We start from the raw sequence: 57671 nt of genomic DNA, 5'->3' as shown, positions 1-57671 counted from the left end.
CGTTTAGGTTGAGCAACCCGATAAACAAAATATCCTACCAATAAAGCAAAACCACTTGAGGCATGCCCACCAGGAAAACAATGCCCTGCCGTTGCACTTAAATCCCACCAAACGCCATGCGCTGTGGCAATGCTCATATCCCACGGGCAAGCATGTGCCGACTGCGATTTAAGTATTGCAATCACACTGGTTGAAATCACCGCCATCCAAAAGAAATAGCCAAACTCCCAACGACGAGCACGTAATTTTTGAAATCTGAAAGACAGCAACCAAGCCAGCAAATAGCTCAGATATACTGCAATCAGGATATATTTGACATACCGATGATTTAATACAGCCAATGCCCAGTCTTGTCGAAGTGGAAATTCTGCATGAGCATCCACAAAGGGTTGAATGAGGTATAAATCTAGCCTGCCTGCAACGCTAAAGAAATTGAGCAATATCAGCAAACTCAGAAGGAGTAAAATTGCTTGAAGAAGTAAAAATTTTGAATGCTGATGCCGCATGAGGAATACTCAACTCACTATCTATTTTAAAGTCTGTTTTATGCTTGTTTTTTAAGGAATTAAGCAGAAATCAGGCATGCACCCCAAGTCAATGCGATAATTGCCAAAGCAACAAATTGCGCTGCACTGCCCATATCTTTGGCATTTTTAGACAAGGGATGTTGCTCAATTGAAACACGATCGACCACAGCTTCAATGGCTGAATTAATCAGTTCGACAATGATGGCAAGTAAACACACCACTATCATGATCACTTGTTCGACACGACTAACAGGCATGAAAAAACTGAGTGGAATCAGCAGTGAATTAATCAGAATGATTTGCCGAAATGCCGCTTCATTTTGAAAGGCGGCTTTAAACCCTGCCAAAGAATAGCTTGTGGCATTCAAAATCCTTTGTAAACCAGAAGTGCCTTTGTAAGGAGAGCGTGGAAGCATAGTGAATCTGATTTGAAATAAATCCGATGTTAAGTCACTTAGCTTAAAATTGGCTTAAATATAACCTTTTGAGACTATTAAATTAAATCTGTGTAATATGTAACATTATGAATGCCTATTGAATAATAAGACTCCATCTAAAGTAAGCTGTAAATACCATCAATTTCTTATTGTTGAATCTAAGGTTGTATCAATTGCTCGGCTTCAACTTGCTTAATATCAAAATCAGGACTTTCTTTGGCTTGAATAATTTGCACAGGAATAAAGCGCACTTGAACCACACTTGGTTTTCCACGTGGGTCTTGTGCTAATTTTTGATTCAATGCAGAAATCTGTTGAGGTTTTGGCGCTATATCTCCACGCAAGACTACGCGAATTAAAGTCATCTCTTTACGCCGATCAAACTGCACCGTATCAATCAAATTATTATGTTGATTAAATTGACTTTCAATCAAGCTTTCTACCTGATGTTCATACATCTGTTTATTTAACATCATCATAAAGTTAAAGCTTAAATAGATACCCAGCGCAAAAAGTACTAAAAGACTCACGATATTTCTTTTAATAAATTCAATTACTGTGCTATTTACTTCTTCATCTGAACCGCGTCTAAAACCTGCTGCCCATAACACCAGTGAAGAACTAATTTGAATAGCAACAATATTGGTCAGTGCCAACAGCAGAGCATTTGCTGCATGTTTCCATTCCAGATGCGCAATTAATATGCCACTTGCAACCAGCGGCGGTACCAAAGCAGTCGCAACTGCAACACCAACAACAGCCACAGACAGACGTGGTGAAACGGCTGCAAATGCCCCTGCTGCACCACCCGCAAGTGCAATCATTAAATCCATAATGGTAGGCTGAGTTCTAGACAGAATTTCATGGGTGATAGGTAAGTTAATATTGATAAGACCTAAAATGATGCCAATACTGACAATCATCGACACACCTAAAACTAAGGTTTTAAATGCTGTTTTAAAAAACAACCATCGATTATCAATAAATGCTAAAGCCATACCTGAAATAGGGCCTAGCATCATCGCAACCAGCATTGCACCAATCACCACTGCGGCTGAATTTGACAATAAACCATAGCCCGCAATAATCGCTGCCAAAGCATTCATTATAAAAAAGGTTTTGCTTGGTAAGGCATCCGCTTGAATGTTCAACCGTACTTGTTTATGATCAATTTTTTTAGAATTTTCGCGCTCCGCCTGTTTGTATTTCAGCTTTTCTTTCAAAAGTTCATATTTTTCTTGTTCAGGACTGTCTTCAACCACTATCGTTGGATCTTGATCTTTTTCCAAAGCATACCTCCGTGTCAGCTAAAGAAGAATCTTTCCAAATCCTCATACGGCCGTAGACTTTGTGCAATTACGCCCATCATGTTTAGCTTCATACAATATATTATCTGCAAGTTTCAGTACATCAGAAACATCTTCTGCATCTCGAGGCCAAAAAGCGATGCCAACAGAGATGGTGATTTGACCCATCTGATTAATCGTAGTTTCCTGCATGGTTTTTCTAAGCCGCTCTGCAGCTTTATACACCACATTTGCATCTGCAGTCGTCATTAAAACTAGAAATTCTTCACCGCCACTACGACAGCAAACATCCTGTTCCCTAAAATTAGTTAGCATTATTTGCGCGAGCGTTTTAAGTACCACATCACCTTGATCATGCCCATACTGATCATTAATTTGCTTAAAAAAATCTATATCAATGGCTAATACTGCAAATTCGGTACGAGTCTCTAGCAGTTCATTTAAAAATAATTGCATACCACGACGGTTATATAAACCTGTTAATGGGTCCGTATTGACACGATGTTTTAACTCCGCAATCCGATCACTAAAGGTTTCCGAACTCATTAATAATGAGGTTCTAAACTTTAAAACCTCGAAATACCACGGATCAACTTCTTTAATTTTATTTTCAATGTCCGCATGATTGAGCATACTTGCCATACGTGCCAAGCGGTTCAAAGGTGAAGAAATAAAGCTTGAGATATACCAAATCAATAAAAAAATAAAAAAGTAAAAAATGAAGATTCCAATCGATACTTTAAAAATCAGCGTATTAGCTTGTGCAAGTAAATCATCTGTGGGCTGCTGAGAAACTACAATCCAATTTACACTTGGAATATGTGCAAAACCCGCCAAATTATCTATACCTAAACTATTCTTTAAACGAATTGATCCCTTTGTATTCTTATTAATATAATCCAAACCTGTATTATTGATAATTTTTTCACCAATTCGCTTTTTATCTGGATGAAAAATAATACGATTATGTTGATCAATCACATACATATAACTTTTTTTATAATCATACTGAGTATTGAGCATGGTATTAATCAAGTTCTGCTCCTGTAAATAAATCGTACCACTGATTAAGCCTAAATATTGATGTGTTTTATTATAAATAGGTTGTGACATCATGACGATTAAATTATTACTTATAGACCAATAGGGAGATGAAATATAAGTTTTCTTTTTTTCAATAGATCCATCAATACCAATGGTACTATAAGCCTGATTAAAATTAAGTTTTAATGTATTAGGTGCATAAGCTAAAATATGTTTATTCTGCTCTACCAATAAAACACTATTAAAATTATTCGATTGATTTTTTAAGCGTTTTACTTCTTCTTTTCTAACTTGTGTATTATAAAATTTTTTTTCTAATAAACGTGCACTATAATCCAACTCTTGCAGCATATCTGAAAAATGTTGATTGGCACTGGTGGCAATTTTTTCTGCATATTTTTCATTGATCGAAAGTGAATTTTGAATTAATTGTTGTTTAATTACATAATTTAAAATAAAAATACTTACGACAAATAAGCCTGATACACTTAAAATTGTGGAAATTAAAATAAGTTTACGCAGATCCAATCCAAGTCGTGGTAAAAAATGTTTCAACAGTTCCTACCCCAAAAATTCAAAAACTGTGACAATTGCCAACTTTAACACATAATTTTACAACTCAATCACATAATTTTAAAGCAATATAGTTGAATTTTTGATGTTCAATTCAACAAATTGGATAATTCGCTTGTTGCTGACCACAAACTAAATCAGAAATATATCCTCTAAATACAATTTCTACCACACACTTCCTAAGAATGCACCGACTAATAACAAATAAAGACAACTTGAATTTTTTCGTTCTTATTTTTTGCTGAAAACCTTGTCTATTCGATAAATTTTTAGGGTCAATTACTCATAAAATTACAAAAAATAAATATTTATTCCATGCTTTAAATTTATCCTATCCACCTAATAAATAAATTGTTTTCTCTTATGTTTAAGACACTTTTCACTATAAGCAGTTGCTCACTTTTAACAGCATGTATTGTAGTTGACGGAACAGCATCGGGGCAGATTCCCAATATCGTCATTCAACCTCAAATTCCAGCAAGTACACCTGTAGAACGTCCTGCACAACAAACCATTTATATGCCAACACCTATGCCTTATCCTGCACAAACATGGCAACAAAAAGTCAAAATTAAAACCTATGATGGTCGCTGCGTAGATTTTAGTCGCAGTAATCAACGTTCCATTCAGACTTCACATTGTCATGATGGTACCAATCAGCATTTTATTTTCCATCCTGATCAAAGCATTACCGTGCAAGGTAAATGTCTAGATGTAGCAGGAAAACAGAAACATGATGGTGCTGAAGTAATTGCTTATACCTGTAATGGACAAAGTAACCAAAAATGGTATCTCGATGGTCAGCGTATTCGTAGTGCAGATACAGGCAAATGTTTAGATATTTATAATGGAAAAATGAAAATGTATAGCTGCAATCAAAATCCTGGGCAGAAATTTAGTTTTATTGCCTTATAAAAAAGAATCACTAATTCCCTCAGCCTAGCCTGCTCTTTTGAAGATGAGGGAATTAGCGAATGATAATTTAAAAAATTATAAAAATTTTACTTTAAATACGATTAATTAAGGATGCTGACTAAACAAATCAAAAATCACTTTTCTTAACCACTGATGACTGGTTTGGTGATGACAAGACGTATGCCAATATTGTCGTACAGGATAGGTTGGAAAATTCAAAGGCGCACTCACTACTTGTAAATTCCCGCGTGCCAATAACACCTCACTTAAATAATAAGGCACTGTCGCAATCATATCGGTTTCTTGCACAATTAAACCGACCCCTAAATAACTTGGGATACTCATTAGAATATTACGTCTTAAACCACGATTGCTTAATTCATTTTCAATATGGTAGTGACCTATACTGGTATCTACATCGACATGCGATTCACGAATATAAGCTTCAACATCTAAACTTTTTTCACAAATACGTGGATGATCTTTACGACTAATCACCACATAATATTGTAAAAATAATTGCTGCTGATAAAAACCCTGCTCTAACTCAGGTAAAAAACCAATCGCAAAATCAATTTCACCATTTGCCATTTGATAACTGGTTTCACGGGTAATAGGACGAATTTTAATCCGCACTGAAGGTGCATATTTTTTTAAAAACTTGGTCAGTTTTGGCAATAAAACCAAATGCGAAACATCGGTCATTGCCAAGGTAAATAATTGATCGGAATGTGTCGGATCAAAATCGACTTTAAAATTATTGACCGTTTCAATTTTATTAATAATTTCACTAATCGGTGAAAAAATCTGTTTCGCCAACTCTGTAGGCAACATTTCATTGCCAACCCTTAAAAATAATGGGTCATTAAAATGCTGACGAATTTTATTTAAACAGTTACTAACCGCAGGCTGACTCATGCCCAATGCATCTGCTGCTGCAGACACATTTTTTAATTTATATACATAGTAAAAAATCTGTAGCAGTTTGCTATCTAACTTAAACATATCCATCTTTCCTTAGAATCAGTTTCACTGCTCAGTTTTCATCCTTATTTAACGCCAAGCTTTTAATTTAGAGCTATGCCCAATGCCCACATTAAAACAATTGGTCGGATCCAATTTTTGATAATGCTGCTTTAAGGCAGGCTTCGCCACATATAAATGCCCAACATTATGCTCTGCAGGATACTCTGCCCCACGTGCATCAAGCAATGACCACATTTGATGTTCCATCGCCAACGGGTCTACGCCTTTTTTAATAATATAGTCCTGATGAAAGACATGACATAAAAAATGACCATAATACAACTTATGTATAATCGCCTGCTCCAACTCTTCGGGCAAGGTTTCAACCCATTGCTGATCATTACGTCTTAACGCAATATCTAAAGCAACAATGTCTTCCACTTCATTTCGATGTGTATCACGATAACGAATTGCAGCACCTGCCACTGCAAAGCGATGCAGAAAAGCCTTGCGGCCTTCATCTTCATTACATAGAAAAAAACCGCCGGAATTGCGCGTGATAAAATAATCCATTAAAAACTGCTGTACTGCCGCAACATCTTGCTGCTCAATGCGCAAAATTAAATGATGTTCATACAAATCACGAAATTGGTTCATGCGTTCTGGTAAATGATTTGGCAGTAGTTTCGTGAACATTTGCAAAACTTTATCCGACAATCCACGCATGCCCCAACGGGTTAGAAAACCATCAACTTTATCTTTCATGGCAAAAGCTGCAGGTACTTTACTGGTGCCAAACTTCTCGATAAACAAGAAGCTGTCTTTGCCATATTCTGCACCAATGTCATAGGCATCTCGATGAATATACTCGCCAGCAATCGGTACACGCGGCAAATCACGTAATAAAAAACGGCGAATCGCGGTTAAATCATCCTGCTGATTGCTGCCGATATAAAACACCTGACTTGGAATTTTCTCAAATGTATCCAAACGCACTGCAAACACACAGACTTTACCTGCCGAACCCGAAGCTTCAAACAAACGGCTCGGGTCGGCATTAAACCGTGCAGGCGTATCGGCATCGACTTGGGCAACATCATGCACGTAACGCTGATCTGAAGCACAACAATGTTCCGAATATTCAATATCTTCAGGGCGATATTGTTGTTGCTCAAGTTTGGTTAAAATTTCTTCTGGCGAGTTCCCTAAATTCACCCCCAAATGATTGATGAGTTGCAACTCGCCCAGTGCATCGACTTGTGCATATAAGGCCAACTCAGTATAGGCAGGACCACGTCTGACCAATGCACCACCTGAATTATTACATACCCCGCCCAACACTGAAGCGCCAATACAAGATGAACCAATGACTGAGTGTGGCTCACGCTGATGCGGCGCCAATTGCTGTTCCAAAGCATCCAATGTTGCACCAGGCAAGCAAATCACTTGCTTGGCATCGTTGATGAGCTGAATACCTTTTAAACGTTGGGTGTTGATCAAAATTACAGGACGATCATAGTCATCACCAAAAGGGGTAGAACCACCCGTGAGTCCAGTATTGGCGGCTTGCATAATAATAATGCAATCTGCTGCCACAGCCACTTGTAACACTTGCCACTGCTGCAATAAAGAACCTGGCGTGACCACCGCAAAAACCTGTCCTTCGCCAAAACGTCGCCCTTGACGATATAAACGAGTATCTGATTCATGGGTCAATACATGCGCTTTTCCCACAATATCGACCAAGTTTTTGAGGGTTGCTGCAGCATCAAATTGTGTTGCAGAAGAAATTGTCTGTGGCATAGTGTACAAGTCCTGAAACAAGGTGAAAAATACAATTAAGCGATTCAGCCAAATGCATCGGTTGATGGATTGATCGCTCCTGTTGGCAATTTAGCCTTTCAGTTCACGCTCAAGTTGTACCAAGCAATCTGAGTTAATCGCTTGAATGTTTTTAGCACCCGTTAAGGTCATTGCGACTCGCATTTCTTTATCAATCAATTCGAGTAAATTACTCACACCCGCCCCACCTGCTGCACCTAGTGCATAAATAAAGGCACGTCCGAGCATACAAGTATCCGCACCCATCGCCAACATGCGCACCACATCTAGGCCATTACGAATACCTGAATCCACTAGAATTTTTAGATCTCCTTTTACTGCATCGGCTATTGGCGGTAAAGCACGTGCAGTCGAGAGCACACCATCTAACTGACGACCACCGTGATTGGACACCACAATTCCATCAGCCCCAAAACGAACAGCATCCTTAGCATCTTCTGGGTCTAAAATGCCTTTAATGACCATTGGGCCATCCCAGAATTCACGAATCCACTCCAAGTCTTTCCATGAAATAGATGGGTCAAAGTTATTGCCTAACCAGCCAATATAATCTTCAAGTCCTGTTGGTTTGCCTAAGTATTTAGAGATATTGCCCAAGTCATGCGGACGACCTAGTAAGCCAACATCCCATGCCCAGTTTGGATGCATCACTGCCTGCATATAGCGGCGCATAGCAGCATTTGGACCACTCATGCCCGAATGTGCATCACGATAACGTGCGCCAGGCACAGGCATATCTACCGTAAAGACTAAGGTTGAACAGCCTGCTGCTTTGGCACGTTCCAAGGCATTGCGCATAAAACCACGGTCACGTAATACATATAATTGAAACCACATTGGCCGTGAAATGGCAGGCACCACTTCTTCAATTGGGCATACCGACACGGTAGATAAAGTAAACGGAATGCCTTTTTTGTCAGCTGCAACTGCAGCCTGCACTTCACCACGGCGCGCATACATGCCCGTTAAACCCACAGGTGCCAAAGCCACAGGCATTGACAAGGTTTCATTAAATAAGGTGGTTTCTAAACTCAAAGCCGACATGTCATTCAAAACACGTTGGCGCAAGGCAATCTGTGAAAGGTCTTCCACATTTCTTTTCAGCGTTTGTTCCGCGTACGCACCTCCATCAATATAGTGAAATAAAAATGGCGGTAAACGGCGTTTCGCTGCTTCGCGGTAATCATTCGCAGAAGAAATAATCATGGCGCTATCCTGTTTAATCGACTCGCACGCTGACGACGCGCATCTTCCTCGTCTATCATGCGTACTTGTTGAACTACAAATTCAATATGTCCACACACTGCCGAACGGGCAGCTTCTGGATCCTGGCGTTCAATTGCATCCATCACTTGAAAGTGTTGATCGTGCAACTGATCGAAACGGTGGGCTTCGGTATAGACTTTGCGTCTGCCCAAAACTACGTTGTATTGCAACAAATCAAATAAGCCACGCATCATTTGAATGAGCACCAAATTGTGCGATGCTTCGGCAATTGCCAAATGAAACTTGGCATCGGCAATTGCTGCCTGATCGTCATCACCTAAAATTTGAAAATGGGCGATTTGCTCATAACAGGCACGGATGTTTTTCAAATCCTCAGCAGTTGCCCGCTGTGCGGCATACCATGCCGTACCACCTTCAAGCACCATTCGAGCTTCCTGCACATCAAAACGATAAGCAGGGTCTTCATCAATCAGGTTACTTAAAGGCTGCACAATTTGATATTGCGACCAATTGGTAGGCAGTTGTTGCAAAAAAGTACCCGCTCCAACTTTGCTGACCAGCATGCCCTGACTGGTCAATTGCTGAATAGCCTCACGCAAAGAGGAACGGGAAACCCCGAGTTGTTCACATAACTTTCTTTCGGCAGGCAATCGGTCTCCGACTTGCATCTGATTTTTTTCAACCAGTGTGCGCAGGTCTTGTACAACTTTGTCGGAAACTTTCATGCGGCTATCCTCTTGTGCATGTGGTTATGGAATCATCCATGGGAACACATAAGCTTGTAGAGTGATAATAATACCGATCATAACGGTGAACGTGATACTGTGTTTCACGGTAAAGCGGAATAAATCCGATTCTTTACCGACTAAACCAACAGCCGCACAGGCAATTGCAATAGATTGCGGTGAAATCATTTTGCCTGTTACTCCACCACTGGTATTGGCAGCAACCAACAAGACTTCTGGTACACCAATTTGCTGTGCAGTTGTGGCTTGCAAGGCAGCAAATAAGGCATTGGCTGATGTATCTGAACCTGTCAAGAACACTCCAATCCAACCTAAAAATGGCGAGAAGAATGTGAAAGCATTGCCTGTGTGTGACAAAGCCAATGCCAAAGTCGCAGACATGCCTGAATAATTGGCAATAAAAGCAAAAGCCAACACCATCCCAATCGAATAAATTGGTGTTTTTAACTCATTGATGGTTTCTGCAAAAGTTTTAACAGCTTCGCGCGGTTTCATTTTTAAGTAAATGATGGTGATGACAGCCGCAATCATAATTGCAGTCCCTGTTGCACTCAGCCAATCGAACTTAAAGATTGCATCGTAGTCTTTAACTTCAGCAACCACAGGCGGCATTTTTTGCACCAGTTGGTGTAAAAATGGCACTTTGATGGAAATTACCCAGTCGTGCATTGCGCCATCTTTGGCAAATAAATCTTTAAACGGCTTGATGCTCCAAATAGTGACCATCACCGTTAACACTGCAAAAGGTGACCATGCTTTAACAATCTGCCCGATGCTGTATTTTTGCTGTTGTTCTGCAACTAAGTTGGCATCCACTTTGGTGTCTGCATCGCTAAAACGGAAAATGTGTTTTGGCTGCCAGAATTTAAATAAGACCGTTAAACTAATCAAAGAGGCAATTGCAGCTGTAATGTCAGGTAACTCAGGCCCAACAAAGTTAGAGGTCAAGTATTGTGCAATGGCAAAAGCACCACCACCCACCAACACTGCAGGCCAAGTTTCTTTCACACCGCGCCAGCCATCCATAATTGCCATAATCCAGAACAGCACAATAGGCACCATAAATGGTAACTGACGCCCCACCATCTGGCTAATTTCCATGGTTTCTACACCCGAAACCTGACCCGCCACAATAATTGGAATCCCCATCGCGCCAAACGCAACCGGTGCAGTGTTCACAATCAAACATAAACCCGCAGCGTATAGAGGCTTAAAGCCCAAACCAACCAATAAAGCTGCAGTAATTGCCACTGGCGCCCCAAAACCCGCTGCACCTTCTAAAAATGTCCCAAACGCGAAGCCGACTAATAGCATCTGAAGACGCTGATCTTCTGTAATCGAAAGAATAGATGAGCGAATAATGTTAAATTGCCCTGTTTTTACAGAGATTTTATATAAGAATAATGCGCCTATAATAATCCATGCGATTGGCCATAAACCGTAAAAAAAGCCATAGATCAATGAAGCAAAAGCCATTGGTGCAGGCATGCCATAGGCAAATAACGACACCAATAACGCCAAAATCACCGTAATTGTTCCCGCAACACTTCCCTTTAAGCGAAATACAGCCAGTGCTAAAAAGAAAAAAATAATTGGGATTGATGCAATAAGACTCGAAATCCAAATATTTGCCATTGGATCATAGATCTGTTGCCAATGTTGAAGCATTGTCATCTCCTTGAAATGCTCACTCAAACGTAAACATAGGTCTAAGCATAGAGGTAAAATTCTAATTTTGGTCTGACCAATATTGAGGTTAAAATCAGAATTTCCTCAATATAAGGTACAAATGATAGTTTTAGACAAGAAAAAGTCAAGATTGGTCTGATTGTTTATCTTGAATGGTCATACCAATTTTACTGAAGGTATGTCTTTATATACAGCATAAAAAATATGCCAAAGAAATATTTAAACTTTGTTTTTTCTGCAGTTTTTAAAAGGAAGGAAAAACCAAATTTATTCGGCACAGCCTTATACAACTTTCGTCTAATACAGTAAAATACGTGTGCTTTCTTCTAAGATGAATTGAACGCTTGATCAAAGGAATCATGGATAAATTCAGCTCAAGTGGCCGCTATTCGGCTTAAAAACATGTGGATTAAAAGAATTTTTTAGACAAAAAAATAACGCCATTATTGACTGCAACAATGGCGTCATCGTGTATTTATACCAGCAACTCACACCTTACTGTGGCTTAACCTGTCACCATGTTCAGGCGCTTTAAACGCGAAATATGCAAATCAATTTGCCCTGCAATTTCAGGTAAAATTTGCTTTAAAAACTGGCTATAGTTCATTGCATCTTCTGCTCTTAATACGCCTGCTTGTACCAATTGTTCCTGCTGTAGCAACATACTTTGTACACGGTTTAAATCAGGCTTTTGCCCTTGGCTTAAACCTGTACTAATTTGCTTAAAGCCTAAATACAACTGATCACGTTGCTGGATTAATTGCTGCATTTCAACTGCAGATACCGCAGCACGCTCTAGCATAGCGTTTGTTTCCAGTACATTTTCAGATTCATCTGAATATAGACTTTGCGTTGTTTCTATCTCTGTGGAAGCCGTGTTCGGTTTCACCCACACTGTTTCCGAAACAGTCTTATTCGGTGGTTGAAACACATACACCACGGTAAACAACACCGCGACCGCCAAAACAAAAAAGCCAATACCGAGCCATCGAGTCCCATTCATGTGCATGCTCCATAAGCAAACCATCCTAAAATGCGCTCAATTCAAATATCGTCTTGAGCGCCTTAGCATGCTTTGCCTGTTATGATCGGCTTAAAAATTACGGCGTCGACCAATCGCTTGGTGCATAACCCAAACGCACTCGCTGTGGGTGATTCCCCACTGGCACACTGCGGACTTTTTCTCCCGTAGCAAAGTCAATCACCGTTACCACATCGGTTTCACTTTCTGAAATCACACAGCTTTTTCCATCTGGGCTACGGGTTGCCCAATATGGTTTACCTGCAGGAATCAGTTTGCCTGCTTTTAAACTCTGACGGTCTACAATGGTCGCGTAATCATCCATCGTGCCTGCCACACAGAGTTTTTCGCCATCTGCGCTGATGGATAAACCATGATGACGTGAATCATTTACCCATTTGCTGCGGTCTTTTGGAATTGTACTGCTGCCCGGTAATTGTCCAATACGCGTGACTTTATCGGTTTTTAAGTCGTATTCCACCAAACCATTAAAAAATGAAACCTGCGCATAAAGTTTGCTTTCATCTTTACTTAGCACCATAGGACGCACTGAGTTGGATAAATCTTTACGTCCAAAGGCATCTAACGCAGGTCGGAAATCAATTTTTTTCAGAACTTTATAATTGTTGGCATCGGCAATGGTAATAAAGCGCTTACCTTTGGTAAAATCTTGCCACTGTGCATCCATCGAAGTTTCTACGTTACCAATCGCAGAGTTTAAGATTTTCGTTCCACCTGCAAAGTAAATATTTTCGTGCGGCTTATCCCCTGTTGCAAAACGCCCCAATTCTTTACCTGTATGAATATCTAAAACATGCACCACATTACCTGACGATGCCGACACAGCAACACGTTGTCCATCTGGTGAAACCGCCATGTGGTCTGCGCGGAAACCTTCGACTGGCGTACGCCAATTAATTTTGCCCGTTTTAATGTTGATGGATACCACATCGGCAAAACTTGGACGTGAAGCCACAATCGACTATCCATCTGGCGTGGAATACATATCATCCACCAACTGGTCATTGCCCTCACCTGCAGTTTGTTGAATGTAAGTGTAGGCAATCAATTTCACTGGATTTAAATGAATTTCTAATAAACGCTCTTTGCGGTCAGGAATCATATTGACCACACCCACTTTGCCAAAGTCTTGTGAAGGGTGAATCACCGTCACTGTGCCATCCCAGTTATTGCCGACAAAAAAGACTTGTTGGGTATTCGGTGGCTGCGGTAAATAGGTCGAATCTGCATAACTTTGTGCGCTGACACAACTTCCTAAAGCCAGCACGCCTTGAAGTAGATGTTTAAACACCTTGTTGGAATAATTCATGTTCTTGTTCTCCCTGAACAGCAAAATGAAAGTGTTGTTTTTGTTTTGGCTTGTGTTTTTACATATTTGTTGTTTTTAACTGAAGCCTGCCTAATCCATCTTGAAGCGATCTTGAAGATTGTTGGCGTGGCATTGATTGGGCAATAGCATAAGAGTTTTTGTAATTTTGCGTCTAGGGTTCGAGCTAGACTATCCGATAGCAGGTCAAGTTTCAGATAAACAGAAATACAGCATCACATCCTGTTAAAATGCCAAGTATGATAAAAGCTTGTTTTTGTCGATGAAATGACAGTAATCCCATACCCATTCAAGCATTTAAACTCAAGAATATAAGGATGTGCCGAGATGCAGTTGTTGGAACTTAAAACCTTGCGTAAACAGCTTCGACAACAGCGCAGAGCGGTCACGCGCACCCAACAGCAACACGCACAGCAAGCTGTTTTGCAGCGGCTAATACGACTGCCAAAATTTCAGTACGCAAAAAAAGTGGGTATGTATTTACATGCTTTTGGTGAAATTCATACACACCGCATCATTGAATATTGCTTCGCGCATAGCAAACAAGTGTATTTGCCCATGATTTGCAATATGAATCAACACTTGGTGTGGGTACAAATCACCCCACAACAATATCGTCAGCGTCGCTTTGCCCATCATCGTTTGGGGATGCAAGAACCAAGAACAAGTCGCGGAAAACACATCTCCCATTTAGATTTAGTCTTGATGCCCTTATTGGCTTGCGATACGCATGGCACCCGCATTGGAATGGGCGGTGGTTATTATGACCGCACTTTAGCCTCTGCCCCGCAGCATCCTTATCGCTTAGGGATTGCACATGATTTTCAGCTAATTCATACACGCTTGCCACGTGAAAATTGGGATCAACCTGTAGATGCCTTACTAACTCCACAACATTTTTTACAGTTTAAACGCACCTTGAAACGCTAAATTGATCATTTTGACTGAATAGATCAATTTAAAATCACATATTTAGCTACTTTTTAAACAATTTGTGTTGACCTACCCTTGTATTTTAAAAAATACCCATCACTATTAAAAACATGGCAACACCGTTGTCACTCATTAGGAGTGCCCATGTCTGAAATTATTATGAATCAAGAAACCTTAGAGCCTCAGGTTCCAAGTGTATTACCGCTTTTAGCGCTACGTGATGTGGTGGTTTATCCACACATGCAAATCGCGCTATTTGTAGGTCGTGAAAAATCGATCAATGCAGTTGATGTGGCTCGTAACAGTGACAATCTAGTATTTGTAGTTGCGCAAAAAGATTCGCTTACAGAAGAAATTGATCACGACAATTTATATCAATACGGTACTGTCGCGAAGATTGTGCAAGTTGTGAATCACGAAAATGATGAAAACTGTATCAAAGTTCTGATTGAAGGCTTATACCGCGCCAAACTCGAAAAAATTATTGATGAAGACGCGTATTTGACTGCAGAACACAGCTTGAGCCCAATGACTGTTGCGATGGATGAAAATACCCAAGCAACACGTTTGCAAGAATTACGTGCCTTATTTGCGCAATATGCAGAAGCAAAATTACGCAATGCACGTGAACTGATTGCTGCTGCCAATAAAATTGAAGATTTATTGCAGTTGTTGTTCTTTGTTGCAACCCGTGTGCCATTGAATATTGATGTCAAACAAAAATTCCTTGAGCACGATGAGTTTGAAGCTCACTTGACCGAGTTAATGACTTATTTATTGCAACAGTCTGAAGAACAGCAGATTGAGCAAACCTTGCATGACTCTGTTAAACGCCAGATGGAAAAAAATCAGCGTGAATACTTCTTGAATGAGAAGATGAAAGTCATTCAACGCGAACTGTCCGATATGAACGGCGGTGCGGAAGATGATGTCGCTGAAATTGAAAAACGTCTGGCCGAAGCAGACTTGCCAGAACATGTCCGCAAAAAAGCAGAAGCTGAGTTCCGTAAGCTAAAAGCCATGCAACCTGCATCTAGCGAAGCGGCTGTGGTACGTAACTATCTGGAAGTAATTTTAGATACGCCATGGAACAAAGCCAGCAAAGTCAGCATTAACTTGGCGAAAGCACAAGAAATTTTAGATGCCGACCATTACGGTTTAGATGAAGTCAAAGACCGTATTGTGGAATACCTTGCTGTGCAGTCGCGCGTGAAAAAACTCAAAGGTCCAATTCTGTGCTTAGTCGGTCCTCCGGGTGTAGGTAAAACCTCACTGGGTGAATCGGTTGCAAAAGCCACTGGACGTGAGTTCGTGCGCATGGCGCTAGGCGGCGTACGTGATGAAGCGGAAATTCGCGGTCACCGCCGTACCTATATTGGTGCGATGCCGGGTAAAATTGTGCAGTCATTGACTAAAGTTGGTGTGAAGAACCCACTGTTCTTGCTCGATGAAATTGACAAAATGGCACAGGATTACCGTGGCGACCCTGCATCTGCTTTGTTAGAAGTACTTGATCCATCACAAAACAACAAGTTTAATGATCACTATTTAGATCTAGACTTAGACTTGTCTGAAGTGATGTTCATTTGTACTGCCAACAGCATGAATATTCCAGAAGCTCTGTTAGATCGTATGGAAGTAATTCGTCTACCGGGTTATACCGAAGATGAAAAAGTGAATATTGCAGAACGCTATCTTGTCCCTAAAGCCATCAAAAATAATGGCTTGCGTGCTAAAGAATTGACGGTTCATGAAGAAGCGATTCGTGACATTGTGCAGCGCTATACACGTGAAGCAGGTGTGCGTAGTCTGGAACGTGAAGTGTCAAAAATTGCCCGTAAGGTGGTGAAAGAAGCAGTCAGCAAAAAAGCCAAAAACCTACAGGTAGATGTGACTTCACAAAACTTGCCTGACTACCTTGGTCCACACAAATTTGACTATGGTATGGCAGAAGAAGAAGCCGAAGTGGGTCGTGTAAATGGCTTGGCTTGGACTTCAGTGGGTGGTGAATTACTCACCATTGAAGTGGCAACCATGAAAGGCAAAGGTAATTTCATCACCACAGGTTCATTGGGTGATGTGATGCAAGAGTCAATCAAAGCCGCGATGACCGTTGTGCGTACCCGTGCCGACAGTTTAGGCATTGAAGCCAATGTATTTGCCGAAACCGATGTACACGTACACTTGCCAGAAGGTGCAACACCTAAAGATGGTCCATCTGCAGGTTTGGCATTGACTACGGCATTGGTATCTGCATTTACAGATATTCCAATTCGTCCTGATATTGCCATGACAGGCGAAACCAGCTTACGTGGTCGTGCAATGCGCATTGGTGGCTTGAAAGAGAAACTTCTTGCGGCACATCGTGGTGGTATCAAACTGGTATTTATCCCACAGGAAAACGTGCGTGACTTGTCTGAAATTCCAGACAATGTCAAAGAAGGTTTGGAAATCAAGGCTGTGAAAAGCATTGATGAAATCTTGCCTTTGGCACTGACCAGTATGCCTAAGCCTTTAACCAAGGCACCGATTGTGAAGCCAGTAGCAGCAGGCAAAGCCGCACGTCATTAAGCAAGTTACTCTGCTTTAAGCATAGAACATCTCAAAAGAGCACTTCGGTGCTCTTTTGTTGTATTTAGATTCTGGATTTAAAATAATTGAATAATTTTTTAATTATTTTTAAAATGGATAGTCTGTTTTTAATTCAATTTCCTTGAAAAATAGGCAAACCATCCACATATATAAATTTAAGATACATCGCGCTGTATGTTTCTTGTTTGGTCTATTTAGACCGATAAATTGATCAGACGCTTTTGATTGAAGTGTGCTTCATGGTCTGGTCATCCATATCTCCAGGTGGATGACCTTTTAACCGCAGTCCTATTTCAATTCAGGGCTGCGTTTTTTATGCGCTGCGATCAATCATCAAGGTGATAAAATCTGTGCAACCAAGCCATTCACGACATGTGCCATTTTTTCAAAATTTACTGTTTTTAAAGTATCACCTGTGGTATGGCGAAGTGTGCTGCGATAACTGCCTGTATCGGTAATTAAAATGGCAGGAATATCATATTTCCAATAATTTAAATGATCTGAAAAATCCATGCCCTTGACGAAAGTCGGTGCGACCACACGCTCACATTGCAATTGATTCAAACGCTGCATCGCATTGCAATAGCTTGCACTCATTTCACGTGACTGCATATTGCTCAATGCCGCAATAAAATTGCCATGACTTGGGTAAATCCACTTTAAACCGATTGGGTAATTTTGCACCAAATTTTTATCGTAATAACCAATCATATCCAGCACATACACCGCACGGATTTTTTCCTTTTCAGCCTGCACAGATTTGGCATGTATAAAACTGCCCATCGACTCGGTTTTAAAAAATGGTGGCTCTGCCAAGGTATAAAAAACAAATTCAACATTTTGACTAAGTTTATTCTTTTCCTGCGCCAAAATTCGTGCTGTTTCGATTACACCTGCAACGCCAGAAGCGTTGTCATTTGCCCCCTGCTGCTGCCCATAAACATCGTAATGCGCACCAAAAATCGTTTTTTGCGCAGCACCGATATTCAATTTGCACACCACATTGCGGTAGCTTTGCTGATTGACCACATAATTTTGAAATTGACACGGAATTCCAAATACTCGCATTTGTTCCCGAATCCATGCCGAAACCCGATTCAGTTCAATCACATTTTTATAATGACGATACTGTTCGGAATTACCCAAACCCTGCTGCCCAATCACTTGCTGCATATAGACTTGCAAATTGTTTGGTTCTGCCCATTGAGCCTCAGGCACAGCAAATGTAGCAGTGGTCATCAATCCCATACCCGCGCCCAATATCCATGAATATAACTGCTGACTTTGAAACGCGCGCATGCTGATAATTCCAAGACAAAAAAGACCAATAAGATTGCTGAGTATTAAAGCAACAGCCTGTTGGCAAATTCAATTGCAAATTGTGTCGTTACACAGCGCTTGTGTTGAATCATGGTTATAATGCGAGATTCTGATTGATCGCTACATGAACTCGCCTATGAAAATTCGCATTCTGACCATTGGACAAAAAATGCCTGCTTGGGTGCTGACTGGTTTTGAAGATTATTTCAAACGGATTCAGCCTTTTGTGCAGACTCAAATTGTCGAACTGCCAATGGCGAAACGTGGCAAAAATGATTCTGAGGCCGATATTCTAAAATATCGCCAAATTGAAGGTGATAGCATTTTAAATGCCATGAAAAACAATGAGCTGTTAATTGCCTTGGAAGTGGGCGGCAAAGAGTTCAGCACCGAAAAACTTGCAGAAACCATGAAAGGCTGGATGCTAGAAGGCAATGATGTCGTGCTTGCGATTGGTGGACCAGATGGTCACTCTGAAGCAGTACGTAAAGCAGCAGCATGGCATTGGTCATTATCCAAACTAACTTTGCCACACCCTTTAGTTCGCGTGATGCTGATTGAGCAGCTATACCGTGCTATGAGCATCAACCACAACCATCCTTATCATCGTGCAGGTTAAATCAACTTATTCAATTTGTACGTTGAGTTATCAAAATATCTTCAACTCAAACGACGTTGCAAAGCTGCAACATAGCGTTGAACAAAAGTACATTTCGCTATACACACTTTTTTGCGATGCTGTAGAACAGCAGGCTTTAGGGATCTAGGCATGAACTTACAGACATTACCCGGTTTATTTATCTCACATGGTTCGCCCATGTTGGCACTCAATCCTGAACAGGTCGGGCCTGCACTCAGCCGTTTAAGTGAAAATTTGCCAACACCGCAAGCCATTGTGGTGATGTCGGCGCATTGGGAAAGTAATGCACTGGAGGTCAACACAGGTATTCGCCCTGAAACATGGCATGACTTCCGTGGTTTTCCTGAAGCCTTGTACGCCCTGCGCTACCCTGCACCTGGCTTACCTGAACTGGCAGAAGATATTTTGCAGCGTTTGGCTGATGCGGGCTTTGCTGCCCATGCCAACAGCACACGCCCGCATGATCATGGCGTATGGATGCCATTACTACACATGTATCCCGATGCCAATATTCCAGTGATTACCATTTCTTTGCCCATGAATATGAGCGCCGAACAGATTTATCACATTGGGCAAAGTTTAGCGCCATTACGTGAACAGCAAATTTTACTGATTGGCTCAGGCAGTATCACCCATAACTTACGTGAATTATCATGGAATACACCCAATGCGGCTGTGCCTGAATGGGCATCTAGTTTCCGTAATCGTGTGGTGCAGCATTTAAGTCATCGCAATTATGATGCAGTACTAGATTGGCAACAATTGCCACATGTAGCACGTAATCACCCAACCCTAGAACACTTTGCACCGCTTTTTTTTGCAATGGGTACGGGAGATCGATTTAACATTGTACATAGCAGCTTTAGCATGGGTTCACTCGGTATGGATATTTATCGTTTTGACTAACCGATAGCTCCGCTTATTTAAAATCTGACTTTTTAATTTGGATACATTTTGTTAGCAAAAGCTACGATTTGTATCCATATTTTTTGTTAATCTCTTGATTATAATCACGTTGAAACTTTAGCACATAGAATATAAACCAATGAAATTCAGTATTTTTGCGCTTGCCCTGCTCCCTTTGGCTTTAACTGCATGTCAATCTTCACATCTTCCTGCCACTTCAGGAGATCCGGCTATTTCTACTCTATCCACCACATTAAAAACGCCTACACAAATTTTGCCCGCTTATACCTGGGAACTTGATCGTGGGCTGCAACGCCCGATTGTTCTGAGCTTTGATCAACGAGGCAGACTAAGTGTAGCTTCTGGCTGTAATGGCCTTGGCACGAGCTGGACTGTTAAAGATAATACCCTGAGTACGGGTGACATGATGGGCACCATGATGGCATGTGATGCACCATTAATGGAACAGGAACGTTTTATCAGCCAGCTTCTGCAAAAGCGTAATATTCCGTTTAGTCTGGATCTAAATGATGCCAATCAGCCAAAACTGAGTATAACTGCAGCTGATGGTCAAAAATATGTCTTTACCGGAAAAATGACACCGGAAACCAAATACCAAGGTCAGGCAGAAACCATTTTCCTGGAAGTTTCGTCACAGACTAAAGCCTGTACGGGTGTAGCTCAGCAAACCTGCTTACAGGTGAAAGAAATCAAATATGATGAAAAAGGCTTAAAGACTCAGGTCGATAAAGACTGGACTTTATTTTACGATCAGATCGAAGGTTTTCAGCATTCATCGAATGAGCGTCAGATTATTCGGGTAAAACGTTATGAAATTAAAAATCCGGCAGCTGACCAGTCTAAATATGCCTATGTATTCGACATGACCGTAGAGCGTGAAGCAGTCAAAGGCACTCTATAACGATAAAATCGCAATATAAAAAAACCGAGGCATTCACCTCGGTTTTTTTTCAAGCTTAAACTCAGTCAGACTTAGAATACGCCTTGAGAAAGCATTGCATCAGCAACTTTTACGAAGCCAGCGATGTTTGCGCCGTCTACATAGTTCACGGTACCGTCTTCTTTCGTACCGAATTTTACGCAGTTGCGGTGAATTTCTTTCATGATTGCGTGTAAGCGCTCATCAACTTCTTCGAAAGTCCAGCCTAAACGCAATGCGTTTTGAGACATTTCCAGACCAGAAGTTGCTACACCACCGGCGTTAGATGCTTTACCTGGCGCATAAAGAATTTTCGCTTCAACGAATTTCTCAACCGCTTCAAGTGTAGAAGGCATGTTCGCACCTTCAGCAACACAGATTACGCCGTTTGCAAGAAGCGCTGCTGCATCATTCGCATCAAGTTCGTTTTGAGTCGCACATGGAAGCGCGATATCACATTTAATACCCCAAGGACGTTGACCTTCAAGGTATTCAAAACCGTGCTTAGACGCAAATTCAGAAATACGACCACGTTTTACGTTTTTAAGTTCCATCACTTCAGCAAGTAATTCTGGCGTGAAACCTTCTTTCACGTACACAGTACCATTCGAGTCAGAAAGTGAAACTACTTTCGCACCCAAGTACATTGCTTTGTCTGCAGCAAATTGTGCAACGTTGCCTGAACCAGAAATCGCAACGACTTTATCTTTAAAGCAATCGCCACGAGTCTTGAGCATTTCCTCAGCGAAATACACAGTACCGTAACCTGTAGCTTCTGGACGCGCCAAAGAACCACCGAAAGACAAGCCTTTACCTGTGAATACACATGAAGTGTCATTGCTGAGCTTCTTCATCATACCCGCCATGTAACCCACTTCACGACCGCCTACACCAATATCACCCGCAGGAATATCCGTGTTAGAACCTAAATGACGATATAACTCGATCATTAAGGCTTGGCAGAAACGCATAATTTCGCCTTCAGACTTACCTTTAGGGTCAAAGTCTGAACCACCTTTACCACCGCCCATTGGCAATGTAGTCAAAGCATTTTTAAAGGTTTGTTCAAAACCTAAGAATTTTAAAATAGAAAGGTTCACTGATGGGTGGAAACGCATACCACCTTTAAATGGACCAATTGCTGAGTTGTACTGTACACGGAATGCACGGTTTACGTGGGTTTGACCTTGGTCATCTACCCAAGAAACGCGGAACTGAATTGCACGCTCAGGCTCAACCAAACGCTCAAGCAAACCATGTGCTGCATATTGAGGGTTCTTTTCAATGAATGGCCAAAGACTGGTCATTACTTCTTCTACAGCTTGTAGAAACTCTGGTTGATGTGCATCACGTGTTTTAACGTAATCTAGGAATTCGTTAAGGCTGTTGTATTTCAACGCTTAATCCTCAGCAGAAAATGGATCAAAATTGGTCAAAATTTCAATCAATGATATATTTTGGCGCAAAATATTAAATATCTTTTGTTAACAATCTACAATAGTTTTTTTCAAAAAACTTTAAAACATTTGTATTTTCATAAATTTAACTTATTTTTTAGCGTGTTAAGCCCATAAGTTAATGTAACAAATTAATTCATAGTTTTGAGCATTTTTGCCCAAAAAGCTAGCAATTGTTGTTCTTAATTTGCGCACAAGCCTAAAAGCAAAAATCGTGCTAAAATCATCGACCTAGAATTTTCCCCTAGCCTTATCTTCCGTTTTTCTGCTGCTGTTAAAGTGGCATTGGTTTGTCCATGAATTCGCAAATTGCTCTGATTCAAAATATTGATGCGCTACTCCCTCAAACTCAATGTGGCTTATGTGGTCACCGTGATGGCTGTTTACCCTACGCCAAAGCGATTGCAGAAGGCGAAGCGGCCAATAAATGCGTACCCGGTGGACAACCTGTTGCAGATGCACTAGCAAACTTACTGCAACGCCCTGTATTGACCGCAGAAGCCAGTGTTTGGCCTGTGCAGGCAGATGGACGCCCACAGCGTATGAAAGCGCTAATTCGTGAAGATGAGTGCATTGGTTGTACCAAATGTATTAATGCCTGCCCTGTCGATGCCATTTTAGGCTCAGGCAAACTCATGCACAGCATTTTGACTGATTTATGTACTGGCTGTGAATTGTGTATCCCACCTTGCCCTGTCGATTGCATTGACTTGGTAGAAGATACACAACCCCTGCTTTCTGATAGCGCACGAGTGGCAGAACAGAATGATTTACGCCAACGCTACTACGCCCACATACAACGTGAAGAACAACGTCGTCTGCACCGTAAAGGCCCTGTGGTACGTGCAGAAATTGATACCGAACTGTTTGCTCAATTTTCTGCACAAGCCGATGCTGCTGTGCCTGTGATTGAATTGCCTGTGCAAAAAAATGAACAGATTTCCACTGCCGATGCACAAACCACCATCGAACTGGCAAAATTACGCACACAAATTAAAAAACTCGAAAAACAACTCAGTGTGCGTGACGATGAGAAAAAACGGCTATTACTAACCAATTTACAACAACAGTTACGTGAATTAGGAGCATAAACATGCCCGAAAGAAATACACGTCTGACCAATAAAGCGGTTAAAACAACGACTGCCAAAAGCACCACGCTCAAAGAAAAGCCGTCTAAAAATATGACCAAAAAGCAAATTCAGACTTTTTTTGAGCGCTTACGTGAACAACGCCCAAATCCGACCACTGAACTGAATTTTTCCAATCCATTTGAATTGCTGATTGCGGTGACCTTATCTGCACAAGCGACCGATGTCAGCGTCAATAAAGCCACCGACAAACTGTTTCCTGTTGCCAATACGCCCGAAGCGATTTATGCCTTAGGTGTGGAAGGTTTAAAAGAATATATTAAAACCATCGGGCTGTATAATTCCAAAGCAGAAAATGTCATTAAAACCTGCAAAATTCTCATCGAAAAACACGGCAGCATCGTGCCTGATAATCGTGCAGATTTAGAAGCCTTGCCTGGCGTGGGACGTAAAACTGCCAATGTGGTCTTAAATACCGCGTTTGGACAGCCAACCATGGCGGTCGATACGCATATTTTCCGCTTAGGTAACCGTACAGGTTTAGCTGTGGGTAAAAATGTTTTAGAAGTCGAACACCGTTTAATTAAAGTCATTCCTAAAGAGTTTTTAATTGACTCACATCACTGGCTAATTTTACATGGCCGTTATTGTTGTATTGCGCGTAAGCCTAAATGTGGTGAATGTGTGGTGTCAGATGTGTGTAACTGGCCTGATCGCTTTGAATTTGGCGCGCATCGGCATATCACGCTGCATGAAATTCATCACGAGCCCGTATCTAAGTAAGTGCTTCGGTAGAGTTTTGCAAAGTGATCTAAACTTATTGAAGACAAGCTAGATCATCAAAGCAATGTGGATCATCCAAAATCGTGTGGATAACTGTGCAATCTATGCACAAGATTGTACAGAGATGAACTTGTTTCTTCATGGTTGGTATTTTCACCGTTACCTAATCTTTTTGTCTCTGTAACTGCTTGAGATTTTATAAAAATTACAATACCTAAAGTAATAATACCAACCACAAGAATTATTAATAGAATTTTATTCTTTTTCATAAGGTTTTATAAAAACTGCCCAAATTTAAAATTGCAATCTTTTGCAGATGTGTGATGGTTTATTTATCCTGAGAATCTTCAGACTGACGTTGTTGCTCTTGCTGTTGTTTAAGTTTCGGATGCAATTGATAGTGCTTGCCTGATTTTTTTTCAGCCGAATTCTGAGCTTGTGTATTGCGCAACAACTTATAGCTCACAAAAACAAGAAAGCCTAAAACGGCAATACTTGCCAATAACATGATGATCACAGCAGCATGTTGCAAAGCACTCTCCCAAACTGAAACAAATAAAAAGAGCCCTAATATGAATCAGGACTCTTTTAAAGTCAAAACAAGCAGCCTGTTTAAACGATTTTATTTTCTTTTAAACAGACTTGGTCTAAGACCTAGACTTATTTTGCTTGGTCTAAAATAGCAAACAAATCTGCTTGAACTTCTTCAATTGGACGAAGACCATTCAATTTGTTATAGCTTGGTGCATTTTCACCAGAAGCAGCACGACCTTGATAGAAGCCAACCAATTGCTCAGTTTCTGAGTGATACGCTTTTAAACGCTTACGAATGGTTTCTTCTTGGTCATCTGGACGTTGAACCAAATCTTCGCCAGTTTCGTCATCTTTACCTTCCACTTTTGGTGGATTGTAAACAAGGTGATAAATACGACCAGATGCAGGGTGCTGACGACGACCAGACAAACGTTGTACGATTTCTTCGTCTGCAACATCAATTTCAATCACGTGGTCGATATTGATGCCTTCGCTTTCCAAGGCTTCAGCTTGTGGAATAGTGCGAGGGAAACCATCAAAAATACAACCATTCACGCAATCTGGCTGCGCAATACGCTCTTTCACTAAGCCAATGATCAGTTCATCAGATACCAAACCGCCACCGTCCATGACGCTTTTGGCTTGTAGACCTAATTCAGTACCTTCACGAATTGCAGCACGGAGCATATCACCGGTTGAAATTTGTGGGATATTGTAGCGCTTACAGATCAACTGAGCTTGTGTACCTTTACCTGCTCCAGGTGGTCCGAGTAAGATAATGCGCATAAAAAAACATCCTCATTTTAACAATGTATTTGACACTCGTTGCATATCAGAGCCATCGCCCTTTACGCAGCCAGCATCCTCTTATAAGAAAGCGACAAACAAATGTATTAAACCAGCAATAAAACCAGTTACACCACCCAAGACAATTAAAATCCACTCATCTTCCTGAAAGGCAGGACGCAAGAGATTCTGGAATTCTTTTGGCGTCAGTTCACGAATACGATCTCTGAACATTTGATAAATTTTCTGTGCACGGCTCGCATTAAAGGCAGGGTCGCATACAGGCACCATCGTAATTTCAATCGAACGATCAATCAAGTCAGTCTTGAGTTTGGCATACTCTTTTGGCCCCAAAGACAACTGTAAAGAGGTACGAACCAATGGTGTTTCCATAATTTCGTTGATGTGGCGTTTGACAATACGGCGGGTTTTGTCTTTTTTACTGCCATACATCATTTCAGTCATAATCGATTTTAACGTAATCAGATCTTCTGTGACTACCGTTGCAAACACATCCGAGACTTCTTCTTGGCGTTTCATGAACGCACCCTGAATATTATAAGTCCCAATGCGTGGAATCACTGGCTTAATCCATGGAAATTGACGATTTTCAGTCAATTTAAAGAACTGCGGATATTTCACGTAATGTGGTTCGACTGGGTTAAATACCATCCAAATCGCAATCCAGTTGGTCAAGAAGCCCCAAATTGCCGCCCAAAATGGAACCGTCCAGTGCCATGGTACAAGAAACCAAACAATCATTTGGAAAATACCAAAGAACATCCCAATCAATGCACTGATATGCCAAATAAAGTTAATTTCTTTTTGACCGACTTTTAGGAACATACGCACCATTAAGCGGCGATCACCTTCCATTTGGCTGACCACCATTTCACGCATATCCACCAAGGATTCAACATTCAAGGTCAGTTCAGTCACCAATTCACGCAGCACACCTGGCAATTGTTTATGCGCCTGTGCGTAAATACGGCGTTTAATCGAATACGGTAGGTTTTCCCAAAGCACAGCATTGCGGTCTAACATGACCTCATCAATTAAGTGCTCAAGTTCAAAACCCACTTGCTCACCAATAATACGCGCCATATCTTCAGGGTCCATAGCATTGAGAAACTCACGCAATGAACCTAATTTTGACAATGTGTTATCGGTAATGATGCCTGAAATACGCCCTGCTTTACGCGGTACAATCCCCTGCCATCCCACAGGAATAGGCCCAAGGTGAAAGCCCCAAAAGCTAATTGGATAGAACACCATTTTTAGTGCCATCCACACGTGCGCCCAAGTCACAAAAGCAGTCACAGGAATAATACTGAGCACGGCCCAAAAATCTGGACGATTCAAAAAGGTTTGCCACAACTGATTGACGTACTCAAGCATGCATTTTTTCCATATTTAGTTCTAATTACAAGATTCTAAAGTAGTTAAAAGTCACTATTCTGACTACAAACCCATACTGAGCGTATAGGAAAATTGTAGTCTAGGCTCAGTTTCCGCAATCACTCGCCCTTGTCGATCTTCCAATTTTTCACCTGCGCCAATGCCAACACTAAAGCTACTGATGCGTTCAGGGCTCAGTAATACATAAGCCAGATCAATGCCTGCACCTAAACGCGCTTTTTCTTCACCATCCACCCATTTAGATTCTAGGTGTCCTGCGTAAGCGCCAATATAATAACCATTTTTGTCTTTACCTGTGAGGTGGTATGGGTAACGAAAACCTGTTTGCCCACCGACTTCATGGTCACCATTTAAAAAAGCCCCCGCTTTTAGATAGGCAATGCCATAAGGATTGACCCATTCACCATTCAAATGCAGTAATTTTTGGGTAATACCCGCCCCTACATTCCAGGTTTTTGCGCTATCTGCGCTAATTTTTGCTTCAGGTAAAAAAGTAGTGTTCCCAGCAAAGCTAAAACTTGAAAAGGCAAGTAATGCCACGAAAGAATAGACTTTTGTCATTATTGTCACCAGTGTCCATTTGTTTTAATTTTAAAAACAGTCCTGTTTTCGTGTTTTGACTCTAGCAGAATTGTCAGGATTCTTATATACAGCAAATTACAATTTTGATGTCGCTAAAGTCAAAAATTAAGATTGCGCCCATCTTCTAGGTTAAATCGGGCAATTCAGTCAAACATGGTTACTCAAAATTGCCAATAGATGCGTTAGAATAGTCCAAATTCGTTCTCCCTCATTTTTGTTAAGCCAATTTTTGTATGAAACAACACTATCCGTTAAAAAATGCTCAGCAAGAGAAGCGTATTTTTCGCAATCGCATCTTTTTTTCGGTGGGTGTTGTGGTTTTTTTCTTGCTGCTGTTGGTGGCTCGTTATGCCTTTTTACAAATTAGCGGCTACGATGAATTTGCGACTGCATCAGATAAAAACCGAATTCGGCTACAACCACTCGCACCTGCACGTGGTTATATTTATGACCGCAATGGTGTGTTATTGGCAGATAACTACCCTGTGTTCTCAGCCACTTTAAGCCGTGCAGATGTTGAAGATATTGACGATACCATTGCGCGACTGACACCTGTTTTACAACTGACAGAAGAAGATATCGATCGCTTTAAAAGTCGGATTAAAACTTCACGTAAAACTGAACGTGTATCGATCAAGCTGAATTTAAATGAATCGGATATTGCCCGTTTTAGTGAAGTTAAATTTCAGTTCCCTGGGGTCAATATTGAAACCCAGATGACACGTTACTATCCGCATGGTGACTTATTTGCGCACGTGATTGGTTATGTCGGGCGCATTAACGACAAAGAACTGAAAGAAATTGACAAAGATGCTTATGCAGGCACCAACTTGATTGGCAAAATTGGGGTGGAGAAATCGTATGAGCACTTGCTACATGGCGTACCCGGCAACGAATCTGTAGAAGCCGATGCACATGGTAATGTGCTGCGCAATTTAGGACGTAAAGACCCTGTACGTGGCAATGATTTGTTTTTGTCATTGGATTATGGCTTGCAAGTGGTCGCCTCTGAACAACTGGCAGAACGCCGTGGTGCAATTGTGGCACTTGACCCACGTACAGGTGAAATTTTAGCTTTAGTCTCCAGTCCGAGTTTTAACCCTAACTTATTTGTCACAGGTATTAGCCATACCGACTACTCTGCCTTACGCGATAATTTAGATCAACCACTCTATAACCGTGCAGTACAAGGTGTTTATCCACCGGGTTCTACCATTAAGCCGATGTTTGGTTTAGGCGGTATTCATTATGGCTATGTCGACTGGAAAACCGCCATTCAGGATTATGGTTATTTCACTTTACCAGGCGACAGCCACCGTTTCCGTGACCATAAAAAAACTGGGCATGGCATTGTCGATATGCACAAAGCTCAAGTCGTGTCGTGTGATACCTACTTCTATGTATTGTCGTATCGCATGGGCATTGAAAAAATGAACGACTGGATGCGTCAATTTGGCTTTAGTGAAAAAACTGGGGTCGATTTACCAAGTGAAAGCACAGGACTCTACCCAAACCCGGACTGGAAAATGCGTACGCGCAAAGCCAAATGGATGAAAGGTGAAACAATTTCCGTCAGTATTGGTCAGGGTGCATTTACCTCGACACCATTGCAATTAGCAATGGCCACCGCCATCACCGCCAACAAAGGATTTAAAGTCACACCGCACGTGTTACGTGAAAGTCGTGGCGCGAAACCATTTAAAGTTCACAATGGTACCAACGGAAAAATTGACTTTAACGGCACAGAAGAAGACTGGATTAAAATGCGTGATGCCATGGTTGATGTGATTCAATCAGGTACAGGTAAAGGGATTAAAGGCGGCTTGCAATATTCAGTTGCAGGTAAAACAGGTACAGCACAGGTTAAAAGTATTGCGCAAGGTAAACGCTATAACGAAGCCTTATTGACCGACCGTCAGCTTGACCACGGTTTATTTGTTGGCTTCGCTCCTGCCGAAAACCCTGAAATCGCAATTGCCATCATTCTAGAAAATGGTCGCGGTGGTTCTGCAGCAACGGCTTTGGCGCGTCCAATTTTAGACTATTGGTTACTGAATAAAAATAAAAAGCCAATTCGTCCATCTGCCGCACAAGTGAGTGGTGGCTTAATGACTGCAGGTTTAAAACCAAGTGAATTGCCAAGTGGTGAAGTCCCTTCATCTACTGCACCAAATACGAATAACGTGAATAATCCGAATACAGCAACCAATCACCCTGCGCTCAACCCAAATCCTTCGCAAACTACTCCGAGTTCAGCTCCAACCAATCCACCTGCAACTGCGCCAACAGCAGTTGTACCCACTAACCCAATTGAGAGCGACTAAGCCATGAAAAATCAACTACGCATTATTGGTGGAGAATGGAAACGTCGTCAGTTGGCTTTTGCTTCAATTGAGGGATTACGCCCTACGCCCGACCGAGTGCGCGAAACCTTATTCAACTGGTTAATGTGGGATGTGCAAAACGCCAAAGTGTTAGACCTCTGTTCAGGTTCGGGCGCTTTAGCTTTTGAAGCCCTGTCTCGCGGTGCGGCACACGTGGTCATGATTGAGCCAAACCGTACACAAGCACAGTTTTTACAGCAAAATTTAGAATTATTACGCGTCAATAAAAGCAAAGCACAATTAAAAGTTTCTACCGCACAACATGCTTTGGCGACACTAAAAGATCAGTTTGATTTGGTATTTTTAGACCCGCCTTATAGTTTAGATTTATGGGAAGAATTGGCAGGGTTGGCTGATCCACTCATTGCGGCACAAGGTCTGATTTATGTTGAAGCAGATCGTGATTTAAACCTGTTAAAATTACCGCAGACTTGGCAAAAAGTTAAAGAGAGCAAAGCGGGAACTGTACGTGCGGGCTTATACCAAAAGATTGTTGTTTAAATTTTCTCCTTAAAAGATACGCGGTAATTTTATGACTATCGACACTTTTCAAGAGTCATCTATTAATGTAATATTATAACATTACATATTGTAGTGTTTATCTTCATGAAAGTTCGTTCATCTTTAAAAAGTGCAAAATCGCGTGCCGATTGTCAAATTGTGAAACGTCGTGGCAAATTATTTGTGATTTGCAAATCCAATCCACGTTTTAAAGCAAGACAGGGATAATCCCCTGTCTTTTAGTTTTGATAGATTATTACACTGAAATAGTGTGCTTATTCTGAATAGTAACGTGTATCGACACTAAAACTTTCAGGAAATTTTGCTTGAACCTGCGCATAAAATGCCATGATTTCAGCCATATCTTTTTCAAAATCACCGGTTGGATGCACAATTTTTCCCACACCCGTTTTCTTTTTTGCGTAATCCATATACGCCAAAGCAATTGGCACACCTGCATTTAGCGCAACATGATAAAAACCTGTTTTCCATTGTTCTTGACGCGCACGTGTGGCTTCAGGCGTCACTAACATCACCAATTTAGGATGGGTTTTAAATAAGTCCGTCATGAGCTGAACCATACTTGGTCTTGCTTCGCCTCGTGCTTTCGGACGACGGTCAATACCAATACCACCCATTGCACGAACAAATGGCCCAAACGGCAATTTCATATAGCTGTCTTTAATGGTCAGGCGAACATTAACGCCCAAAGCTTTAAGCCCTAAACGTGCATATAACGCATCCCAATTACTGGTATGCGGTGCTGCAATCATCACATATTGGTCTAACTCCAACGGACAATGATTGTCGATTTCCCAACCCATTAAATTTAAGCTTCGCTCAGCTAACTTTTCAAACACAACCGCATACCCCAAATAAAGTGTGCGAATTTTAGCAAGCATCGACAAATACAAAAGTCTAAAACGACGAATAAATAAACAAATACTTTATAAATGTATAAAAATTTCCTGCACTCATCTTATTTTTGTCATTCCATGCAAAATCATACTGTTTTTGCGCTCATTCATTGCTAGATTCAAGCAAGTTTAAAATGGTAAATATATAAATTTACGCACAGTTTGCTGAGTTTTTTACGGTCTAATCCGATGTAATCCTTGAAGTGAAACTTAAAACTTTAAAACATCGGGCTTGTTATGATTTGCTACAAATCTTCATTAAAAATAAGGCAAATTGGCTTTTCAGATACAAGGTGAAAGTTTAAGGTGGCAGCAAGACAAGTTTGAAGTTTAGAACATTTATGCTGAATCGTTATCCGATTGCACTCAGTACACTTAGCTTATTTTTAGTAGCTTGCGGATCAACTGATCCAAGCAGGGAATATCAATCCGCTTTGCCTTCTGAGCCACAAATTACGCCCAAAACTGAAGTTCAAAATTCAGCAACTTCATGGACAGGACAAGCTACAGGTAACTTTAGAGCCTTATTGCCTTGTGACAACTGTGAACAGCATGTGATTCATTTACGCCTGAATGATGATCAAACCTTTCAACTCAGCGACATTAAACGCTCGAAACAGCGCCAGCGCGAAAACCAAGTGGCGGGAACGATTCAAGCTGCTCAGGGCAACAATCAGCAAGACAAACAGAACCAACACCCATCGCAAAACACGGCAAATGAATGGTTGCTCAATATAGAAAATGGGCAAGCCTATGCACGTATTCAACTCACAGCGCACGGTCTTAAATTCAGTTTATACAATCAGAAAAAGACACAAAATCAGCAGAAAAATGAAACTCAGGTTTTCTTACATCCTGTAGAAAATATGCAAGTCAGTAATGCCCTGAAGCATGTCGATATTCAGGCTGAACACGTACAAAATGTTGAGGTCAAAGAATTAAACGACCCTGTGATGGCACACGATTATTTTCTGGCAATTCACAATCAATCTGATCAAGCATTACAATTACATGCCAATGACTTGGTTTTGGTCGATCAGCAATATCAAGAATATGCAGCCGTAGTCGATCCGCATTTTTTAGAACCAATTCCTGCACAACAAAAACAATGGATTAAGGTGTCTTTCCATTACCCTGCTTCTGTAGAGGCAGATGTGATCAAAATTAAATAGGTTACAGCTGCTGCATTTCATAAATGAAGGAACATCAATTTAAGGATGTTTCAAAGTTCTTTGACTATTTTAAATAGCCATAAAAAAACCCTGCATCAGCAGGGTTTTCTTTTAAACCATCAAGCGATTACGCGTTGAATTGGTTCATTGTGTTTTTAGCTTCGTCCGCTGCTTTAAGCGCGTTGTCACCAGAGAAAATTTCTTTGTGATCGTCACCGATGTCAGAACCAGCCATTGCTTGGTGTTTCACACAAGCGATACCACCGCGGATTTCTTTACGTTGTACGCCAGCAACATAAGCCAACATACCTTCAGAACCGAAGTAACCTTGAGCAAGCTCGTGAGTAGAAAGAGCAGCTGTGTGGTAAGTAGGCAGAGTGATCAAGTGGTGGAACACGCCTGCTTCACGAGAAGCGTCTGCTTGGAATGTACGTACTTTTTCGTCAGCTTCAGCAGCCAATTCAGAATCGTCGTACTCAGCGCTCATTAATTTAGCGCGGTCGTATGCAGATACGTCTTTACCTTCAGCAACCCAACGGTCGTACGCTTGTTGACGGAAGTTCAGTGTCCAGTTGAATGATGGAGAGTTGTTGTAAACAAGTTTCGCATTTGGCACAACTTCACGTACACGGTTAACCATGTGAGCGATTTCTTCTACGTTTGGAGTCGCAGTTTCGATCCAAAGAAGGTCAGCACCGTTTTGTAAGCTAGTTACACAGTCAAGTACAACGCGGTCAATTTGAGTGCCTTCACGGAACTGGTACAAGCCAGAAGCTAAACGCTTAGGACGGTGTAATTTACCATCACGCTTGATTAGGATTTCGTCTTCTTTCGCTTCAGAGATGTCAATTTCTTGAGTGTCTAAGTAGCTGATGTATTGAGAAGCGATGTCGCCTGGCTCTTTAACTACTGGGATTTTTTGAGTTAAGTCAGCGCCTTCAGAGTCAGTACGTGCAACGATGATACCGTCGTCAAGACCCATTTCTAAGAACGCATAACGTAACGCGTGGATTTTAGCGATGAAGTCTTCGTGTGGAACAGTTACTTTACCAGCTTGGTGACCACATTGTTTCGCGTCAGAAACTTGGTTTTCGATTTGAAGTGCACATGCACCCGCTTCGATCATTTTCTTAGCTAATAAGTAAGTTGCTTCTTCGTTACCGAAACCAGCGTCGATGTCCGCAATGATTGGCACAACGTGAGTTTCAAAGTTGTCGATTTGAGCAGTGATTTCAGCAGCTTTAGCAGTATCACCAGCGTCTTGTGCTTTTTTAAGTGCGCGGAACAAATCGTTTAATTCTTTTGCGTCAGCTTGACGTAAGAATGTGTAGATTTCTTCGATCAATGCAGGAACAGAAGTTTTTTCGTGCATAGATTGGTCAGGAAGTGGACCGAATTCTGAACGAAGTGCAGCAACCATCCAACCAGAAAGGTAGATATAACGGCGTTCAGTAGTACCGAAGTATTTTTTGTTCGCAATCATTTTTTGTTGCGCAACAAAACCGTGCCAGCAACCTAAAGATTGAGTGTATTTGCTTGAATCAGCATCATAAGCAGCCATATCACGACGCATAATCGCAGCTGTATATTTAGCAATATCTAAACCAGTTTTGAAACGGTTTTGCATTTGCATACGCGCAGCATCTTCAGGACTGATGTCTGCCCAAGTGTTGCCGAATTTTGCTTTTAATTCGCGGATTGCATCAATCGCTGTTTGGTATGTAGTCATGATATTGTACCCTGTAATATTATTTAGGATTTATCAATCGAAGGCTAAATCGCGCTTATGCTTGATTGCTCAGATTTAGAGCACTTCGTTACGATGAATACAGAGTAGAGTGACTGAATGAATTAATCCAATATTCTCGTGTAATTCTCGGTATTTTTTAAAAAAATGTATAGATCAAAGTCTTAATTCAAAAAAACAATAAAAACACAACCTATTGATTTTAAAAACCTTATTTAGAAAATTAATCAAATATCTTTGCTTACAAATTCATCTCTGTGCCGATATTTTCTGCATTAGACTTAAGTCTTGCATTTCATAAAAAATGCTTGCATTGGCGATTTCTGCCATTTTTTAGCAAAATTTTGCTGCTTTTCAGCGCAATGTAAGTGCATAAGTTTCATACAAAATAGAATCTGCTATCAGTTCTGCCAATGCTTTTAAGTGTTTTTGCATTTAATATTAAAAAGTATAGATGCAGTGCTAGGCAGCTTACATTTCTTTAGGAAATAATGATGGGGCTGGCTGTTTTTATTCAGATTTTTTGCTATTTATCTCGTCGATTTTTTCATCATAATTTATACACAAGCCTTACGGCTTATGGCATAATTCCAATAATTTAGTGATTTTATTTTCGGTATTTATTTTATGAATCTGGAGCGGGTTGATCTTAATCTATTAATTTATCTTGACGTCTTACTTCGTGAAAAAAATGTAACCCGTGCTGCAGAACAATTGGGCGTTACCCAACCTGCGATGAGTAACATTTTACGTCGTTTGCGCAATTTATTTAATGATCCCCTGCTGATTCGTTCTTCTGAAGGCATGACGCCAACTGAACGTGCCTTAGAATTACAACCGCGTATCCGCGATGCCTTATCTGACCTTTCTATGATTTTGGAGCCGCGTACTGAGTTCCGCCCTTATACTTCAAATCGTGTATTTCGGATTATGACCTCCGATTACGCAGAAGCCACATTAGTCCCACGCTTGGTTAAAGCTTTACGCTCTGAAGCACCTAATGTGGTATTAGACTTTTTAACCCCGAGTGATGTGTCTTATCGCGACATGGAACAAGGTAAAGTCGATTTGGCGATTAACCGTTTTAATGAAATTCCACAAAGTTTCCATCAGGTTTTAGTTTGGCGTGATAGTTTTTCTTGCCTGCTCAATCACAAACACCCTGCTGCCAATAACCTGAATTTAAAAAGCTACTTAGATGCACAACATATTTGGGTTTCTAAAACAGGTATGGGCGTTGGTTTTGGTGTGAATCCAGAGAAACAAGCGGGACTGGGTTGGATTGATCAAGCTTTAGAGCGTATTGGACAAAAACGTAAAATTTCGGTGTTTACCCGTCATTATCAAATGCCTGCACTACTCGCGTCTAATGTAGATTTAGTCGCAACCTTACCTACACGTATTGCGCGCTTACAAGCCAAAAGCCAAAGTTTACTGATTAAAGACCCACCATTTTATATTCCAGAATTTGAATTAAAGATGGCATGGTGTCCGTTGTTACATCATCACCCTGCACACCGTTGGTTACGCCAATTGATTTTATATGTAGCGCGCCAAATGATTGAAGAAGAAAACCGTGAGTTTTTACTGAATAACTCTCAATTTTCAGCCTATTAATTAAAAATTCACTGAACTTATTGGCACAAACGCTTATACTCAGATGAGGAATATTTCGATATTCCTCATTGTTTAATCATGATTTAATAAAGATTCAAATTGTTATATTTAAAATAATATAATCCACAGGTGGATTCGTGAGCCTCTTCCAGAATATTGTTATTATCCTCATCCTCATTGTCGGAGCTGGTTTTTTATCGCTGACTGAAATTGCGTTGGCTGGTGCACGTAAAGTTAAACTGAAAATTCTAGCCGAATCAGGCGATGAACGTGCCCAAAAAGTTTTAGACCTACAAGAAAACTCAGCTGATTTTTTTGCTGCCTCACAAATTGGCTTAAACGCAGTTGCCATTTTAGGTGGTATTTTAGGTGAAGGCGCATTCCGTCCTTATTTTTACAACTTAGTTGTGCGCTTCTATCAAGGACCATGGGCTGAAACGCTTAGTTTTGCCTTGTCATTTACCTTAGTGACTTCGCTGTTTATTTTATTTGCCGACCTAATGCCTAAGCGTTTGGCAATGATCGCCCCTGAAAAAATTGCGGTATCGGTGATTAATCCGATTCAAATTTTTATTCGGATATGCAAGCCTTTGGCATGGATGATTAATGCGATTGCCAACGTGCTGTTCCGTTTATTTAAAGTAAATACCACGCGCGAAGACAATATTACATTTGATGATATTTCTGCAGTCATGGATGCAGGCGCTCAAGCAGGTGTTTTACAAAAGCAGGAACATCACTTTATTGAAAACGTGTTTGAACTTGAAGAACGTAACGTGCCTTCGAGTATGACTACACGTGAAAATGTGGTGTTTTTTACCCTAAAGGAATCTGAAGCCAGTATTCGTCAAAAACTTGCAGAATATCCTTATTCCAAATTTTTGGTCTGTAGCGAAAATATTGATGATGTTATTGGCTATGTCGATGCCAAAGATATTCTGGTCAGAATCCTCAATAATCAATCTTTACTGCAACTGAATGAAAGCACCATCCGCAATGTATTGACCATTCCAGATACACTCACGCTGTCTGAAGTCTTAGATCGTTTCCGCTCGACCAAAGAAAAATTTGCCGTGGTGATTAATGAATATGCTTTGGTTGTGGGCGTGATTACCCTGTCTGATATTATGATTACTGTGATGGGCGATTGGGTAACACCTATTGAAGAAGACCAGCAAATTATTAAACGTGATAACAATTCTTGGCTGATTGATGGCAGCACGCCAATTGAAGACATTAAACACGCGCTGCAAATTGATGAAATGCCAGATGATGAAAATTATGAAACCATTGCAGGTTTTATGATGTATAAGCTGCGTAAAATCCCTCGCCCTGCCGATTCTGTACTTTTTGATGGTTATAAATTTGAAGTGGTCGATGTCGATCATTTTAAAATTGACCAACTTTTAGTAACACGAATTGTAGAAACACAGGAAATACAAAACAACACTGAAGCAGATGGATAGTGAAATTCACTGTATTCGTGTGGGCTTGATCTGCATCCAGATTTTCTAGCATTCATAAAAAAGCACCACATCAAAATGAAGTGGTGCTTTTTTCAAACCTGAACAGATACATCTGAAATTCAGCTGAATATCTATTTAATATTTGCTGATCAATTCATCCAATACCGCTTGATAGTGAATCGCAATATCTTCAGCTAGAATTTTATAGACATTGTCGAATTGCACCATCGGCCAGCCCTCTTTCCAGAAAGGAAAAATGTTGTGCAAATCATGCGTCACCACAGCATCTTCACGCACAATCGCTTGTGCAACCTGAGCCAATACTTGTGCAGTTTCTGTGCCATCAATGGCTAAATAATCAATGCCACGTGCTTTTAAAATACGTACACGGTCTTTTTTATAACGGATTTTTTTCATTTGCGCTTCGTTTAACTGCAAAGCCAAACTTACTGCTTCTACAAATTTGCTTTCGAATGACTGATTAAGTGCCACCAACGCTGCTTTATGCGCTTCCTGACGACCTGCTTTCCCACCATTACGGATAATTTCTTTTGCCTCTGTGTCTAGCTCATCACTTTTCATAGACTGCAAAATGTCGAGTATTTCGATATCACTTAATGATTCAGGAGATTGGTCAATCATGTACTGCCCTTGGACAAAAATAGCAAAACGCTATTTTCGCACAATTTAGCTAAAAGCTCGACACATTCCGAAGCAATTGTTCACACAAGGCAGTGCTGCACCTATTACAGTGCAGCAGTTTAAAATTGATCTTTCAGCTTTGATCATCCTTGTTTATTTTAAATTTCTTATTGTTCCCTTAGTTTTTCTCCTGAATTTTACCGTCTATTTAAAACCCGTTATTTCAAATGAATAATCCAATAAATAACAGGTTTAACTTTTCAACTCACTTGTACTTTTTAGTAAAAAATAATTAACAGGTTGCTCTTTACACTTAATACAAGTTTTCGCGTTTATCATGATCGAGGCGGTCAATATAGCGTTCTAAATGTAGCATCGCATGATACATTTTATTTAAGTTCCAAACATTGATTTGCTGACGAACAATATTTTTGTGTAACCGTTTTAATGCACGTAGACTGTGTTTTGGCGTATATGCAGATAAAATTTTCATAAGCCTGCTCTCTCTATCAAATTATTTTACATGAACCGTTTTGTTATCTTGAGAATGAATTCAATGAATATAAAGATAAGCTCTATTATTGACAGGGTGTGTCCTACACCTCCTTAATATTTGACTATTTGGAAAAATTTTATTGTGTTAAATTGTAGTTTAAAGGAATATTTATGTAATTATGATTAAAATAATTGCTAAAAAAGATTCAAAAAATCTTTGTTAAAATCTTCTATAAAAATATGCATAAAAAAACTGACACTCGGTCAGTTTTTTATGCGGGCTGATTTTAAATTTTGAGTCTTTAAATCACTTCCACCACTACTTTGCCCACATGCTCACCTGTATCCATTTCGGCATGTGCTTGTTGAATTTGATCAAACTGAAAGGTTTTATAAATCATAGGCAGACATTCACCTTTGGCTAACAATGGCCAAACTATCTCTTGCAAACCTTTGGTAATTTCAGCTTTTTCTGCAGTATTGCGGGCGCGCATGGTCGAACCCGTAATGGTAAGACGCTTCATCATAATTTGACCAAGTTTTACTTCTTTGGCTTTTGCACCACCTAAGAATGCGATATACACCAAGCGACCATCACGACGTAATAAATTTAAATTACGTTCCAAATACGGCGCACCAACAATATCTAAAATGACATCAACCCCAGCATTGTCTGTCACTTCGTTAATCACTTGTTCAAAATCTTGTGTCTTGTAATTAATTGCTGTGGTGAGGTGTGAAATTGCCTGTACTTTTTCATCTGAACCTACAGTTGCAAAGGTTTTTAAACCTAAGGCTTTGCACAACATTAAAGCAGTTGTACCAATACCACTGGTTCCGCCATGAATTAGTGCCGTTTCACCTGCTTTGGCTTTGCCCATTTGGAATACATTGGCCCACACAGTAAAAAACGTTTCAGGTATCGCAGCGGCTTGTACAAAACTGACACCTGTTGGAATTGTCAAAGTCTGGCTTTCTGGTACAACACAATATTCTGCATAACCACCACCATTGGTTAAGCCACACACTGCATCACCAACTTTAAATTGGCTAACATCTGCACCCACAGCAACTACTTCACCTGCTACTTCTAAACCTGGCACTGGCGTCACGCCTTTAGGCATAGGATACAGACCCTGACGCTGTAAAATATCAGGACGATTCAAACCAAAAGCATGTACTTTGACCAAAACCTCATTGGCTTGTGGCTCAGGTATTGCAACCGTTTCATAGGCTAATTTTTCTGGGCCACCTGGTTCTGTAATAATAATCTGCTGCATTGTGTTTTGTGTCATGGCAAATCCCTGATTGTTTGATGCTGATATGAATTCTGACTATTTGAACATAAAACAGCAAAGCATTAAAACCCAGATTAACTTAGGTATAATTCTCATGCCGTGGTGTTTCATGCGTGATTAAATTTTTATTTATGATTAAAGAGTATGTGATGTCAGAAATTGTGGAATACAACGAAAATAATTACCGTGAGTTTGAATATGAAACAGGCGTTGCGGTGATTCGTTTTTATGCGACGTGGTGTACGCCTTGTGTTCAAAATGCACCATTTTTTGAGCAGCTTGCCCAACTTTTTGATGCTTCGGTAAAGTTTGGCAAAGTGAATGTCGATCAATCTCCAATTTTAACTTTGCGTTATCAAGTCTTTGGTTTACCGACCACTCTGATTTTTAAAGATGGGCAAATTGTTGAACGACTGTCGGGCAATGTTTCTGTCGTACAACTTCAACAAAAAATTCAGAGCTATCTTTAAGCCATGTAGAGTAGCGTCAACATATTAAGTTTGAATTACTACCTGATCGCGTCCTGCATGTTTGGCTTGATACAAATGCGCATCTGCAGCTTTCATAAAATCATCCACGTGCGTATACGCTTGTGCGCGAGTCATCCACGCTACACCGATACTTAAAGTCACATATTGTTTATGGTCTTCTCGTGCTACATGCTCAAAAGCTGCATCACGCACAGCCTGCAAGACCTTTTGCATGAGTGGTGCAATCGCAGGTTGCGGAATATCGTGCAGTAAAATGGCAAATTCTTCACCCCCATAACGTGCCACAAACGCATTTTTAGGCAAAATATCTTGTAAAACTTTAACTAGGTTTTGCAGAATTTGATCGCCTTTTAAGTGCCCATAATGATCATTGTATTTTTTAAAATAATCGACATCGAGCATCGCAAAGACCAAAATATGTCGCTTATTTTGCAAGGTTTCAAAATACAAACGCTGAATTTCTTCATTTAATGCACGGCGATTATATGCCCCTGTTAATGCATCGGTTTTAATCTGTATTTCCAGTTTTTCATTCAAAAGACTGAGTTGTTCAGTGCGTTCCTGCACTTTTAAATCTAACGAGCTGTTTAAATGAATCAGTTTTTGGTTCAAGCGTTCAATGCGCAAGTTATGGTAGGCATAATTTCGTGCCTGCTGAAACATGATAAGCAATGCATAAACACTGGTCGAAATAAAAGATAAATGAATGGAATTGACCAAATTCAGCATTAATAAAAAATCATGAATAAATGTGCCACATAGAATAATTACTGCCCAAAAATTAATTTTGGAATAATCCTCTCCTGAACGCAGGGTTTGATAAAATCCATAAGCAAAATTTGCCAAAATCAAAACAAAGAAAAATGAACTATAAAATGCCAATTGCTGAAAAATAGTGGGTTCTGCCCACAGCGTCACCCCAATATTAAAGCTTAATAACAACATTGCCGCGCTATATACCCAACGATGCAAATAGCGAGAACTGAGCAAAAACATATAACTCAGGAAAAATAAAATCGCTAAAAAACTAAATAAATATTCGAGCCTTATTCCCCAAGACCAACTTAAATTCAGGAAAGTGGTGTAAGCATAGGGCGGAGAAAATAAATTATGTAATGCTAGAAAAACAATAAACAAGCCAAAAATAAACATAAGCTTGGTCTTGCCGCCATTTGCAAGACTAAATGCCGAAAACATCAAGGTAAACAAACCAATACCAAGTACTGCCCCACAAATCATGGCAATACTCATCATCAAACGCTGATACTGTTGATTGATGGTGCGACTTAAACCAATTTTCATTGGATTTTTTAAACCACCTTGCAAGCTCTGAAAGCTAGACGCTTGAATGGTCAGGGTAAAATATTCACTTTCAGGAACAAAATATGCAATTCGTGGGGCATTTTCGGTTTGGTGACTACTCGCATCTGCACCGACTGTGCCAACACGCACCAGTGGATCGCCATTTAAAAATACCCGATAGGCGCCATATTGGTTGGGAATCCAAATCGCAATACGTCTGCCTAGAAATTCTTTTGGAATTTGAAAGTGCCCAATAAAAGTGCCGTAAGTATTGGCATTGCCCATTAAATCTTCAAATGAAGCAGGCAATTCAACGGTATTCGATGCCAGTACCGCACTGGGTTCTTGAATCAATTGTTGCGGATAAAACAACCATCGCCCAGTCAAAATACTCGATTGATCTTCAGTAAATTGAACAGAATTGAGCAGTTGTTGATGTAGATAGTAAGATTCAGGTGCAGACTCATACTGCGCCAACACACGCGGTGGTGTGAGTACACTGCACAGTAAAATTAAGAAGAGAAATGCACACTTGTGCCACATCCGAGTGAAATTCAAAAACGCAAACGTCCTATTATGCTTATTTTTTAATCTAATCGTTCTTGCACTAAATTTGAAGTAAAAAATTAAGTCATTCATGCTAGACCTTACTGGCATCGGATGAATGACTTAAATTCTAGCGGTTAGGCTAAATTGTGAGGTGTTTATTGATCGCGTGTTTTCACATCATACAATTCAATTTCAAAAATCAAATTAGAATTGGCAGGAATGATATTACCCATTTTGCGCTCACCATAAGCCAAATGTGCAGGCACAATCAGTTTGCGTTTACCGCCCACTTTCATGCCCATGATGCCTTGATCCCAGCCTTTAATGACACGACCTGTACCAATCACAGTTTCAAAATAGTTGCCACGGTCTAAGGATGAATCAAACTTGGTGCCATCTTCCAACCAGCCTGTGTAATGCGTAGTAATTAAAGCGCCTTTAACCGCTTCTTTCCCCTCACCCACCACCAAATCAATAATTTCTAATTCTGCACTCATGTTCATCTCCAAATATTTGCACTTCGATGTTTAAGATAATTTCCAGCTCGTGCAAGTGTTATTGCAACTGTGTCCACTCAATCTGAGCCTGTGCCTGATCGCCAATCAATGTCCATTCGCCATCCATTACATTCAACTGCAATTGCATGGTACGTTCGCATAAAGCTTGAACGGCTTCGGTACTCGCTGGCGATAGTTGCCACACTTCAACATTATTTAAAGTTTTGATTTTACTGTTACGTTTGTACCATTCATCTACCGATGAACCATAAGCAATAATCGCAACTTGCTTACAACGCGAACTGGCTTTTTTGACTTTGTCTTCATCTGGGCAACCGACTTCAATCCACTTAATTAACTGCCCTGTTAAGTCTTTTTCCCACAAAGCAGGCTCATCGGTTTCAAATAAATCTTTGGTAAATTCCAAAGCTTCATCTGCATAACGTGCGAATGCCAAAATACGCACCATCAATCGCTCAATAGTTTCAGAAGGATGCAATGCCATGGTGAGCTGATAGTCACCGTATTGATGCACATCCATATTGGCAATGTTCAAATCTGCCTTATAAATTGTCGCTTTCAGCGCCATTGTCTATTCCTAAAACTATGTTTAAATTTGCCACTAAGCATAATGGATTTTCTGTGATTTTGCTGTATCGTTTGCCCGATAACGTATAGATTTCAGTCTAGAACCGCAGCAGCATCGACCCGATACGTCAATAGTTCAGCCTCAAATTTTTCCCAATCACGCTCGCTTTGATAAATAATTTCCAACCGATTGTCTATGCCTTCATCGGTAGATTGATAATTAAATTGCTGCGGATTGAAGTTGAAACTTTTCCAACCCTGATTGGTATAAAAAATTCCTTTAATACGCAGCCAATCTTGCTGTTCACAGAGTAAATCTAATAAGGGATAAAAGTCGAATTGCCAACGTTTAGGCAATTTCCAACCTGCGACTGCATATCCTTGTGCAGTTTCGACATAGTGATATGGCAATTGTTTGATTTCTGCAGACTCTTGCAGATTTGTAGAGCTGACCTTCTGTTGCAATTTTAGCAACGGCTGAATTTTACGCTGTGTACCGACATACGGTATATCCATTTCGGTCAAAGCCAGATGACCCTGTTCTGCTTTCAACCATTTTTGCGCGTAGGCTTGATATTCCTGTTGTAGTTGTATGAGGGCTTGCTCATCTGCCGCCTGCATTTGGTCTGCATGTGACACCACAATAATTTGTGCAGCTTTGAGCTGATCGGCATACAGGTTTTGCTGCGTCCACGCCTGATCATGCAAACGCGAACCATCTACTACCGTCACCAAGGCGCGCATCGATAAATGCGTATGCCAATGTGGTTCGGTCAGTTGTTCCAAGAGTTGCGCAGGATGCCCCAAACCTGTCGGCTCGATGAATAAACGGTCAGGCTTCGCTTCGGACAATAAACGCGACAAAGCAATTTGCATAGGCAATTGGCTGCTACAACATAAGCAACCGCCCAATAATTCTTTGACTTGATAACCCTGTTGCTGAGGTAAGAGTTGTTGATCGACCCCGATTTGTCCAAATTCATTCATCAGCACCGCCCAAACTTCATGTTCTGGTTTTTGGCTGAGTAACTGTTTCAATAAGGTGGTTTTTCCTGCACCGAGAAAACCAGAAATAATATGCGTCGGGACTGCTTTTTGTGGTGCAATTAATTTCAAAATAAGCTCACTTTATTGAATTTCAAACAACTCAAGCATGCTAAGCAAGTTTAGCGATTAGTTCAATCTGAATCTAAACACACTGAAATTTATTCATTTCAGCACATCTATCACCATCATGATTTGAAAAATTCGCTTACATTTATTACGTGATGATCTGCAACTTATTTGGGGAAATACACGAGTTTTAGCCGCTTGATGTTATGTTTTATTGCCAACCACGCAATTTTATTGCGGAAAACACAGCCATTTTGATTGGATTTGACTGCATATTTAAAACAAAAATTACCAAACTACGACCTATTCATCATCATTGTGCGGTTCAAGTAACCGCCATTGTTTTGCTTTGTTGCAAGCATTGATCCCATAGCTTTGGCTCTTTAGCATGAGTTCCTGTTCAGCCCGTTCAAATCAGGTGATGACTGACTTGAACACTTTAGCCGCAATAAGTTTTTTTACTTAATGCTTGTGCTGAGCACTCCCTACTACTCATGAAAAACTTTAAATAAGGATGCCAAACCATGAAATTGACACAAATTTTACTCGCTTCAACTTTTGCTTTTGCCACTGCAACTACTTTTGCTGCAAAGGCTGAATCGACAGCAACAGAACAGGAAAAAGTGGTTGTTTCAACGCAGGAAACTGTGGCTGGACCTGCTTCAGAACAAGCTGCTGCACAACCTGCATCTGAAGCTAGCACTGAAACACCAGCAGCATCGACCCAACAACCTTAAAAAAACCGATACGTTTTAAAATGTAAATTGAATACAAAAACTGAGTTTTAAGCCACTCTCTCGCTTTACTCAGTTTTTGTTTATCTACAAAGCCAATCAATATTGCCTTGGACAAAATTAAAAAATAGGCACAAAAAAACCTGTCTACAATTGCAAACAGGTTTTCAGCTAAATTTGATGAAAACTTAGGTTTTTTCAGTTTTCTTATAAATACTGCAAGATGGATGATGATTTTCTTGCAAACGCGCAACTTTGCGTTGCTCCGCTGCTTCAAAGCGGCATCGTTTCCAGTCGTTGTCTAATTTCAACGCAGGGATTTGTTTTGGTTTACCATTTTCATCCACTGCAACCATAGTGAAGTAACAGCTGTTGGTATGGCGCACTGTACGCTTTTGGATATTTTGTGCTTCTACACGAATCCCAATTTCCATTGAAGTACGACCGACATGGTTCACACTAGCAAGGAAAGTCACCAATTCACCCACATGAATCGGCTCTTTAAAGTTCACTTTATCAACCGAAAGAGTCACCACATAACTACCCGAATAGCGGCTTGCACATGCATACGCCACTTGGTCTAATAGTTTTAAAATTGTTCCACCATGTACATTCCCTGAGAAATTTGCCATGTCGGGTGTCATTAACACGGTCATGGTTAATTCTGACTGGTCATCTAACACTGGGGCAATTTGATCTAATGGTGACATCGCGTTCTCTAGACTCTTTTAAAGACAGTAAGATATGAGCGTATTATTATATCGCGTTTATAAAAGTTTGAATGTTCATTTCGGCAACAACTGCATCATTATTATTTATATTGTTTATGATAACATTTATTTAAAATTATAAGACTAAAGACTAAGACTCCCAAGCTGTTATTTTTTAATCCATTTCTGATTTTTTAGAATATTTGTTCAAATTGAATATTACGTGAATCCCCCTGATTCAAGTGTTCAAAAAACAATCTAAAATCTTTTATTCAATGGATTATTCAAGCAAATTTCGGCGAATTTACACGAAAAAAAGTTCAATTTCCCCGTAAATTTTCAAACTTCGCTGCGACATTTAAACCAAGCGCAGCATTTCCTGCGACACATTGCTATAAGTCAAAGTTTGTTCGGTACTCAGTGCAGCTTCAATCACATAAGAACCATCTGGATTAATCATCGTCACTGTAAAAATAACTTGCTCCATAGTGGCAAGTTTCACCTGCTGTCCAATTTCAAAGCCGTGCATGAAGTATCCCCTCGATTTTTTATAAAGTTTTAAAGTCCTGAAGCACAAAAGTTAGGCTGTCTTGGAAGCATGTTCAATTGGTAAACTGCTTAAAAAACGAATTCAGTAAATGCTACATAGAATAAATGGAAACGGTGCGAAAGAACACGCTAAAAAATTGATTTTAAGTCTAAATACCTCATCTCAGTATTTAGATATCTTTAGGGTATCTTTATTTTTAAACTATAATATCAAATACTTACAAAGAATAAATCTAAGCAATCTAACATTAAAGTTATTTTTATCAAGCACCTAATTAGACTTAAGTTAAATCTGTTGATTTCATTGAATTGACCTAAATGAAGGATCTGGACAGCTATTTAAACTGTCCATAAAGCCCAAAAGTATTACTCACTTTATAGTCTACAATTCTATGCCCATGCGCATAATGATGCTGTTGATAGACCTGATCAATTTTATTTAATTGCGCTGCGGTTGCTTCTGCACCTGCCAGCATAGTCGCTTCGCGCCCTTTTACATCAAAAATATGGGCTTTTTCACGTAAATCGGGTTGAATGACCACATCTGCCAGTTTCAATTCTTCATTGGCCAAATGCTTTTGCATAATATTAATATTTTGGTTAAACAATCCCCACACATTACTGGTTTCAGTATGAATAGGCTGCGCCAAAATATTCACGGCAATCACAATATCTGCCCCTAAATCGCGTGCAACCTTGACAGGTACAGGGCTCACTAAACCACCATCGACATATTCATGTTCTGCAATTTTAGTAGGTACAAACATACTTGGGATAGACACTGACGCACGCACTGCCTGCCCCGTATTGCCATAATTAAATACGACTTTTTTGCCTTCTTTTAATTCAGTCGCCACCACGTACATCGGGATTTTAAATTGCTCCAAACGGAGTTGATCGACTTGTGCATTGACATAATTTTCAACTTTTTTACCATCAAAAAAGCCTTTTAAATCTAAAGTCACATCCCGCACATCATTGGCTTTCATATTCATGGCAATTTCACGTAATTGCTGTGCATTTTTACCACTGGCATAAATTGAACCGACAATGCTGCCTGCGCTGCTGCCCACAATAAAATCAGGATGAATACCGTACTGCTCAAGTACTTCAATCACCCCAATATGTGCATAACCACGTGCGCCACCACTGCCCAAAACCAAGGCGACAACTGGACGTTTTTTTTGTTGTTTTAACTGACGAAAATCAATTTGATTCAGGCGCGACTCTGCTTCAACCACGGGCTGCGACTCACGCAAAGTTTGAGTCGAAAATTGCTGCTGCGATGGCACCACCTGACATCCCACCATCAGTAATGCTGTAAGAGATACATACCCAATTTTCATAATGACCTTCTTGAATCCATAGGTTTCAGTCGATATTTCACCATCAATCGTGTCAAGGTTGATCAGCCTACTTGATACAGCAACCCTCTTAACGTCAACAGTTATGCTCTCTGTTTTTACCTTGCATGAGCGCCCATAGTCTATCTATTATTTTAACCGATCCTTGTAGTAATTCGTTAAACTGTCACGTCTAGCGACTACAGTGGCGCACAAGTCGAATCTGTCTAAAATTATATGCCAACACCTTCTTATTCCTTATTATTCTGGATTTTTCTGCAATTAGGCTGTCTGTCTTTTGGTGGGCCTGCAGCGCATTTGGTGTTTTTCCATCAGCGTTTTGTGCAACAACTCAAATGGCTAGATGAATCCCAGTATTCACAAATTGTCGCACTTGCACAACTCTTACCTGGCCCAACTAGTAGTCAGGTGGGGTTAGCGATTGGTTATTTGCAAAAAGGCTATTGGGGTGCAGTCCTAGCTTGGTTGGGTTTCACCCTACCTTCAGCGTTGTTTATGGCTTTGGTTGCAGTTTTGGGACATCAATATTTAGATGTACTGTCGTCAAATAGCTTTCACAGTATTCAACTGATCGTATTGGCCGTGGTGGCTTGGGCATTTTGGCAAATGTTGCGTAGTTTTTGTAAAACGGTTTGGCAATATGCCTTAATGTTTGCTTCTGCCCTATTTATTTATCTGATGCCCTTGAGCTTCAATCAAGTTTTAGTGATTCTGATTGCAGCTTGTTTTGGCATTTGGATGGCGAAACGCGCAGCACCAACTGCTGCACAATCATCCACCAATACAACGGCGACAGATACGCATTTTACTGCGGCACATTTACTCAAACATCGTCGTTATGCTGTATTTTGGGCAGTACTTTTTGTTGCACCCTTTATTGTGCTGTCAGGTCTAAACTGGCTACAACCTCATTTACTCTATGCAGCTAATTTAAGTTTCTATCAAGCCGCATCTTTGGTCTTTGGCGGTGGGCATGTCATTTTGCCTTTATTGCATCAAGATTTTGTTAGCACAGGCTTAGTCAGTGCAGAACAGTTCGATTTGGGTTATGCCATGGCGCAATTGGTGCCTGGCCCACTGTTCAGCTTTGCAACATATTTGGGCAGTTTGATTCCAATGACAGAATCTATGCTGCTGAATGCGACTTTAGCCACGTTGGCGATTTTTCTGCCGTCTTTCTTTTTGGTATTTGCGACCTTGCCTTATTGGTCTTGGTTAATGCAGCAAGCCTATATCCGTCATGCGGTAACAGGTATTAATGCAGCTGTAGTCGGTTTGCTGCTGTATATGGTGCTCGAAATGGCACAGCGTCATATTTTGAGTATTGCTGATCTGCTGTTTATTGTTTTGGTGATTGGATTATTAAAATCCAAACTACCTATTTGGCTCAGTTTAATTGGTAGTTTTCTGGTCTATACAGCATTTTTGCATTTCATGGCTTAAATTAAAAATGCTACAGATCAAATAAAAATGCCAGTTCAATTGAACTGGCATTTTTTGTGGATGACTGAATCAAGCCTGAATGCTTTGGAGCTTAGCCACCAAAGAATTTTAGAATAGATTGAATCACCGCAACGTTAATTAAATCGACAAAGAATGCACCACACAGCGGCACAATCAAGAACGCTTTATAAGATGGACCATACATATTGGTAATGGCCTGCATATTGGCGACTGCTGTTGGCGTTGCCCCCATCCCAAAACCACAGTGTCCTGCTGCCAACACGGCTGCATCGTAGTTTTTCCCCATAAGACGGAAGGTCACAAAAGCTGCATATAACGCCATTGTGAGTGCTTGCGCACCTAAAATCACCATCAACGGACCTGCCAAATCGGCCAATTGCCATAGTTTGAGTGACAACAACGCCATCGCCAAATATAACGATAAAGATGCATTCCCAAACACATCAATCGCACGGTCAAAAATATTAACTTTAAAAATACTTTCTAAGACATTACGCAGAACCACACCGCCCGCCAATGCCCAAACGAAAGTTGGTAATTCAAACATCGTGCCTTTGGCAGCGCCTGTCATAAATTCGGCAAATGCCAAACACGCTGCAAATAAACCTAAAGTAGTAATTGCATTATCTGCTGTAATTAAACGAACCTGATGCGGATATTCAAATGGAATAAACTCATTGGAATCTTGATCCGCAGGCGTATTATCGCGTTTTTCAATTTGTTCGTCGGTACGTGGTACAGCCAATTGATGACGATTGATTAAAGTTTTAGCCAGTGGACCACCAATTAAACCACCAATAATTAAACCAAAGGTCGCACTTGCCATGCCCAGTGCCAAAGCACCTTGAATACCATATTGGGTTTCTAAAATTTCACCCCACGCACCTGCTGTACCATGACCGCCAGTTAAAGTAATCGATCCTGCAATTAAACCAATTAGTGGATCAATACCTAACAATGTTGCAAGACTAATGCCGACAATGTTTTGCAACACAATAAATGTGGAAATTGCAATCAAGAAAATAATTAAACCGATTCCGCCCTGACGCAATTTTGTGAAGTTCGCGCTTAAACCAATCGAGGCGAAGAAAATAAGCATAAAGCTAGTTTGCAATGCGCTACTGGTGGTAATGCTATAACCCCAAAATTGATTCACCAACAATGAAACAATAGCGGCAACCAAACCACCTGCAACAGGTTCAGGAATATTATAGCGTTTTAAAAAATCAATTTTATTGACTAAAAGTCGCCCTAAGAGCAGGACGATGACCGCAGCAATCAGCGTATAAAACGCATTAAAAGTAAATTCCATGGCAATATCCATATAGTGATTGCAGATTATTTTTAATATGATCAAGAACTGTCTATGCAAACCAAAGTATTTGCATCACTATGACTCTAAATCAACTAAAAAATGCCGCAATACAAAGTATGTAAACAGTATCGTATTTGACCGAAGTTTAAGAGGTATGCATTTCGCTCAGCCAACCCATCCTTTGGTTTCACTCAAGCGTTATCATCTGCGTTTGCCTAGAACAGAAGAAAAGAAAGACAAAAGACAGCATTTTCACTTTCGGGGTGACTTCGAGTGCAAACAACTGAATCGGCTTAACACTGAGAGGTAATCTCATATAAGCTCCAAAATATCTGAGGTGGATAAATACCTTCCGATAAAGATATTCAACCACTTGATAAAAAACAGCAAGATTAAAGGTCGATCATTATGCATTTTTTTTGACAAAAAGCTGCTATTTTCTGCGTTTTTTTCTATAAATTTTAATGATTGTTTTCAGCTATAAGTGAAAGTTAAAGCATTTTATAAAAGTGGATAAAATTTAAGTTATTGAATTAATTTCATAAATTTAAATCATAAAAAAACAGAGCTTAAAATTAAGCTCTGTTTTGGACTTTGCTCAAAAGTAGCGACTTAGAAGCTATAACGTGCCATAAAGCCTACGCGGTCATCACTGAATTTTTGACCTTTAAAGGTTTCACGCTCACCATTGATATATTCAATACCTAAATCGACTGGTTTTACAGGTGAGTAAATGAAGTTGATCCACGCTTGTTGTACTTTCTCGTTAGCACCCGTATTTAAACGCGCATAGTCTGTACCATCATCCGCAAATAAAGCACCATAGGCTAAAGTTGAACGTAGTTGTGGTGAGAACTTATAAGTTGCACCCACTTGTACACCAATCGTTTCATTTTGCTCAATTTCACCATTAACTGTATTTACGTAAAATGCAGAGTTATTACCATATAAGTAGTTGCTGTTGCCCTTAACATAAGAGACATCAGCAGACACTTTTAAAGGTTCTGCAACTTGATAATTCGTACCTACAGCAGCACCCCAACCAGTTTTATCATCATTTGCTGCTTCTGATTTGTAATGTTCAACCAATGCACGTGCAGAAGCTAAACCTTTACCATCAGCAAAACCTTGAGTCACTTTTGCAGTCAATACTGGAGCTCGGTAAGTTACGTCAGAGCTAACAATTTTATCCTCTTTAGCATCATAAATTTGCGAAGAACTATTACCTTCTTCAGCAGAAACAAATAATTCTGTTGCAGGGGCTAATTTATAGTTGTAACGAACTTGCGGTACACGTGTTGTACCACCACCAATATTCGTTGCAAAGTCAATCATTTCTGGTGCATGATTTGACAAGAAGTTCGATGTGGTTTGACCGAATAACCAGTTGTTTAAAGTTAAATAAGCATGACGGATACGCAAGTTGTCAGATCCGCTTGCAAAGTCAACCTCAACTTTACCGCCTACTTTGTTGTCACCAACAGGTGTATTAAAGTCTAAACCTAAGCGGGTGACTTTTGCGGTAGCACGTAATTTGTCACTTGCTTCTTCTTTACTTGTATGTGCTGAGTTAAAGTCATTATCCGCACCTTTAATAATATAGTTTGCATCACCACGGATCGAACCATAAATAGAAACATCTGCACCAGATTTAGACTTTAAACTGCTTAATGCACTTACAGGTGCAGCAGGCTTCGCCTGTTGTACTTGGGCAATTTGAGTTTGCTGCTGTTGTTGTACTTGCTGTTGTTGCTGAATTAATGATTTTAACGCTTCAACTTCTTGACGAAGTTCTTGAATTTGTTGTTGCTCAGTTTTTGCTGCGTGTGCAGTACCTACCATTAAAGTTGTAACAGCAATAGCTAAACCTTTGATCATAAATTGACCGCTGAGTAATTGACTCATTTATCTCTCCAAAATAAAACAACGCTGCATCCGTGCATGATGATTTTGTTCGTCATCTATCGATTTCACATCGAATTATAAAAATGGCTTAAAAATCAAAACACTTTTGCCAAATAGTCCAAGACACCCAAATATTTAAAATATTACAATTTGTGTCATTTATTACAGGCTTCAATCTATCAAGTTATGACGTTTATTAAAATCAGTTTTCCCGAATAAGAAATCACAATTAATCATAATTACAGATTTAAACAATTAAACCATATAAAATTCAATACTTTAAATAGGTTGATTATTCAAGTATTTACACCACCATTAGACTATTGTATATATTTCGGTTCTGCCTAAAAGCCAGATTTTTACGAAAAAATCACCATTTGAAAAAGTATTGACCTCAACTCAGTCTGGTTGCGGTTGTAAAATATGAAAAACGGCGAACATTCCAGACCCAATAAATAGCAGCATTAATACAGCCATATTCAGCAAAGCACTACCTGTTAAAAAGTTGAGTAACACCCCACCAATCAAGCCACAAAAGAATTGCACACTGCCCATGACCGCACTGGCTGTTCCTGCACGTGCGCCCTGTTTTGCCATTGCCAGTGCCATAGCATTCGGGCCTGTAAAACCAATCCCAGACACGGCAAGAAATAAACCGACCATCACCAATGCCAAAGGTGCATACCCCAAACTACCTGCAAGCAGTAGAATGACCGCACCACTCAGTTGAATCATGCTGCCCAATTTTAAGCGTTGTAACACACCCAATTTGCCACTGATTTTTTTATTCAGGGTCGAAAACAGCATAATACCAATCGCATTGGCACCAAACACATAAGCAAAAGCTGTTTCACTCAAGCCATATTGATCCATCATGACTGCACTTGAACCGCTGATATAGCAAAACAATGCCCCACCAGTCAGACAGCCTGCCAACATTGGAAAACGAAAATCACGATCTTTTAAAATGGCAAAATATAAGGTCAGTACTTGCTGAAAGTTCAAATTTAAACGACGTTCTTTCGCCAAAGTTTCTTTAAAAAAGAAGTGCACACATAAACAGCAAATAATTCCAACGCAGGTCAGCACTACAAAAATAGCTTGCCAATTCATCCATCTAAGTACCCATGCGCCCAGCGTAGGTGCAATAATGGGCGCAATGGTCATCACAATCATCATGCTCGAAAAAGCTTGAGCGGATGTTTGCAAATCCAAGCGATCACGAATAGCTGCTCGTGCAATTACCACACCCACACAGCCACCCAAAGCCTGCAAAATACGTGCAGCAATCAGTCCCCATTCATTTTGTGCAAACACACACAACATACTGGCGAGTGAAAATAGTGCCAAGCCAAAATATAAAGGCGGCTTACGTCCAATCCGATCACTCAGCGGCCCGTAAATCAGTTGACCCAATGCCAAACCTAAAAAGTAGGCAGGCAAACTGTTTGCGACCATTTGGGTCGATACGCCAAACTCGCTTGCCATAACGGGCAAGGCAGGCAAATACATATCAATCGATAAAGGCCCAAGCGAAGTCAATAACGCCAACAATAAAATCCACGCAGTCGAATATTGCCGCATGTTGGGTTGTTGCGCAGATGGTGGCGTACTGCTTGAACTTGGCAGCGTTTTCGATATGCTCATATTTTATGATGAAATGACAGATGTACAGACAAGCTTACACGCTCCATAGTATGATTTGTTGTGATCAAAGATGAATTTTCACATATTAGGCACTCTAAACATCTCATCTACAGTTACAATGTACGCAAACCTTCATCTTGCAGCATAAATCTCTGTTTAGACAGAAAAGTTTACTTAAAGGAATGATGTTGAAACCTTGGCTGATAAAGCTCAAACAAGCGACCTATAACACCACATTTATGTATAACATCCGCATGCTCATTGCATTTGCGGGAACTGCTTTTGTTCCCTATTTTATGGGGATTCAGCTTGCCACTATTCCTTTAACTTTAGGTGTGCTTGCCGCAGGTTTGAGTGATATTGATGACCGTTTTTCGGTGCGTATTGTCAATCAGCTCTATACCTATATTGGTTTCTTTGTTACCGCCACATCAATTCAGTTTTTATTTCCGCATCCTATTTTATTTGCAACAGGCTTAATCCTGTCGTGTATTGTCTTAATTTTGCTCGGTTCGCTCGGACGACGTTATGCCACCATTTCTTATGGCTGTTTGGTGGTGTCAGTCTATTCCATGCTTGGCGTCAACCTATTTGATGACTGGTACATGCAGCCGCTGCTTTTGGTTTCGGGCGCAATTTGGTACGGCTTAATTTCGACCATCAGCTTTTTACTGTTCCCTGTTCGTGCCTTACAAGACAAACTTTCACTCAGTTATTCTTCTTTGGGTGATTTTTTATTTGCCAAATCAAATCTATTTGATGTGGATATGACTGCACCGAGTTATCAACAAAGCATCATTGATTTATCACTTGAAAATGGCAAATTAATTGCGATTTTTAACGACTTAAAAACCGCTTTACTGACCCGTTTAAAAGGTGACCGCGGGCAAAAAGATACCCGACGTAGCTTACAGTATTACTTTGTCGCACAAGACATTCACGAACGTGCCGACTCTGCACATATTGATTATCAAAAACTGGCGAAAATATTTCAGCACAGCGATATTTTATTTCGCTTCCAGCGTATTTTGTCGATTCAAGGCAAAGCCTGTAAAGATTTAAGCGAAAGCATTTTGCATCGTAAACCTTATGTGCATAACAAGCGTTTTAAACATGCTTTTGAAAATCTTAAACAGTCTTTAGAAAAACTGCGCAGTGAACAGCAATATGACCAAGTCTGGATTAATGCACTGTTTGCCTTATACCAAAACCTGAAATCAATTGATGCTCAATTGCGTAACCTTGAAACCGAACGCAATATTAAACTGGATAAATCAAAACATATTGAACAACAACTGAAAGATGACGACTTAAAAAGTTGGGATGATATTGTCATTCGGATTAAGCAGCATTTAACCCCCGAATCGGTTTTGTTCCGCCACGCCATTCGTTTGTCGATTGTGCTGTTGATTGGCTATATTTTTGTGCAAGTCACCAACATTCAATATGGCTACTGGATTTTACTGACCGCCCTGTTTGTGATGCAGCCTAACTTTAACACCACCAAACGGCGTTTACGTTTGCGTATTATTGGGACGTTAGCAGGGATTGTAGTCGGCTACACCATTTTATATTTTGTACCGTCCGTTGAAGGGCAATTACTGGTTTTAGTGATTAGTGGCATGTTGTTCTTTGAATTGCGCAGTAAACAATATGCACAAGCCACTGCCTTTATGACCATTTTGGCGCTGATGAATTTTAACCTAGAAGGTTTGGGCTATGCCGCAGCTGTGCCACGTATGGTCGATACCTTAATTGGTTGTGCGCTAGCATGGTTTGGCGTGAGTTTTATCTTCCCCGATTGGAAATTCCGTCGTTTATCACGCACGATTCGCCGCTCACTCACCGCGCAATGTGGCTATTTGGCAGAAGTGATTGAACAATATAAAAATGGACGCAACAACGGTTTGAATTATCGTGTCGTGCGCCGTGCTGCTCATAATACCGATGCAGAAGTTGCTTCACTGATTTCAACACTCGCCACCGAACCTGATTTTGACCCCAATCAAAAAGCTCAAGCCTTTGAGTTCTTGTGTCTAAATCACACCTTTATTAGCTATATTGCTGCACTTGGTGCGCATCGTGACAAAATTGACGATCAGGAAGTCTTGCAACTGCTCGATCAAGCAATGGACGATATTCAAGGTGCTTTACTGAAAGATGAAACGCCAGATTTAAGTGCACACAACATGTTGCAAACCATTCGTCAGCGTTTAAGCCAAAACAAAGAAGAAGATCAAAAATCATTAATTATTTTGCAGCAATTATCTTTGATGATGAGTATCTTGCAGCAATTAAGTCGCCTAAAACAAAGTTTAAGCCACGAACATGATCAGGATGCAACTGAACTGGCGTCTTTATAAATCATTCTGCAAAGGATCTATGTCTACTTTCTCAGCCTTAGCACAATATGAATTCACCGACCTTAGCATGATTTTGCGACAATATACTCACTGCATGACAGCAATTAATGCTAAACTTTTTATAGTTTTAAATTTGTTAGTTTCACTATGACCGCGAAAAGTTTATACGCCTATACCCTACAGCCTGTGATCTACGAAGTTTCTGAAGAAGAACAACGTCACGCACAACTGGTAATTTGGCGCAGTACCAATAAAATTGGCATGAAAGCATGGATTATTATGGGTGTGATTGTTGCCCTTTCCATTTTAGGCATTCTGCTATTAAAAAATTATTCGACAATTTTCTGCTGGGTTGCCATTGTCTGTGTGGTGCTCTACCTGCTCGTGCGTAAATACGGCTTGGAATGGTACGTTAAGCGAAAAATGAATGAATTTCCTGTTCAAGAAATTAAAGGGATTCGTTTAGGCGTACAGCCGCACGGTATCGTGATGCGTCAGCAAATGGGCGCTCAAGAAGGCGTGGGTGCAATTGGCTGGAAAGATGTGTATGAATGGTACAATACCCCTGAGTTTATCTTGATGAACTTCAAAGTAAAAGGTCAGCAAGGTGCTTATATTCTGCCTAAGCGTATGGACAGCAAGAACTTTTCGTTCAACACCATTCGCAAGCATTTGACTGAAGCTGCAGGCGAAGCCAAGCAAATCTAAATATCCCTATTTAAAAATAAACCTCTATCCCCTGTGATGGAGGTTTTTTTTGCTTAAAATTAAAACAATGAACGATAATGAGAATAAATAGCATTTGCATTAACTTCATCTCTGCATTATTCTGCATCACAATTCATACTCAACAACCAACGCTTATGCTGAAGAAAGCCTTTTTCCAAATTCACTGGTTCCTTGGTATTACTGCAGGACTGATCTTGTCACTCATGGGCGTGACAGGTGCGATTTATTCCTACGAACAAGAAATTCTAAAATGGATGAATCCGAACAGTTATCAGGTACAAGTTGAGCAGAAAGCCAAACTAAGCCCTGCAGAAATTTATCAACATTTTCAGCGTACCCAACCTGACTATAAAATTAATAGCATCACCGTTGCAAAAGACCCGGCTGCATCTTCAACCATCAATATTGCGAAAGAAGGTGCAAAACGTGGACAAAATATCCTGATTAATCCTTACTCGGCAGCAGTGTTGCCTGAAATTCGGGGACGT

51 protein-coding genes and 1 pseudogene (2 of these 52 cut by a window edge) are annotated in these 57671 nt (G+C 40.4%); 20 read left to right on the top strand and 32 right to left on the bottom strand.

Translation table 11 applies throughout. From position 1 onward, the window contains the following. The 4 genes from FTU35_RS02495 to FTU35_RS02480 form a co-directional block, all read right to left on the bottom strand. A protein-coding gene (locus tag FTU35_RS02495) for a phosphatase PAP2 family protein (protein WP_179994041.1) crosses the window boundary here: on the bottom strand, positions 1-506 show its 5' portion. It extends 178 nt beyond the left edge of the window; only the first 506 of its 684 coding nucleotides appear in the window; its start codon is at positions 504-506; its stop codon lies off the left edge, out of view. A 59-nt stretch (positions 507-565) separates the two neighbouring features. Next, positions 566-943 carry a diacylglycerol kinase gene (locus FTU35_RS02490; protein ID WP_179988910.1) on the bottom strand — a complete coding sequence of 126 codons (378 nt, stop codon included), beginning with the start codon at positions 941-943 and terminating at the stop codon, positions 566-568. Positions 944-1122: 179 nt separating this feature from the next. Then, positions 1123-2253 (bottom strand): TIGR00341 family protein, encoded by a 1131-nt coding sequence (locus FTU35_RS02485; protein ID WP_004970544.1) that lies wholly within the window; start codon positions 2251-2253, stop codon positions 1123-1125. Between the two features lie 42 nt (positions 2254-2295). Next, positions 2296-3870 carry a sensor domain-containing diguanylate cyclase gene (locus FTU35_RS02480; RefSeq protein ID WP_180064468.1) on the bottom strand — a complete coding sequence of 525 codons (1575 nt, stop codon included), beginning with the start codon at positions 3868-3870 and terminating at the stop codon, positions 2296-2298. A gap of 381 nt (positions 3871-4251) precedes the next feature. Here FTU35_RS02480 and FTU35_RS02475 point away from each other — a divergent pair, with 381 nt between their 5' ends. Further along, the gene (locus FTU35_RS02475) at positions 4252-4803 is read left to right on the top strand and encodes a ricin-type beta-trefoil lectin domain protein (protein ID WP_180064467.1); all 552 of its coding nucleotides are present in this window, start codon (positions 4252-4254) and stop codon (positions 4801-4803) included. A gap of 105 nt (positions 4804-4908) precedes the next feature. Here the strand turns inward: FTU35_RS02475 and FTU35_RS02470 are convergent, their stop codons facing one another. The 7 genes and pseudogenes from FTU35_RS02470 to FTU35_RS02440 all read right to left on the bottom strand — a co-directional run bounded on the left by FTU35_RS02470 (position 4909) and on the right by FTU35_RS02440 (position 13624). Further along, positions 4909-5808: a LysR family transcriptional regulator gene (locus FTU35_RS02470; protein WP_004970549.1), complete on the bottom strand. Its 900-nt coding sequence runs from the start codon at positions 5806-5808 to the stop codon at positions 4909-4911. 48 nt (positions 5809-5856) lie between these two features. Continuing rightward, a complete protein-coding gene (dld, locus tag FTU35_RS02465) occupies positions 5857-7572 on the bottom strand; it encodes a D-lactate dehydrogenase (protein ID WP_179996991.1) in 1716 nt (571 codons plus the stop codon). A gap of 90 nt (positions 7573-7662) precedes the next feature. After that, positions 7663-8817: an FMN-dependent L-lactate dehydrogenase LldD gene (gene lldD, locus FTU35_RS02460; protein WP_016659249.1), complete on the bottom strand. Its 1155-nt coding sequence runs from the start codon at positions 8815-8817 to the stop codon at positions 7663-7665. Beyond that, positions 8814-9563: a transcriptional regulator LldR gene (gene lldR / locus FTU35_RS02455; RefSeq protein ID WP_004970689.1), complete on the bottom strand. Its 750-nt coding sequence runs from the start codon at positions 9561-9563 to the stop codon at positions 8814-8816. The genes lldD and lldR overlap by 4 nt, the downstream gene beginning before the upstream one ends. A gap of 24 nt (positions 9564-9587) precedes the next feature. Then, positions 9588-11258 carry an L-lactate permease gene (lldP, locus tag FTU35_RS02450; RefSeq protein WP_180064466.1) on the bottom strand — a complete coding sequence of 557 codons (1671 nt, stop codon included), beginning with the start codon at positions 11256-11258 and terminating at the stop codon, positions 9588-9590. 520 nt (positions 11259-11778) lie between these two features. Beyond that, positions 11779-12276, bottom strand: coding sequence for a hypothetical protein (locus FTU35_RS02445; RefSeq protein WP_180009255.1), 498 nt, complete (start codon positions 12274-12276; stop codon positions 11779-11781). Positions 12277-12373: 97 nt separating this feature from the next. Then, positions 12374-13624: pseudogene (locus FTU35_RS02440) on the bottom strand (YncE family protein). A 351-nt stretch (positions 13625-13975) separates the two neighbouring features. On the opposite strand from FTU35_RS02440, the gene FTU35_RS02435 reads away from it, so the two are divergent. Together FTU35_RS02435 and lon are read left to right on the top strand one after the other, a co-directional pair. Beyond that, a complete protein-coding gene (locus tag FTU35_RS02435; RefSeq protein WP_026438444.1) occupies positions 13976-14572 on the top strand; it encodes a 5-formyltetrahydrofolate cyclo-ligase in 597 nt (198 codons plus the stop codon). Positions 14573-14719: 147 nt separating this feature from the next. Beyond that, complete coding sequence (lon, locus tag FTU35_RS02430) at positions 14720-17146, top strand: endopeptidase La (RefSeq protein ID WP_131260796.1); 2427 nt, start codon at positions 14720-14722, stop codon at positions 17144-17146. A gap of 354 nt (positions 17147-17500) precedes the next feature. Here the strand turns inward: lon and FTU35_RS02425 are convergent, their stop codons facing one another. Then, the gene (locus FTU35_RS02425; protein ID WP_373686806.1) at positions 17501-18466 is read right to left on the bottom strand and encodes a M28 family peptidase; all 966 of its coding nucleotides are present in this window, start codon (positions 18464-18466) and stop codon (positions 17501-17503) included. Between the two features lie 157 nt (positions 18467-18623). On the opposite strand from FTU35_RS02425, the gene rlmH reads away from it, so the two are divergent. The 3 genes from rlmH (at position 18624) to FTU35_RS02410 (ending at position 20955) form a co-directional block, all read left to right on the top strand. Continuing rightward, on the top strand, positions 18624-19106 hold the full coding sequence (gene rlmH, locus FTU35_RS02420) for a 23S rRNA (pseudouridine(1915)-N(3))-methyltransferase RlmH (RefSeq protein ID WP_026438445.1): 483 nt from the start codon (positions 18624-18626) through the stop codon (positions 19104-19106). 150 nt (positions 19107-19256) lie between these two features. After that, on the top strand, positions 19257-20033 hold the full coding sequence (locus FTU35_RS02415) for a dioxygenase (RefSeq protein WP_096901485.1): 777 nt from the start codon (positions 19257-19259) through the stop codon (positions 20031-20033). Between the two features lie 139 nt (positions 20034-20172). Beyond that, the gene (locus FTU35_RS02410; protein ID WP_004970709.1) at positions 20173-20955 is read left to right on the top strand and encodes an META and DUF4377 domain-containing protein; all 783 of its coding nucleotides are present in this window, start codon (positions 20173-20175) and stop codon (positions 20953-20955) included. Between the two features lie 71 nt (positions 20956-21026). Here FTU35_RS02410 and gdhA read toward each other — a convergent pair whose 3' ends face one another. Next, the gene (gene gdhA, locus FTU35_RS02405) at positions 21027-22370 is read right to left on the bottom strand and encodes an NADP-specific glutamate dehydrogenase (RefSeq protein ID WP_004970711.1); all 1344 of its coding nucleotides are present in this window, start codon (positions 22368-22370) and stop codon (positions 21027-21029) included. Between the two features lie 356 nt (positions 22371-22726). Here gdhA and FTU35_RS02400 point away from each other — a divergent pair, with 356 nt between their 5' ends. Both FTU35_RS02400 and nth read left to right on the top strand, forming a co-directional pair. After that, the gene (locus FTU35_RS02400) at positions 22727-23521 is read left to right on the top strand and encodes an RnfABCDGE type electron transport complex subunit B (RefSeq protein WP_004970712.1); all 795 of its coding nucleotides are present in this window, start codon (positions 22727-22729) and stop codon (positions 23519-23521) included. Between the two features lie 2 nt (positions 23522-23523). Further along, a complete protein-coding gene (gene nth, locus FTU35_RS02395; RefSeq protein WP_373686805.1) occupies positions 23524-24303 on the top strand; it encodes an endonuclease III in 780 nt (259 codons plus the stop codon). Between the two features lie 328 nt (positions 24304-24631). On the opposite strand, the gene FTU35_RS02390 is transcribed toward nth, so the two are convergent. The 4 genes from FTU35_RS02390 to FTU35_RS02375 all read right to left on the bottom strand — a co-directional run bounded on the left by FTU35_RS02390 (position 24632) and on the right by FTU35_RS02375 (position 27603). Continuing rightward, the gene (locus tag FTU35_RS02390; RefSeq protein ID WP_004970716.1) at positions 24632-24835 is read right to left on the bottom strand and encodes a hypothetical protein; all 204 of its coding nucleotides are present in this window, start codon (positions 24833-24835) and stop codon (positions 24632-24634) included. A gap of 128 nt (positions 24836-24963) precedes the next feature. Beyond that, a complete protein-coding gene (adk, locus tag FTU35_RS02385; protein WP_004970717.1) occupies positions 24964-25623 on the bottom strand; it encodes an adenylate kinase in 660 nt (219 codons plus the stop codon). An 81-nt stretch (positions 25624-25704) separates the two neighbouring features. Then, positions 25705-27021, bottom strand: a complete 1317-nt coding sequence (locus FTU35_RS02380; RefSeq protein ID WP_004970719.1) for a hypothetical protein — start codon at positions 27019-27021, stop codon at positions 25705-25707. A 63-nt stretch (positions 27022-27084) separates the two neighbouring features. Then, on the bottom strand, positions 27085-27603 hold the full coding sequence (locus FTU35_RS02375) for a hypothetical protein (RefSeq protein ID WP_004970721.1): 519 nt from the start codon (positions 27601-27603) through the stop codon (positions 27085-27087). Between the two features lie 254 nt (positions 27604-27857). On the opposite strand from FTU35_RS02375, the gene mrdA reads away from it, so the two are divergent. The 3 genes from mrdA to ykgO all read left to right on the top strand — a co-directional run bounded on the left by mrdA (position 27858) and on the right by ykgO (position 30737). Beyond that, positions 27858-29948: a penicillin-binding protein 2 gene (mrdA, locus tag FTU35_RS02370; RefSeq protein WP_096901482.1), complete on the top strand. Its 2091-nt coding sequence runs from the start codon at positions 27858-27860 to the stop codon at positions 29946-29948. Positions 29949-29951: 3 nt separating this feature from the next. Continuing rightward, entirely contained in the window at positions 29952-30509 is a 558-nt protein-coding gene (rsmD, locus tag FTU35_RS02365; protein WP_004970724.1) for a 16S rRNA (guanine(966)-N(2))-methyltransferase RsmD, read from the top strand. A gap of 105 nt (positions 30510-30614) precedes the next feature. Further along, entirely contained in the window at positions 30615-30737 is a 123-nt protein-coding gene (gene ykgO, locus FTU35_RS02360) for a type B 50S ribosomal protein L36 (protein ID WP_026438469.1), read from the top strand. 47 nt (positions 30738-30784) lie between these two features. Here the strand turns inward: ykgO and FTU35_RS02355 are convergent, their stop codons facing one another. After that, on the bottom strand, positions 30785-31411 hold the full coding sequence (locus tag FTU35_RS02355) for a 1-acyl-sn-glycerol-3-phosphate acyltransferase (protein ID WP_004970727.1): 627 nt from the start codon (positions 31409-31411) through the stop codon (positions 30785-30787). A 356-nt stretch (positions 31412-31767) separates the two neighbouring features. Here FTU35_RS02355 and FTU35_RS02350 point away from each other — a divergent pair, with 356 nt between their 5' ends. Further along, positions 31768-32598, top strand: a complete 831-nt coding sequence (locus FTU35_RS02350) for a copper resistance protein NlpE N-terminal domain-containing protein (protein ID WP_179989709.1) — start codon at positions 31768-31770, stop codon at positions 32596-32598. Between the two features lie 127 nt (positions 32599-32725). Here FTU35_RS02350 and FTU35_RS02345 read toward each other — a convergent pair whose 3' ends face one another. Then, positions 32726-34327 (bottom strand): isocitrate lyase, encoded by a 1602-nt coding sequence (locus FTU35_RS02345; RefSeq protein ID WP_004977281.1) that lies wholly within the window; start codon positions 34325-34327, stop codon positions 32726-32728. A gap of 645 nt (positions 34328-34972) precedes the next feature. Between FTU35_RS02345 and FTU35_RS02340 the strand changes: the two genes are divergently transcribed. Next, the gene (locus FTU35_RS02340; RefSeq protein ID WP_004977282.1) at positions 34973-35962 is read left to right on the top strand and encodes a LysR family transcriptional regulator; all 990 of its coding nucleotides are present in this window, start codon (positions 34973-34975) and stop codon (positions 35960-35962) included. Positions 35963-36099: 137 nt separating this feature from the next. Beyond that, on the top strand, positions 36100-37428 hold the full coding sequence (locus FTU35_RS02335; protein ID WP_104852324.1) for a hemolysin family protein: 1329 nt from the start codon (positions 36100-36102) through the stop codon (positions 37426-37428). 135 nt (positions 37429-37563) lie between these two features. Here FTU35_RS02335 and FTU35_RS02330 read toward each other — a convergent pair whose 3' ends face one another. The 3 genes from FTU35_RS02330 to FTU35_RS02320 all read right to left on the bottom strand — a co-directional run bounded on the left by FTU35_RS02330 (position 37564) and on the right by FTU35_RS02320 (position 39860). Further along, positions 37564-38070, bottom strand: coding sequence for a hypothetical protein (locus tag FTU35_RS02330; protein ID WP_004977287.1), 507 nt, complete (start codon positions 38068-38070; stop codon positions 37564-37566). 313 nt (positions 38071-38383) lie between these two features. Then, positions 38384-38563: a hypothetical protein gene (locus tag FTU35_RS02325; RefSeq protein ID WP_180064465.1), complete on the bottom strand. Its 180-nt coding sequence runs from the start codon at positions 38561-38563 to the stop codon at positions 38384-38386. Positions 38564-38867: 304 nt separating this feature from the next. Beyond that, entirely contained in the window at positions 38868-39860 is a 993-nt protein-coding gene (locus FTU35_RS02320; RefSeq protein WP_178318175.1) for an NAD(P)H-quinone oxidoreductase, read from the bottom strand. A gap of 152 nt (positions 39861-40012) precedes the next feature. Between FTU35_RS02320 and FTU35_RS02315 the strand changes: the two genes are divergently transcribed. Continuing rightward, positions 40013-40333 (top strand): co-chaperone YbbN, encoded by a 321-nt coding sequence (locus FTU35_RS02315; protein WP_004977299.1) that lies wholly within the window; start codon positions 40013-40015, stop codon positions 40331-40333. 24 nt (positions 40334-40357) lie between these two features. Here the strand turns inward: FTU35_RS02315 and FTU35_RS02310 are convergent, their stop codons facing one another. The 4 genes from FTU35_RS02310 to FTU35_RS02295 form a co-directional block, all read right to left on the bottom strand. Further along, the gene (locus FTU35_RS02310; RefSeq protein ID WP_373686804.1) at positions 40358-42199 is read right to left on the bottom strand and encodes a diguanylate cyclase domain-containing protein; all 1842 of its coding nucleotides are present in this window, start codon (positions 42197-42199) and stop codon (positions 40358-40360) included. Between the two features lie 161 nt (positions 42200-42360). Further along, positions 42361-42702 (bottom strand): FKBP-type peptidyl-prolyl cis-trans isomerase, encoded by a 342-nt coding sequence (locus tag FTU35_RS02305; RefSeq protein WP_004977304.1) that lies wholly within the window; start codon positions 42700-42702, stop codon positions 42361-42363. Between the two features lie 58 nt (positions 42703-42760). Next, a complete protein-coding gene (locus tag FTU35_RS02300) occupies positions 42761-43291 on the bottom strand; it encodes a YaeQ family protein (RefSeq protein ID WP_004977306.1) in 531 nt (176 codons plus the stop codon). Positions 43292-43383: 92 nt separating this feature from the next. Then, entirely contained in the window at positions 43384-44406 is a 1023-nt protein-coding gene (locus FTU35_RS02295) for a GTP-binding protein (RefSeq protein ID WP_180064463.1), read from the bottom strand. 521 nt (positions 44407-44927) lie between these two features. On the opposite strand from FTU35_RS02295, the gene FTU35_RS02290 reads away from it, so the two are divergent. Then, complete coding sequence (locus FTU35_RS02290) at positions 44928-45140, top strand: hypothetical protein (RefSeq protein ID WP_096901473.1); 213 nt, start codon at positions 44928-44930, stop codon at positions 45138-45140. 185 nt (positions 45141-45325) lie between these two features. Here FTU35_RS02290 and FTU35_RS02285 read toward each other — a convergent pair whose 3' ends face one another. The 3 genes from FTU35_RS02285 to FTU35_RS02275 all read right to left on the bottom strand — a co-directional run bounded on the left by FTU35_RS02285 (position 45326) and on the right by FTU35_RS02275 (position 47706). Then, positions 45326-45847, bottom strand: a complete 522-nt coding sequence (locus tag FTU35_RS02285; RefSeq protein WP_019837477.1) for an acyl-CoA thioesterase — start codon at positions 45845-45847, stop codon at positions 45326-45328. 358 nt (positions 45848-46205) lie between these two features. Then, positions 46206-46376, bottom strand: a complete 171-nt coding sequence (locus FTU35_RS02280) for a hypothetical protein (RefSeq protein ID WP_004977313.1) — start codon at positions 46374-46376, stop codon at positions 46206-46208. A 355-nt stretch (positions 46377-46731) separates the two neighbouring features. Next, entirely contained in the window at positions 46732-47706 is a 975-nt protein-coding gene (locus tag FTU35_RS02275; protein WP_162164697.1) for a patatin-like phospholipase family protein, read from the bottom strand. Between the two features lie 270 nt (positions 47707-47976). Between FTU35_RS02275 and chrA the strand changes: the two genes are divergently transcribed. Then, complete coding sequence (chrA, locus tag FTU35_RS02270) at positions 47977-49203, top strand: chromate efflux transporter (protein ID WP_154320470.1); 1227 nt, start codon at positions 47977-47979, stop codon at positions 49201-49203. Positions 49204-49294: 91 nt separating this feature from the next. Here chrA and gltS read toward each other — a convergent pair whose 3' ends face one another. The 3 genes from gltS to FTU35_RS02255 all read right to left on the bottom strand — a co-directional run bounded on the left by gltS (position 49295) and on the right by FTU35_RS02255 (position 54028). Then, a complete protein-coding gene (gene gltS, locus FTU35_RS02265) occupies positions 49295-50536 on the bottom strand; it encodes a sodium/glutamate symporter (protein ID WP_026438165.1) in 1242 nt (413 codons plus the stop codon). Between the two features lie 615 nt (positions 50537-51151). Continuing rightward, complete coding sequence (locus tag FTU35_RS02260; RefSeq protein WP_180064462.1) at positions 51152-52444, bottom strand: DcaP family trimeric outer membrane transporter; 1293 nt, start codon at positions 52442-52444, stop codon at positions 51152-51154. 399 nt (positions 52445-52843) lie between these two features. Continuing rightward, positions 52844-54028, bottom strand: coding sequence for a multidrug effflux MFS transporter (locus FTU35_RS02255; RefSeq protein WP_180064487.1), 1185 nt, complete (start codon positions 54026-54028; stop codon positions 52844-52846). A 251-nt stretch (positions 54029-54279) separates the two neighbouring features. On the opposite strand from FTU35_RS02255, the gene yccS reads away from it, so the two are divergent. The 3 genes from yccS to FTU35_RS02240 all read left to right on the top strand — a co-directional run. Then, positions 54280-56454 (top strand): YccS family putative transporter, encoded by a 2175-nt coding sequence (yccS, locus tag FTU35_RS02250; RefSeq protein ID WP_026438465.1) that lies wholly within the window; start codon positions 54280-54282, stop codon positions 56452-56454. A gap of 147 nt (positions 56455-56601) precedes the next feature. Then, entirely contained in the window at positions 56602-57162 is a 561-nt protein-coding gene (locus tag FTU35_RS02245; RefSeq protein WP_004977388.1) for a YcxB family protein, read from the top strand. A gap of 155 nt (positions 57163-57317) precedes the next feature. Beyond that, positions 57318-57671, top strand: partial view of a sulfite reductase flavoprotein subunit alpha gene (locus FTU35_RS02240; RefSeq protein ID WP_180064486.1) — the beginning only. 2265 nt of this gene lie beyond the right edge of the window; only the first 354 of its 2619 coding nucleotides appear in the window; the start codon lies at positions 57318-57320; its stop codon lies beyond the right edge, outside the window.

Origin of the sequence: Acinetobacter sp. YH12095 (assembly GCF_013419245.1) — a bacterium.
Lineage (GTDB): Bacteria > Pseudomonadota > Gammaproteobacteria > Pseudomonadales > Moraxellaceae > Acinetobacter > Acinetobacter towneri.
The sequence above is the reverse complement of the archived record's forward strand: the minus strand, read 5'-3'. Positions and strand labels throughout refer to the sequence as shown.

What these genes read in the sequence shown, in the direction of transcription:
- FTU35_RS02490 (WP_179988910.1), bottom strand. Translation starts at nt 943, where the DNA reads ATGCTTCCACGCTCTCCTTACAAAGGCACTTCTGGTTTACAAAGGATT.
- FTU35_RS02475 (WP_180064467.1), top strand. Translation starts at nt 4,252, where the DNA reads ATGTTTAAGACACTTTTCACTATAAGCAGTTGCTCACTTTTAACAGCA.
- FTU35_RS02470 (WP_004970549.1), bottom strand. Translation starts at nt 5,808, where the DNA reads ATGTTTAAGTTAGATAGCAAACTGCTACAGATTTTTTACTATGTATAT.
- dld (WP_179996991.1), bottom strand. Translation starts at nt 7,572, where the DNA reads ATGCCACAGACAATTTCTTCTGCAACACAATTTGATGCTGCAGCAACC.
- lldD (WP_016659249.1), bottom strand. Translation starts at nt 8,817, where the DNA reads ATGATTATTTCTTCTGCGAATGATTACCGCGAAGCAGCGAAACGCCGT.
- lldR (WP_004970689.1), bottom strand. Translation starts at nt 9,563, where the DNA reads ATGAAAGTTTCCGACAAAGTTGTACAAGACCTGCGCACACTGGTTGAA.
- lldP (WP_180064466.1), bottom strand. Translation starts at nt 11,258, where the DNA reads ATGACAATGCTTCAACATTGGCAACAGATCTATGATCCAATGGCAAAT.
- FTU35_RS02445 (WP_180009255.1), bottom strand. Translation starts at nt 12,276, where the DNA reads ATGAATGGGACTCGATGGCTCGGTATTGGCTTTTTTGTTTTGGCGGTC.
- lon (WP_131260796.1), top strand. Translation starts at nt 14,720, where the DNA reads ATGTCTGAAATTATTATGAATCAAGAAACCTTAGAGCCTCAGGTTCCA.
- FTU35_RS02425 (WP_373686806.1), bottom strand. Translation starts at nt 18,466, where the DNA reads ATGCGCGCGTTTCAAAGTCAGCAGTTATATTCATGGATATTGGGCGCG.
- rlmH (WP_026438445.1), top strand. Translation starts at nt 18,624, where the DNA reads ATGAAAATTCGCATTCTGACCATTGGACAAAAAATGCCTGCTTGGGTG.
- FTU35_RS02415 (WP_096901485.1), top strand. Translation starts at nt 19,257, where the DNA reads ATGAACTTACAGACATTACCCGGTTTATTTATCTCACATGGTTCGCCC.
- FTU35_RS02410 (WP_004970709.1), top strand. Translation starts at nt 20,173, where the DNA reads ATGAAATTCAGTATTTTTGCGCTTGCCCTGCTCCCTTTGGCTTTAACT.
- FTU35_RS02400 (WP_004970712.1), top strand. Translation starts at nt 22,727, where the DNA reads ATGAATTCGCAAATTGCTCTGATTCAAAATATTGATGCGCTACTCCCT.
- nth (WP_373686805.1), top strand. Translation starts at nt 23,524, where the DNA reads ATGCCCGAAAGAAATACACGTCTGACCAATAAAGCGGTTAAAACAACG.
- adk (WP_004970717.1), bottom strand. Translation starts at nt 25,623, where the DNA reads ATGCGCATTATCTTACTCGGACCACCTGGAGCAGGTAAAGGTACACAA.
- FTU35_RS02380 (WP_004970719.1), bottom strand. Translation starts at nt 27,021, where the DNA reads ATGCTTGAGTACGTCAATCAGTTGTGGCAAACCTTTTTGAATCGTCCA.
- FTU35_RS02375 (WP_004970721.1), bottom strand. Translation starts at nt 27,603, where the DNA reads ATGACAAAAGTCTATTCTTTCGTGGCATTACTTGCCTTTTCAAGTTTT.
- mrdA (WP_096901482.1), top strand. Translation starts at nt 27,858, where the DNA reads ATGAAACAACACTATCCGTTAAAAAATGCTCAGCAAGAGAAGCGTATT.
- rsmD (WP_004970724.1), top strand. Translation starts at nt 29,952, where the DNA reads ATGAAAAATCAACTACGCATTATTGGTGGAGAATGGAAACGTCGTCAG.
- ykgO (WP_026438469.1), top strand. Translation starts at nt 30,615, where the DNA reads ATGAAAGTTCGTTCATCTTTAAAAAGTGCAAAATCGCGTGCCGATTGT.
- FTU35_RS02355 (WP_004970727.1), bottom strand. Translation starts at nt 31,411, where the DNA reads ATGCTTGCTAAAATTCGCACACTTTATTTGGGGTATGCGGTTGTGTTT.
- FTU35_RS02350 (WP_179989709.1), top strand. Translation starts at nt 31,768, where the DNA reads ATGCTGAATCGTTATCCGATTGCACTCAGTACACTTAGCTTATTTTTA.
- FTU35_RS02345 (WP_004977281.1), bottom strand. Translation starts at nt 34,327, where the DNA reads ATGACTACATACCAAACAGCGATTGATGCAATCCGCGAATTAAAAGCA.
- FTU35_RS02340 (WP_004977282.1), top strand. Translation starts at nt 34,973, where the DNA reads ATGAATCTGGAGCGGGTTGATCTTAATCTATTAATTTATCTTGACGTC.
- FTU35_RS02330 (WP_004977287.1), bottom strand. Translation starts at nt 38,070, where the DNA reads ATGATTGACCAATCTCCTGAATCATTAAGTGATATCGAAATACTCGAC.
- FTU35_RS02325 (WP_180064465.1), bottom strand. Translation starts at nt 38,563, where the DNA reads ATGAAAATTTTATCTGCATATACGCCAAAACACAGTCTACGTGCATTA.
- FTU35_RS02320 (WP_178318175.1), bottom strand. Translation starts at nt 39,860, where the DNA reads ATGACACAAAACACAATGCAGCAGATTATTATTACAGAACCAGGTGGC.
- FTU35_RS02315 (WP_004977299.1), top strand. Translation starts at nt 40,013, where the DNA reads ATGTCAGAAATTGTGGAATACAACGAAAATAATTACCGTGAGTTTGAA.
- FTU35_RS02310 (WP_373686804.1), bottom strand. Translation starts at nt 42,199, where the DNA reads ATGTGGCACAAGTGTGCATTTCTCTTCTTAATTTTACTGTGCAGTGTA.
- FTU35_RS02305 (WP_004977304.1), bottom strand. Translation starts at nt 42,702, where the DNA reads ATGAGTGCAGAATTAGAAATTATTGATTTGGTGGTGGGTGAGGGGAAA.
- FTU35_RS02300 (WP_004977306.1), bottom strand. Translation starts at nt 43,291, where the DNA reads ATGGCGCTGAAAGCGACAATTTATAAGGCAGATTTGAACATTGCCAAT.
- FTU35_RS02290 (WP_096901473.1), top strand. Translation starts at nt 44,928, where the DNA reads ATGAAATTGACACAAATTTTACTCGCTTCAACTTTTGCTTTTGCCACT.
- FTU35_RS02285 (WP_019837477.1), bottom strand. Translation starts at nt 45,847, where the DNA reads ATGTCACCATTAGATCAAATTGCCCCAGTGTTAGATGACCAGTCAGAA.
- FTU35_RS02280 (WP_004977313.1), bottom strand. Translation starts at nt 46,376, where the DNA reads ATGCACGGCTTTGAAATTGGACAGCAGGTGAAACTTGCCACTATGGAG.
- FTU35_RS02275 (WP_162164697.1), bottom strand. Translation starts at nt 47,706, where the DNA reads ATGGTGGGATGTCAGGTGGTGCCATCGCAGCAGCAATTTTCGACTCAA.
- chrA (WP_154320470.1), top strand. Translation starts at nt 47,977, where the DNA reads ATGCCAACACCTTCTTATTCCTTATTATTCTGGATTTTTCTGCAATTA.
- gltS (WP_026438165.1), bottom strand. Translation starts at nt 50,536, where the DNA reads ATGGAATTTACTTTTAATGCGTTTTATACGCTGATTGCTGCGGTCATC.
- FTU35_RS02260 (WP_180064462.1), bottom strand. Translation starts at nt 52,444, where the DNA reads ATGAGTCAATTACTCAGCGGTCAATTTATGATCAAAGGTTTAGCTATT.
- FTU35_RS02255 (WP_180064487.1), bottom strand. Translation starts at nt 54,028, where the DNA reads ATGCGGCAATATTCGACTGCGTGGATTTTATTGTTGGCGTTATTGACT.
- FTU35_RS02245 (WP_004977388.1), top strand. Translation starts at nt 56,602, where the DNA reads ATGACCGCGAAAAGTTTATACGCCTATACCCTACAGCCTGTGATCTAC.